Here is a 56,349-nt window from a genome sequence, read left to right on the forward strand (position 1 = left end):
GTCCGTCGTCCCCATGGGGAATTACGTGACCGCGGGGGTGGGGAATTACGTGACGCGGAACCCGCGTCCGGTGGGGAATTTCATGATCGCTCACAGCAGGTTCACCGGAGCCGTCTCCAACGCCTTCCGCAGCTCCGTCCGCACCCACGACAGCGGGAAGGGCTCGCCGTCGGGCCAGTACTGCTTCTGTGCCTGAAACAGGGACCATGCTGTGCTCCCGATGATCCCGATCAACCACGAGAAGGACGCCCCGGAGAGGTCGACGAGCGAAATCTGATGCGCCAGTGCGTACTTCTGCGCTTCCGACGTGAAACCGTTCGCGGAGAACAGTGCGTACGAATACTGATAGCGCTGCCTCGGCCTCGTGCCGGCGTGCGTCATGAAATTCTCATTCACGTCGTGCAGCACGCCATGGCCGTTGCGAACAATCTCCAGTCCGCAAGGCGTCTGGTAGAACTTGGCCTCAAGGAAAAGGCGGACCGGCATGGAGAACGCCGGAGTGAAGGCGAACTCTCCCAGCACATCAACCTGGTGGAGAGCTCCCCTCCCACGTACCCGCAGCGTATCGCCGGTCGACACCAACTCCACCGGATCCTGATCTTCATGAACCAGCAGGCGGTACCCGCTGAAGCGCAGCAACCAGGCCAACGACTCCTCCAGCAGATAGCCCCGCAGCGCGGAATCCTTGGCCACTCCCCGCCCCTCCTTGTGAACTGCCGTGTCGCACCACCTCGATCTTCTCACCCGTCCACGTGGTTGGTCTGCCGGTCAAATCTTCTCTACCGGGAATCCCACACACCTCGCTGTCCGCCCACCATCGCCTCACCTGGAGGTGGGCGTGGCGCTGACTGCCCTGAAGAACTCGGCCCGTCTCCGCCGCGGAGCACAGCGGCGAAGCGGCTGGTGAACCCACTTCCGACACTCGCCCGGCGTCCGCTACGCCGCCCAGACGTCGGAAGCCATGCCGGCGGATGCCCCGCAGAAGGTCGATGCTCGCGTCCGGGACGCCTCGCATGACAGGCTGGCCACCCGCCATCGACGTCGGGCGACCCGCCTGTCATACGGGAGCAGACTCAGGCGATCGGCGAGTGGGCGAAGCTTTCGACACTGGGCCCTGAGTGCATGGCTGGCTCAGCCTCAAATGACATTGCGGCGGTGATATCACCCTAGCGATAGAGCGCCAGGCCGCCTGTGGTCCATGGTGGTCGTCCGCCATCCGCTGGGCTGCTGACGGTTTCGTCGGGTCACTTGTGGACGCGCCCGGTGAAGTCGGCGAGCGATCCATTCACTTGTGGGAGATCGCGCTGACGCCATAGCTCCCGCCCTGCGAGAGGTCACAGCCATGCCCCGCCCGTTCGGAGATTCGCCCTATGCGTTCACTGTCCCGCCGTCGGTCGAGGCGGTGCCAGCCGCACGAGACCGCGTTATCCACCGTGCGCAGCGACTCGGGCTGGTCCTGGATGAGGAGCTGACCAACGACTTGCGGTTGCTCACCGGAGAAGTAGTCGCGAACTCGGTCACGCACACGCAGGCCGCGTGCGTGGTGTCCGTGCAGTGGACCGGAGAGCGGCTGCGCGTGGAAGTCACCGACACTGACCCCACCTTGGTGCGCCCGTCCCAAGCTGAGGCGATGGACGAAAGCGGGCGGGGTCTCTTCCTCGTTGACGCATTGGCAACCGAGTGGGGCTCACAGCGCTGTACAGCGGGGAAGAAAACATGGTTCGAATTGGCAGTCTCCTCTTCCTCAGAGGGCACCGTAGCCGTGACCGCCTCAAATGCTGATGCCGCTGCAGAGGAGCCTGTGCCAATTATCTGTGCACCTGCGCAAATCGAGCATCAAGCGGCCTGAGCTGCTCGCACCCGGCCGCCATCGCCCCTCGCGGACCGCTGCTGGCACGCCTGCGGCCTAACGAGCGGGCACGTCTCGTCGCCTTTCGGGGTTTCCAGGCCAGCGCCGCCATCCCCATCACTGAACGGGTCCCACCTTGATCAGGTCTGCTTCCAGCCCTGCTCGTGCCTCTCACTCAAGGTGCACCTGCTGAGCCGGCCAACCGTGTGGGACGTCTTCGGCGATATTCGGTATCGCTGCGAGAGCTCTCGTCCTAACCTCTTCACCAACGCGATGACGGAGACGAGTAGCCCGGGTCCACGCGAGCCAAGAGAGCTGTCGGTAGCTGGGAAGGCAGCCTCGCGCCCTGCGGCGAATCCCCTCCCGAGTGCGGGGAGGAACGGCCTCAGCGGAGGCCCAATGTCCCGCCGGATGACCCCCGTAAAAGGTCGTGAACGAGGCCACCACTCTGTGGTGGCGAAGGCGCGGTGGCACCGCGAGTCGCCCCTTCTCGCCCGCGCTCCCAAGGGATCACGTCCTAACGACTGATCGAACGGAGCACCGGCACGATGATCGATGTCACCCTGATCCGCGACAATACGGCCCACGTCCAGCAGGCACTGGCCAAGCGGGACGTCCACGTCGACCTCGATGGGTTTCTGCAGCTGGACGACGACTACCGGCATACGCGCGCCGAGGTAGAGCGCCTCCGCCGGGAGCGGAAGAGGATCTCGGGCGAGATCGCGAAGCTGCAGCGGGCCGGCGAGGACGCGGCAGACCTACACCCGGAGGCGACGGCCGTCGGCGACAATCTGACCGCCGCCGAGACGAAGCTGGCCGAACTGGAACAAGCGCGTCGAGCCTTCCTTGATCCGTTGCCGAACCTACCCGACGCGGAGGTGCCGGCCGGAGGCAAGGAGAACAACGAGGTCGTCCGCGAAGTCGGCCGGCGCCCGGAGTTTGGCTTCGCGCTGAAGGATCACGTGCTTCTCGCTCGGCACCTCGGCCTGATCGACTACGAACGAGGAACGAAGCTCGGAGGCAGCGGCTTCTGGCTCTACCGGGGAAACGGCGCGCTCCTCGAGTGGGCGCTATTGAACTACTTCGTCGAGGCCCACGTGCGGGATGGCTACGAGTTCGTGCTGCCGCCGCACGTGCTGACCTTCGCAGCCGGGTACACGGCGGGCCAGTTCCCGAAGTTCGCCGACGAGGTCTTCGCCTTGGAGGAGGGCGAGCAAGGCCCGGCATGGTTCCTGCTGCCGACCGCGGAGACGGCGCTGGTCAACCTGCACCGGGACGAGACGCTGCCCGAGATGGAGTTGCCGAAGCGGTACGTCGCCTACACGCCGTGCTACCGCAAGGAGGCCGGCGGCTACCGCACGGCCGAGCGGGGAACCCTGCGCGGGCGCCAGTTCAACAAGGTCGAGCTGTTCCAGTTCGCCCACCCCGACGCATCGGACACCGCGCACGAGGAACTCCTCGGCAAAGCCGAGGAGTTGGTGAAGGAACTGGGCCTGCACTACCGGATCACGCGTCTTGCGGCTGGGGACACCAGCGCAGCAATGGCCAGGACGTACGACGTCGAGGTGTGGCTGCCGAGCATCGAGGCGTACGTCGAGGTCAGCTCGGTGTCGAATGCCCGCGACTACCAGGCGAGGCGCGGCAACATCCGCTACCGACCCCGGCAAGGCAAGTCGGCGTTCGTCCACACGCTGAATGCCTCCGGTCTGGCCACGAGCAGGCTTGTGCCCGCACTGCTGGAGCAGCACCAGCGGGCCGACGGCACGGTCGAAGTACCCGAGGTGCTGCGCGAGTGGATGCCGAGCGGCGTCCTGGCCGCACGGTCGTCGGCCTGATGCTGAGCGGGTTGTCTGTCGAGCATGAATGGGGGCGACGCCCGTCAGAATGTCCAACCACGCCGGTCGGCCAGCCACCGCAGGGTGACCTCTCCGCACCACGTCTGGTGCTGGCGAATGTGCGGTGACCAGTCTGCTGGGGGCCGTCCGCCGTAGGTGAGGAAGAAACCGGAGAGCGCCGCCAGCGCCGCATCGAGTTGCTCGGCGGCGACTCCGCGGGCGGTGGGGTGCTGGTCGAACAGGCAGGTGGCGTCGTGGCCGTCGGCGTAGGCGGTGGCCAGGAGGAGGACCAGGTCGAACCAACTGGCCCCCAGGCAAGGCCAGTTCCAGTCGCAGATCCACGCGGTGCCGTCTGCGTCGATCAGCACGTTGTCCTGGCGCAGGTCGTGGTGGAGGACGGCATTTCCTGCGACGGCCTCCCGCCATCCGCTCTCCAGGCCGGCCAGCACGTCCAGGAGGTCGAGTGGCATCCAGGAGGGGAGAACGTTCGTGGGTGTGGCGCCACGGGCGAGGTTGCGCCAGTCGGCGAAGTCACCGTCTTCGCCGACTGGCCTGATGTCGGCGTGCTGGAGTCCTGCGGGTGGGGTGGAGAGTGCCTCTGCAGTGATCGTGTAGGCGTCGAGGGTGGCCGTGAGCTCGTCGGGTTTCCATGGCGTGGCGGGCAAACGGCCGCCGTCGACAGCTTCGAAGCCGAGGACGACCCATCCGTCCTGCTCCTCCATCCACCGCAGGCGTGGCGCCGGCATCTGTGCGGGGAGCGCCTGGTTGATCAACGCCTCCCGGCGGTAGCAGTCGGCGACCACAGGGTTGTCCGTACTGCGGACCGCTTTGATGAACTGACATCCGGACGTCCCACGGAGTACTGCGGCGAAGCCGTTGGTGAATCCGCTCCCTGCGCTGGGCCCGGCCTGTACCTCGCCCCCGAGACGGTGTGCGATGAGGCGGCGAACGTCCTGCGGGAGGTCCTGCCAGTGTGGGCGTACCGCCGTGGCGTTGTACCGGAGGCGGGGGGTGACGATCTTGGGCATGCCGTCAGGATGAGGGAACCGCACTCTCCGGCGCCACGCAGTTGTCGCGTGGGCGAGTGCCGGTCCATGCGCTCACTGAGCCGCGTAGGGCTGTGTCGAGACAAGGAGCGTCCTGGTCGCTGCGGCCACCGCATGATCCTCTGTCCCTCACCCTGATGATCAACGGTGGCCGCACCCATTCCCGAACCGGCCGGCTGCCACGATCACGAACTGCGGACGGGATGAGGCTTGGCCCAACCGGTGGCGGACACCACCTCCCACGCGATGTCCACGACAGGTCGTTCATCCGTCACCACCCGCACGGTATCTGCGGCGGCCCGCTGGTCCAGGAGCCGCGCCTTGCGCCCGCTCCCTTCCAGCTCCTTTTCCAGCTCCGAGCCGAGTTCCCGCCCCACCAGCCGCTCGCGGGCGGTGGCATCGGAGGCGGTGAGCAGGACTCGTATGATCCGCACCCGGCCCCCATGGCACGCTCGAACATGCCAGCCGCCTCGGGCAGCACACTCACGGTGTTTGTGTAGATCAGACGCCGGTAGCCGCGCTGGGCGAAGTTCGCCCACACGGCAGTCAGATTACTCTCGGTGATCTCCGCGCGGTGCGGGTCCCCTGCTGGTGCTGGATGCACCTGCCCCATGAAGTCCCCCTCGATGACCGCGTGAGGGGCCGCGGCGCGCAGTTGCGCCGAAACCTCCCACCCCACCGTCGTCTTGCCGACGCCGGCTCGCCCGCCGATGAGCAGTACTTCAGCTTGATCCATGAGGGCAGCGTGCCAGCGCGCGACCGCGGCACGCGATGCGATTACTCGCCACCGCAATCTGATGACAAGATCACGAGCTGAAGTGGAGCATCAGGAGAGTGTCCGTAGAGGCGGGCCTGGAGTGGCAGCTACGGGGCGGAGCATCGGCCCCGTGATGTCGACGGGTGCGTTCAAGCCGTCCAGGAGGACGATGATCCGGTCGATGTTGGTGAGGCGTCGCTGCCCAGATTCCAGCATCGACAGAAAAGCCTGGCTCAGCCCTGTGAGGAGGGCCATGTCCTCCTGGCGGAGGTGGCCGTACTCTCGCACGAGTTGGCACAGCCTGCCGAAGTCCTTGTGTAACAGGGCGTCTCTGACGTCCTGGCGAGCCCATACCTGAGGTGGAACGGGGCGCGCAGGCTCTACGGCTGTCCCACTGCGAGCGCAGCCGGAACAGATGTCTTCCCTGTTGTACCGACTCAGGCGGCATCGGCAGAGGCTGCAGAGCCGGGTGCGGCTGGTTGGCATAGGGGTGCTTCTCGTGGCGCTCACGGCGATGCGCTCCGTGCCCGACGACGTTGGGGCGGCATCAGACGAGCGTCGAGATGAGTAGTCATTGCCACCCATCGCATCCGTACGTGCCTTCGGGCAACTCTTGAATGCGTCGCCCCAGGTCGTTGTGCCGGGGAGCGCCGCGCTCAATCCCTGATCGGGCATCCGGTCCCTCCGATTGCCGGTGATGCCCTCAGACTGGCGCCGGTCAGGACGAAGGACCCGGACAGACTGTCCGGGTCCAATTCTTCTTGTTCCGGGCTTTATTGATGGAACGTCAGGAGACTGCCTTGCTGGCCTCGTCTAGTACGGCTTCCCACGGGTACCGGCGCCCCGGCATCCCAGCCCGCGGCTCCGCGAGCGGCCATACCTCGTCTCCGTAGATCAACCGCACACCTGAATCGTGAAGGGCTTGGATGTGCCCTTCCCATGCGGGGTGGCGAGCGTGCGCGGCGTTCACCCGGGGCCAGACGACTACCGGGAGGTCCAGTGTTCCGATGGCTTCGTTGACCTGTGTCAACGCCTGGTTGTCTGAGATCCCCAGGGCGAGCTTGGCGACGGTGTTGGCACTTGCCGGGGCCACGACGTAGCAGTCCACGGGCGGATGCGGCCGGGAGTCACCCGGCAGGCGTGATTCGGACCGCACGGGAAGGCCGGTCAGCCCCTCGAGCTGCGCCGTCTCCCCGCTCGCGCGGAGCCACTGACCTGCGGTCGGTGTGAGCGTGACCGCAACCGTCCAGCCCCGTTCGAGCGCCGGGATCACGAGCCCTGTACGCAGTTCCTCAATCCCGCCGGCGCTCGATCCGACGACGCCCAGTACCTTGCCCTGCATCGAGCTCACTGCACCGCCCTGCATCGTTGGGCCATGGCCAGCAGCTCGGACGATTGGCTGCCGCCCGTGACCGGGGACTGCTTCCTCAGGTCGCGAAGGGTCTCGCGTACACGTGGATTGTTCCGCACGAGCTGGGGCGAGGTTTGTTCGGCCTCCCGCAGTTCCCTGAAGGACTCGTCGACGCGACCTCTGAGGCAGAGGCCGCGGGCGTAGTCGATGCGATGAGACACGGCGCGTTCCGCCGGCATGTGGGAGACGTCGATGCCGCCATGCTCGACGACGTACGGGATGTTCTCCAGGTCAAGCTCAATCGACAGGCGGTGCAGCTCGACGTTCGTCGGACCGAAGCACGTGTGCCAGTGGTTCTCGTCAGAACCGAGCCGGTCGGCGAGCCGCTTTGCCTTCTCCAACAGGGAGTTGGCGGTTTGCCGATCCTGGTGCCGTGCAGCGGCCACTGCAGCCCGCAGATGAATCATGCCAAGCAGGCTCAAGGCGGCCGGGTCGTCGTTCCCGACCCGACTGACGAGCCAGGCCGCGGCGGTATCGCCCAGTTCGAGGGCGTCCGCGTATCGCCCGTTGGCCAGCAGTGCGTGCGTACCGGAGCGGGCGGCGGAGACGAGCGACAGCGGGTCCTCGGACTCGTCGGCGGCCCGCATGGCGCGTTCGGCCGCGAGCCACGACAAGTCGGACTCGCCGACCTTGGCGAGGGTGGTTGCCGCCAGGTGATGCGTGCGGGCGGAGACGGCGAGGCCGCGTCGCCGCTGATCGCCCGGCGGAAGGTCTTCCAGCTCCTGGGCAGTCCGCAGCAGACCGGGCAGGGCGGCGATGACGTCGCCAAGAACGCCAGCCTGGTAGTCACCCCAGCTGCGCTCGACGAAGACCTGCGCCTGCTCCGGCCTCGGCAACTGCCGCTCCGCCGTGGGACCGAACAACTGCTTGGAGAGCCGTCGAGGGCTCATCAGCGCATCGCGGACCGCCGGCACGTCGTCCATGTGCCTTTCCTCGTCCTCCAAGAGGACGGGCTGCCCCATCAAGTCGCCGAGCGGGACCCGCAGTACGCGAGCGAGCTCAGCGAGCTTGTCGATTCTCGGCGGCTTTCGTACTCCTCGCTCGATCTTCGACAGCCAGTCGGTGCTGTGCCCGACGAGGCCGGCGAGGACGGGCTGCGTGTAGCCCCGGCGCTCGCGGTAGAACGCGATCCGCTCTCCTATGCTGAGGTGATCGCCAAGACCACGCATGTGCGCTGCCTCCCCCACTTTGGTCTGTCATTCACGGTAGCGGCCGAGCAGGCCGCGAGATCAGGCAGGGATTCGGGCTGCGGTGCCATGTTCAACATCCGCTCTCGGGCCTGGAACAGGCCGGACACTTTGTCCGGCTACACCCACGAGGCGCCAGAGCTGTGCACGTCCGCCTTCCCTGCGAACGCTCGATGCCTTGGGGGGGATTACTTGCGTGGTGGCGCAACGTGAGGAAGTCTCCGAGCCGCCGGATCATGAAGAAGTGTCCAGCGAACTCGTTGCGTCCTCCACCGCACAGCAGTGCCTTGCCCTCAGTCAGAAGGCATCGCAAGATCTTCGGTAGAGCTGAACACTGTGATCGTCCACAGTGCCCGAGCGCCCGTTGGAAATCGGTAGGCTGCCTGTATGCCTGATGCCTCCACACGCGTGCGTTTCGCCCCGTCTCCCACTGGAATGTTCCATGTTGGCGGGGCCCGGTCGGCTCTCTACAACTGGGCCGTCGCACGACAGTCTGGGGGCAAGTTCGTCCTGCGGATCGAGGACACTGACGCGGCCCGCAACAAGCCCGAGTGGATCGACGGCATCATCAGCGCGCTCGCGTCCATCGGGATCTCCAAGGACGATCCCGCCTTCGAGGGTCCCTACTTCCAGTCGCAGAACGCCGACCGGCACCGCGAGGCCGCCCAGCAGCTCTATGCCCAGGGCCGCGCGTACTACTGCGACTGCACGCGTGAGCAGGTGCAGGAGCGGACCGGCTCGCAGCACCTCGGCTACGACGGTTTCTGCCGGGACCGGGGCCTCGAGTACGTGGAGGGTCGGGCGCTGCGGTTCCGTACGCCTACTGAGGGCGAGACGGTGGTCGTGGACCTGATCCGAGGTGAGCCGTCCTTCCCGAACTCGGCGATCGAGGACTTCGTCATCGCCCGCGGCGACGGCTCCCCGGTCTTCCTGATCGCCAACGTCGTCGACGACCTCGACGAGGGGATCACCCTGGTCATCCGCGGCGACGAGCACCTGTCAAACACGCCCAAACAGCAGTTGCTGTGGGAGGCGCTCGGCTCGAAGGCCCCGGTGTGGGCGCACCTGCCGGTGATCGTAAACGAGAAGCGGCAGAAGCTGTCCAAGCGCCGCGACAAGGTCGCTCTTGAGGACTACCTCGCCGAGGGCTACCTGCCGGAGGCGATGACCAACTATCTGATGCTGCTCGGCTGGGGCCCCGGCGACGGCGTCGAGCTCCGCCCGTACGCGGAGCTGGAGGAGAAGTTCCGCGTCGAGGACGTGAACACCTCACCGGCCTTCTTCGACATCAAGAAGCTGACCGCGTTCAACGGCGAGTACATCCGAGCCCTGACTGTGGAGAAGTTCATCGAGGCATGCGAGCCGTGGCTGCGCGCCCCGTACGCCCACTGGGCGCCCGAGGACCTCGACCAGGCCGCCTGGGAGGCGATCGCCCCGCATGCCCAGACCCGCGTGGCCGTCCTGTCGGACATCACGGCCAACGTCGACTTCCTCTTTCTGAAAGAGCCGGTGGAGGACGAGGCGTCCTGGGACAAGGCAATGAAGGGCGACCCGGTGGCTCTCCTGGCCACGGCCCGCGCCAAGCTCGCGACGGCCGACTGGACCAGCCCCGAGTCCCTCAAGGGGACAATCCTGGCCGCCGGCCAAGAGCACAGCCTGAAGCTGGGCAAGGCCCAGGCCCCGGTGCGCGTCGCCATTACGGGCCGCACGGTCGGCCTGCCCCTCTTCGAGTCCCTGGAGGTCCTCGGCAAGGACCGCACACTGACCAGGATCGACGCGGCCCTGGCGAAGCTCGCCGGCTGACCACTTCGCGCTCAAGGTCCCGTCGCCCGTATGGGGAAGCGGGACCCGACGTCGCGGAAGTATGTCGCGTCAAAGCGGACCAGCGTCTCGTGCACGATCTTCGGGTCCCTCCGATGGTGCGCTCTATCGGAGATCTTGTGACCGTCCCGGTGCTGTCGGGACGGCATGTGGGCGTGGACCGCAAGGGTTATTTGGTTGCTCGGGAATACGCTGCCTGATGCACTGAACGGCATGACGACCATCACTGGCGAGATGAGGACCACGTTCCGTCAGCAGGGATTCATAGTGATTCCCGACGTGCTCCGCGGAGAACAGATCGCCACAGGCCGCAGGGTGGTCGCTGCCATGCTGGAGCGGCAGCCCCCCGCCGGCGACCACGTCGGACCGTATTTCCTATGGCCGTCTTTCCCCCCAACCGGCCATCCACTGCTCGACTTCTATCGGGAGACGGGCATCGGGCGTCTCGCCACCCAGCTACTGCGTACCGATCTGGCCGTGCAGGACCCCGTTTTCGCGCAGGTGGCCACAACGATCCCGCCGTGGCCGCATCGGCCGGGCGGGCCGCACGTCGACGGCCTGACGCCGGGGGAAGCGGACGGACGTCCGGGGACGTTCTCGCTGCTGGCCGGCGTGTGGCTCACCGATCATGACCGGCGGCATCGGGGGAACCTATGGGTCTGGCCGGGCACCCATCTGCGGTTCGGGCGATACCTCGCCGAACGCGGCGCAGAGGCCCTGGCCTGCGTCGAAGAGATGAATCCGGGCCCCTATCCGAAGATCGAGCTCGGAGAGCCGACGCAGGCCGTCGGCGGTGCGGGCAGTGTGCTGTTCGCGCACTACCTGCTCGCCCACAACATCGGTAACCACGACGGTCCAGCTGACGAGGGGCGGCGCGAGACGGTGTACTACCGGCTCCACGCGAGCGGCCACCGTGATCGGTGGCGCGAGGCCGTCACTGATCCACTCGCCGAATTCCGCTGATAGGGAGCGGAGTAGGGAGCCGGGCGTGCGCGTGGTGTCGGCCGACCAGGGCCAGCCAGCCACACCCACCGAACGCGGCAGCACTCGCCCCACCTCTCCTGGCGGCCGTCGGACACAGCGCAAGAACGAGACGCTTGTCCCGCCGCAGATGATCCGGTCCGTGGCTGCGGCTCTGACGTGCAGCGACCAGATGACGTGAGACGTCCGAAGATCCAGAAGTGGTTCCTGGACGTGTTCTCTCTCGGGGTCTCAACGGATCTGGTCCAGCGAAGGCGGATCGGCTCGGGTGCAGGTCAGCCAGTGCGGCCTGGACGGAAAATCACGCGAGACCCATCGGCTGCACCGTGAAGGATGGCCCTATGGTCCATCAGATTGACGTACCCCAACCTGACGATGCTGCAGCCATGGGCCGGGTTCAGTTGAGGGCCTGGCTCCAGACCTACCTCAACGAGGGAGCGGGGATCGATGAGGCGTGGATCCACGAGCACCGCGGGTCCGCTGTGACCGCGGAGGGTATTGCCCAGTGGCGAGACTTCATCAAGGACGCCGTGCGGCAGCCGGATCTGTTGTTCTGCCGTGTCGTTCGTTCCGGGGCGGAGATCGTCGGGTTCCTCTGCGGGCGCCGAGACGAGGTGGTCACCCTCGGGCCGATGTATCTGTTGAACGAAGCCCAAGGCCAAGGCACCGGCGGTCGGCTGATGGGCGAGTTCCTGGCGTGGGCGCAGGACGCTCCCATGCGCCTGTGGGTGACCGATTACAACGAGAAGGCGATCCGCTTCTACGAGCGGTACGGATTCAGGACCACTGGTGAGCGTGAGCTCTGGCGAGGCAAGCTGCCCAACGTGCGCATGGCCCGTGAGTCCGAGCTGGGCGACAAGATCACCTAAGACAGCGCGATTCGGACCAGTTCATCTGAGGTAGAGACCAGGTCGGCTGAGACGGACAACGCTGACCCAGATCGGTGCCGGGTTCGGAGTTGTCCTTTCACAGTGAAGTTTGTCGGTGGCAGCGTCATGACCTGGGCGACTGGCTTCCCTGTCAAAGGACATCATTGACTGGGCCACTCACGATCCACCTCAGGACGGCGGACTGCTCCCGACCTTCCCGTGCTGCGGGCGGTGTCTGATCTACTAGGCCCTGCCGCCTCGTCCCGGCGGAAAACTGCGGGCGCACGCCGACACCACGAGGGATCATGAGGCATGCGTCCGGATGGCTGGCACCTCACCGAAGACCTCGACGGCTTTCTTGCCCGAGCCGGAGACTTCCTGCGCTCGCGCCCTGCCCTGCACACCGTCCCGCTGACGGTGACCGAGGCACTGCATACGCGCGGGGCGGACGAGTACGGCGCCGAAGTCCCCGTCTTCGGCAGCCTTGAGCGGGCGGGCGAGGTCCGCGCGGCCTTCTTCCGCACCCCGCCCCGGCGCCCGTACCTCACCCCGCTCACCCTCGAGGAGGCCGACGCCCTCGCCGCCCACCTGGCCCGCCTCGGCCACCGCCTCCCCGGCGTCAACGCGGACCACGACACCGCCACCGCCTTCGCCGATGCCTGGGCGCGGCACACGGGCGCGACGCCGGCGCTGCACGAGCGGGAGCGCCTGTACCGCCTCGGCACGCTCACACCACCGGAGGCACTCCCGGAGGGCCGAAGCCGAGTCGCGGGCGAGCAGGACCGTGAGCAACTCATGCTCTGGCACCGCGAGTTCATCACCGCCATCGGAGGAACCCCCGCTGCGGACAACAGCTCATGGGCGGATACACGCATCGCCCAGGGACGCGTCACACTCTGGGAAACCCCGGACGGCACCCCCGTCTCCATGGCGGGCGTGACCCCGATGGTCGCTGGCCAGGTCCGGGTGGCCCCCGTCTACACCCCGGCCCACCAACGAGGCCGCGGTTACGCGGGCGCCGCGACGGTCGAGGTGAGTCGGGCCGCGCTGGCCGCAGGCGCGGCGGAGGTCCTCCTGTTCGCGGACCTGGCCAACCCCACCAGCAACGGCCTCTACCAGCGAATCGGGTACCGCCCGGTCACCGACTTCGCGGTGTACGACTTCTCGTGTGCCGGGCCGGAAATTCGTTGAAGAACTCCGAGGGTCCCGTGACGTGCGGCACAGCGAACGCCCCTGACATCAGGGCGCTGAGGCACTGCCGGGACAGTGCCGGCAGGGAGAGTGACCGCACCACACAATGTGGACCAGAGCCCGAGAACGGGAGTCGTTTCGATGCGACTTCAGCATCCCCCGAGGCTCCGTCGTGATCACTGTCGATGCGTTCGGGTGTCACTTCGGTAGGACCACGAGCGCCGCACGCAACCGGACGGCACGACCACACCACCCACTTCGAACACCGAAGCTGACGGGTCCTGGAGCCGATACGCTCCCGGCGACCACGCACGGTGACTGACTGGACGGTCAATCACCGCTGCGTGGCCTTGCACGCCGGGTAAGGCAGTCGACGGTCAGACGACAGCCGGCTGAACCGTCAAGGTTCCTTCGGCGGTGTCGATCGTGGCCCGGGTGCCGATCGGGATGGTCGGAGGGTGCAGGCCGTGTCCGGCAGGGAGTCCGCCGAGAACAGGAACACCCAGGCGAGTCAGCCGGTCACGCAGGACGTCGGCAATGCCCCATCCCCCCAGGGTCGGGTCATCGGCATCCTGGTCGAAGCCAAGGAACTGGCCCAGTGCGACACCGCGCAGCCCGTCCAGGGCCCCACTACGGGTCAGCTGGGTCAGTGCACGGTCGACCTCCCCCAGCCCTGTGCCCCTCTGGTGTTCGAGAAACAGGATCGCCCCCTCAAGGCTCGGCAGACCGGCCCCGGCCGCGGTGCGGATCGCGTCCAGGTTGCCGCCGACCAGGACACCGGTCGCGGTGCCCTCGACGGTGAGCGCGGAACTGGCCTCGCCGGTGTGCCGGTGGATGATGACGGGGTCAGTGGTCATCAGCGCACGGCGAAGGGCGTCGGCTGATGCGCGCCCGGACCATTCGTCGCTCCAGTTGGCAAAGGGGCCATGCAGGCAGGCCAGGCGGCATCGGGCCCAGAGTGCAAGGTGGATGTGGGTGATGTCGCTGAAGCCGACCACGGGCTTCGGGTCGCGGCGCAGCGTGTCTGTAGCGAGGTCGTCGACGATGCGGTAGGCGCCTTTGCCGCCCCGGGTGGCAATCACGGCGCGAACCCCCGGGTCGCCGAACGCAGAGTTCAGGTCGAAGGCGCGGTCCTCATCCCGACCGGCCATATACCCCCATCGGTCAAAGACGTGCTCACCCAACTCGACCTGGAGCCCCCATGACCTCAGTAGCTCGACGCCGCGAGCGACTCCCTCGCGGCTGGGGGGACTGGCCGGAGAGACGATCCGTACCCGATCCCCGGGCCGCAACCGCGGCGACCGCACGGTCTGGAGACTGTCGAAGGGATTCATGCCACGATGTTCCTACACACGCCACGTCCACGCAGGGCCGGTCGGTGCCGGCATGTGAGAATCCCTTACTGAGTCGCAGTGGAAACGGGTTGCCTGCCGGTCCGGCCCTACAGCGGCGGATGTCCCAATGGCCCCGAGGGTTCGCACTGGGGTGGAGTGGGGTGCGCTGAGGTCCGCAGCATGGGGCCAGTGAGCTCGATCGGCACGTCAAGGCCATCAAGCATCATGATGATCTTGTCGATGTTGGTGAGCCGCCGTACGCCTGACTCCAGCATCGACAGGAACGACTGACCGAGCCCGGTCAAGGTGGCCAGGTCTTCTTGCCGTAACCCTCCAAGGCGGCGGACCAGCACACAGAAGGTCCCAAAATCCCGCATGGCGAGCGCCTGTTGAACCTTGGCGTCGGACCAAACGTGCGCCAGCGTCGGTGGCTCTTGTGTCCGGCGGATGCACGCGGCGCAGGACGTCTCATCGTTGTAGCGGCTGAGGTGGCACCCACACCCTTTACACCGGCGCGCTTGTCGCGGGCGAGGTGCCTCGAAGGTAGGCACAGCCGATACGGACACATCTCCTCCGTTTAGTGGGCACTCTTTCGCGGCCAGTCGCTGGGACGACGGGTGGGGCTGTGGCGGGTACAGAACCATGACATCGGCGACTGAGTAGCTGAGGTTCACGGACTCGCCGAAGATGCAGAGGCCCGGACGGCGGCGACGCGACGGACGAGTTCGGTGGCCTGGTTGGGCGGCAGTCCGCACATGGGAGCCCCCTCCGAGCACGAGTTGAAAACCCGAGAGGGCAACGCCGTGTCGACCGCTGCCCTGCGCTGAGTGTCCGTCAAGTTCATGATTACAAGCGTCGGATGGGAGACGATGACCACGCGAGGGCCTGCTCCGGACCCATGGCGGACCGTATGCGGACCAGAACGGGACCTGGACGGGCAGCTCGTTGGAAGCGCGGGAACCTGAAGATGCAGACCACGTAGCAGGGGGCGACGCTATGGCTGGCAACGCCGGCAAGAGCGGCCAGGATCCACGAACGGTGCTTGAGCTACTGCTCTCTCAGCAACCCAAGACGTACGAGGAGATCGCTCGTGACTTCGGGGTGCTGGCCCGCAAGATGGGTGAGGACGCGACGCTGACTGCTCGGCATCTTCGGCGCCTTGCCTCTGGTCAGCGGTCTGGGGTAAACCCCGTCACCCGCCGTGTTCTGCAGATGATGTTCGGCAAACCGCTTGAGGAGCTGCTCAGCCCGTGGGATGGGGCGCTCGGGGCGGGGAGCACGCCTTCGGGTTTGGTCATTGCGACTGGCCATCCCACAGCAGACAAGGAGCTGATCAACGTGGCGGCACAGCGGGCCCGACGCTTCGCCCTGACGACGGGGCAGACCGACCTCACTCCCGAGGCCATGGACCAGGTCCACGCGGACGTTCAACGCCTCGCCATGGAGTATCCGCAGCGACCTCTCTCTGAGCTGCTGCCGGACATGATCGAGGCGCAGGACACCATTTACACCTTGCTCGAGCGCCAGCGGCGCCCTGGGCAAGCGCGCCAGCTCTATCTGCTGGCAGGAGTGACCGGAGGCTTGCTGGCCAAGGCGAGCCACGATCTGGCTGATCCGCATGCCGCGCTGACGCAGGCCCGTACGGCGTTCATGTGCGCGGACCAGGCTGATCACAACGGTTTGCGGGCGTGGATCCGCGGCGTTCAGTCCTTGGTAGCGTACTGGGCCGGCCGTACGCGAGAGGCTGTGCAGTACGCGCAATCGGGCGCGGAGTTCGCCGCCCTGGCGGGCAATACGGCCAAGGTGTGGCTGCCGATGAACGAGGCCCGCGCCTGGGCGGCACTCGGCAACGCCGACAAGTCCCGCGCAGCGATCCAGCGAGCCGAGGATGCCTGGGAGTCCGTCCAAGAGGACGAGGTGGACGAGCTGGGCGGTCTCTGCCGATTCGGCCGGGTGCGCCAGATCTACTACGCGGCTGACGCCCTGACGTGGCTGCCATCCGAGGCGGGAGCTGCCCAAGACTACGCCGAGCGGGCCGTGCTGGAGTACGAGGACGAGTCGACACCTGAATGGGCGTTCGGCGACCAGGCTGGCAGCCGGGCCGACCTGGCGATCGCTCGGATCCAGATGGGCGAGCTGGAAGGCGCGGCGGAGGCCGTCGTCCCCGTCCTTGACCTCGCACCCGAGCAGCGCATCAACGGGATCGTTCACAGCGCACAGCGAGTACACCAGGCGTTGCGGGACTCTCCGCTCGCTGAGGCAGGATCTGACCTGCAAGAGCAGATCGAGATGTTCACCCGCACACCGCTGAAGTCTCTGCCCCGTTGAGGAGTCTCGTGACCTACCCCCTGCGTCTGAGCGGCCAGCGTGTCGTCCTCCGTGAGTTCACGCTGGACGACGTCGACGACGCACTGAAGATCATCGGTGATGACCGGGTCACGCGCTTCTTGTCCTTCGACAGCCGCAGCCGTGAGGAGGCTCAGGCCATGATCGAGGGCGCGGTGAAGCGCGCCCAGGAGTCGCCCCGGACGGAGTTCTACCTCGCGGTGGCCCGCCCCGACGACGACAACATGATCGGCTTCGCCCGCATCGCCTTCGCCGGCGTCAAGGCCGGGAAGCTGGGGTATGCAATCGCGGCGGATGAATGGAACCACGGGTACGCAACCGATGCCGCCCGGACGCTCACCGACTTCGCCTTCCGTGTTCTCCAACTCCACCGTGTCAGCGCCGCCATCGGCCCGGAGAACACTGCCTCGATCACGCTGGTGGAACGACTCGGCTTCACCAGGGAAGGAGTCCTCCGGGACCACGTCTTCACCAACGGTTCCTGGCGAGACAGCATCCTGTACTCCGTCCTCGAGCACGAGTGGCAGCCCCAGTAAGAGGCAGCAGGCTCCGCCACTCAGGGCCGGGTCCCTGAACCAGGCCGTTTGTCGGCGGCGGCTGAACTTTCGACCGACACCGAAACCTGGGACACGCAGCCAGCCGCGCCGGGTACGCCCCCGCGATTCATGGGGCAGCCACCGCCGTACCCCGCCGAGCCGTATCGACTCACGCGTGAATCCGACGACTACTCGCCGGTGGAGGTGGCAATCCGGCGGGGTCTGCAGCGTGGCGCATGACCGCCGACAAGTCGGGACAGCGAGCCTCGGTGCAAGCAGTTGCAGCAGCGTAGTAGAGAGAGGAACTCGTGTGCCGACGACCAACGAGATGCTGCACGATCGCTTCATCGATCTGGCCGGGCGCCCGGAGCAGGGCATGGTGGTTGACTTGGGCTGTGGTGCCGGCCCTGCCTTGGCTGCGTTCAGCAGACGCTTCCCTCAGGCGCACCTAACAGGCTTCGACCGCTCCGAACAGGCTCTGGAAACGGCCCGCGAGCGGTTGAAAAGCCACACAGGGGCCGTGGAGTTGGTCCCTGTAGATCTGTGCGAGAAGCTGCCCCTCCCGGACCGGAGCGCCGACTCGGTGGTCTCGTCCAACCTGCTCGAGTGCCTGCCCGACCCAGCACATCTCCTGAATGAGATCTGGCGGGTTCTGCGCCCCGGGGGCCGGGCGGTGCTTTCCCACTCGGACTTCGACGCGCTCGTCATCTCCGGTGCCCCTGTCGAGCTGGACCGCAGGGTCTGTCACGCTTTCGCAGACGATGCACCGCCGTGGATGGACAACTCGGACGGGAGGATCGGCCGCAAGCTCCCGGGATTGGTCCAGGCGTCCCCGCTTACCCGGATGCACGTTGAAACCCTAGTGACTTCCTCCACCGAGCTGGCGGGCCATGCAGCCCGACGCGTGGGCGACATCCGAGGGGCATTGCGGGCAGCGGCCCAGCGGGGGCTGGGTTGGGTGCAGGCCGATGAGGTTGAGGAGTGGTATGACGCGGTTCGGCATGCTGCGGATGCCGGGAGCTTCTTCTTCGCTGAGACGGCGGTGATTGTTGCAGCTCACCGGGCCTGATGGTCCCCGGCTCGTCGACGGTGCCCAGGAGGGTGGACGGCCGTCACCCACAACGAACAACGCCCAAGGTCGAGGAGCACTATGCTCCTGCCTCGGGCATGGCATGGTTCGAGGGGAGATCGATGGCAACGCATGAGGTACTGCGCGCCTTTCGGTTTGCCCTGGATCCCTCCGAGACCCAGGTGGTAGCCCTCGCCCGGTACGCGGGTGCGGCCAGATGGGCGTTCAATCATGCGCTGGCCATCAAACAAGCGGCCCATCAGCAGTGGCGTGCCGAGGTGGATGCCCTCGTGAAGTCCGGGATCGCCGAGCCGGAAGCCCGCAAGGCAGTCAAGATAGCGATTCCCTCGAAGCCGGCCATCCAGAAAGCGTGGGTCGCCGAGAGGGGCGACAGCCGGTGCGACGTGGACGGTTCGTGCCCGTGGTGGTGGGAGGTCAACAACTACTGCTTCCAGTCGGGCTTCATCGACGCGGATGCGTCTTGGCGAAACTGGCTCTCCTCTCTGCGCGGGAATCGGGATGGGCGCAGGGTGGGGTACCCCCGCTACAAGAAGAAGGGCCGCTCCCGTGACTCCTTCCGGCTGCACCATGACGTGAAACGCCCGTCGATCCGGCTGCTCGGGCACCGGAGGCTCAATCTCCCGAAGCTCGGTGAGGTGCGCCTCCACGGTTCCGGAAAGCGCCTGATGCGCCTCGCCGCTCGGGGGCAGGCCGTGATCCAGTCCGTGACGGTGTCGCGGGCTGGGAGCCGCTGGTACGCATCGGTTCTGTGCAAGGTTCAGCAGGAGCTCCCGCAGCGCCCCACCGCTCGGCAACGCGTCGGTGGACTTGTCGGTGTCGACCTCGGCTCTGCGTACCTCGCTGTCCTGTCCGATCGGCTGCACCGCGATAACCCCGACAGCGCCGTCGTGGAGCATCCACGGCGTCTGAAGCTGTCCATGGATCGCTTGGTGAAAGCTCAGCGTGCCCTGTCCCGGACCGTCAAGGGGTCGGCGCGGCGTGCGAAGGCGGCACGCAAGGTCGCCCGTATTCACCACCAGATCGCCGAGCGTCGCGCAACGGACGTTCACGCATTCACCAAATGCCTTACTTCCAATTTCTCCCACATTGCCGTCGAGGGCTTCAGTGTCGAGGGCATGATTGCCCGAGAGACGGCGTCTGGCCGCTCCCGCCGGGGTAGCAAGCTCAGTTCCTTGTTCAACCGGCATCTACTGGATGCCTCACTGGGGGAAGTGAAGCGTCAGCTTTCCTACAAGGCCCCGTGGTATGGAGCCACTCTCATCGTTCTCGCGCCAGGTGAACCGGTGAACCTGATCTGTTCGAGATGCGGAGCGCAAAACTCACGCGTCACGGTCTCGGATAGCAAATTCTCCTGCCGCGATTGCGGTCTACACATTGCTCGGCAGCAAAACGCGGCACGCAACATCATGCGTGCCGGCCGCCGGAGTCTCGGAAGCGTCACCTCGGGTAGCGGGGAGACCATAAATGCTCGTGGAGGTGCGGTAAGACCGCACACCCGTTCGGGTGTGGGGCGCGCAGCGTTGAAGCGAGAAGACACCAGGTCGCATCGCCCTGGTGCCATCCCGCGAGAGTGATCTTGCGGCGTCCCGCACAACTCCTGACAGAGGAGCGCGAGCCGATCCTGGCCTGGACCGGTGCCGGCTGCGGCGAGTGGGACGACCAATCCACTGGGTCCGCTTCTGGTGGATCCGAGCGACTCCAACGCGAGCCGCGGAGGCCCTAGACGTCGAGGATGAACCGGGCGGCGAGGCTGAGGCGAGCCAGCGTCTCGGGGCGGGCGAACGTCGCCTGGTCGAGCTGCTGCGCGTTGGACCGATGGGTGAAGTAGGCGTGGAGGGCTTGGCGGGGCCCACCGCTACGGTTCCTCGTGCCGCCGTGCCAGAGATGCCCGTTGAACATGACGAGGGAGCCAGCTGGCGCCAAGATGAGCTTCTCCGCCGGATGAGGTGCTGTCGGATCCGCCATCACGTCGGCTGGCGCGTGCCCCCAGAGATGGGATCCGGGCACGACGCGTGTCGCTCCATTGTCGTTCCTGAAGTCGTCCAGCAGCCATAGCGAGTTGAAGACCTGATAATCGCCCGGCTGTGGTGCACCGCCTCGCCAGTCAGCGTGCAAGGGTTGGTTTCCTTCGTGGGCCAGCGGCAGGCGGCTGCTCAGCGAAGACAGCTTGAACTCGCCCAGGACGTGGCGCACACCGGCGAGGAGCAGAGGGTGGGAAAAGCAGGTTTCGAATATCTGGCCTTTGTTGACCAGGTCCGAGACTCGCATTGTGCCTGGCTCCTTGTTGACTTCGGTGCCGGCTCTCTCTCCTTCCTCCACCAACAGTTCGGTCAGCCTGGCACGTAGCGCCTGTACCTGATGTGAGGGCAAGAATCTGGGGAGGATGACGAAGCCGTTCTCGTCGAGTTGGCGGACTGTCTCATGGTCGAGCAAGTCGCCGGTTACGCCGAGGTCGTCCATCGCTTGACTCATGTCCACTGCTGGGTTTCCTTCCCCTTCAGATCGGCGATACTCCTGCTTCACGTTCAGGTCGAAATGCGTGCGGCGTGCGCGAGTCCGACGTTCATCCTGACGGGATCTACACAGGCCCGGTATCACGCGAGTGATATCACCGATGTGATGTGCTATCCGGCCGGTTGAGCAGCACACTGGCTGGCCGTGCTCTCGTAGCGCGCTCATAGGTGAAGGCCCACTACCACTCGACCGGTTACACATCAACAGCGCCTCGTGATCCGTTCGCCTGAGCGGAGACGTTCCTCCTCGTAAGCTCGCACTTCAGAGCCATGATCACCGGTGGTGTACGCGGCAAGGCGCGCACACTCGCATCAGACGGGAGAATCGGGTCTTGCGACTCATCACGGCACCTATCGGCAGTGAGGTCCTAGCTCACAGCAATGGGCGTACGTTCGGCAACTCTCCTGCAGAGTTACACCAAGATCCGGGCTCTGCGGGCCGATTGGGCGGAACGAGATGAAGGCGCCCAAGAGCTGTGTCGTTGTCGGCGCTGGCCTGACCGGTGCAACAGCCGCGTCGGAGCTGGCCCGGCAGGGCTTCCAAGTTCGCGTCTATGAACAGGCCGACGTGGTCGGTGGGCATGTGCGGACCGAGTGGATCAGAGGAATACCGTACGAGCCGCACGGAGCGCACATTTTCCACACGCGTGACACCGCGGTATGGCAACTCGTGTGCAAATTCACCGACTTCGTTCCATACCAGCACCGCGTCACGATACGTGTGCGCTCCCACGAGTTGAGCTGGCCTCTCCAGAGGGGCGAACTGCCTCAACTCGAGGAGTGGCCAGAGGTGGAGCAGGAGCTGGCTTCGCTTCCACACAAGCCCGACTCGACCAACTTCGAGACCTATTGCCGGTCGCTCATGGGAGAGACGCTCTACAACCTATGCGTTCACAACTACACGCTGAAGCAGTGGGGGCGAGCCCCTGAGGAACTCTCGGCTTCCGTCGCAGCCAACCGAGTTGAACTCCGCGACGACGGATACCGAGGTCTGTTTCGGGACCCCCATCAAGGGTGGCCCGAGCGTGGCTACGCCGACCTGGTGGAAGCCCTCCTCGAACCCGCGGAGATCCATCTCGGACAGCCGATCACCTGCGCCGACCTGGTCGAGCTGACGCGGCCCGGTGAGCCTGTCGTGATTACCTCGGCGCTCGATGACTTCTTCAGCGGTGAATTGGGGCCATTGGAATGGCGGGGAGTCCGCCTTGAAAGCAAGTTCATTCCGGACGTCAGACTCGCCCAGTCGTCAATGGTGGTGAACGAACCCGACCTGGCCGTCCCATGGACCAGGACGATCGAGACCAAGTGGGCTCTGGAGAAGCTTCACGACGCCCCCGGGACTGTCGTCATGCGCGAGTACCCCGGCGCGTCGGCGAAGCACTACCCAGTTCCCGACAGCGCTGGGATCAATAGGGCACTTCAAGCCTCCTACGAGGCGAAACTCGCCGCCTACACGAGGAATCCGCTCATGGCTGCGGGGCGCCTCGCGACCTACAGCTACATCAACATGGACCAGGCCGTCCGACAGGGCCTTGACGCAGCACGTCACATCGTCGAAGCCCACTGATCCGAGAAGAAGGGGCCAGCATGACCGCAGAATTGCTGCACATCCCCAAACGTGGGACATCGGGTTCGTCCATCCCCATCGTGGTGCCGGTCGGGGCGGACCACGACCCCAGGCCGGCCATCGCCTCCAGCCTGCGCGCCGCGTCGGAGGCAAGCCCCTGCACCCAGACCATGCACATCCTGGTCTTCAACGGCACCCGCGAGCCTGCTGTGGACCCGGGTGTCCTGATCAAGGAACTGAGCGAGACCACCGCAGCGTTCGCTGTGGCCAGTATCGCTGAAGACGTCGGCTACATCCGTGCGGTCCAGGAGGGTCTTGGAATCGCCGCGCATCTGGGCACCCGGCAAGATCTGGTTGGGTTCCTCGACGCGGATGCGGTCCTGCACGGCACCGCTCACTGGGCCTTCTTGGAGCGCGCCCTCGCCACCGAGCCCACCCTCGACGCCATCAGCGGCATGGTCATCCACGATCAGTGCGAGATGTGGGAGACCCCAAGCTCTCAGAAGTTCATACGGGCCTTGGAGAGCACGCGAGGCGTGGTCAACAAGCCGTACATCCAAGGCGGGGCTGGCGGAAGCCTAGCTCGACGGCCGGCGTTCGAGCGCGCTGTCAGCACAGCCCTCGACCTCGGCACCCTCATCGGGCCAAGCCTGTCCGCGAGTGCTCTCGCCGCGGGCCGCACCATCCGCGCAACAAGCCACCTGCCCTGTGGTCACACTCCGCGCAGAACGTTGGAGGAGTGGCTGACCTCAGTCACCGCGTACGAGAAGTCGTGGCGGCGGCTTCTGGGGTTGTACGGAACCGATATCGAGCGGCCCTGGCGCGAGTTCCTGCACGACGCGGAAGAGGTGGTGAGCTCCGATCCCGGGCTCTCCCGCGACCTTGCCGACTGCCAGGTACTCCGGCAGCTAGTTGTCGACCGCGTCGAGCAGGAGCACCTCAGCTCCACCATCAAGGCTGAAGCCTCACTGGCCACGAGCATCTGACCGAAGGAGCTACGCAGTGATCCCGTTCCACTCCAACAGCAGGCAGCACGACGCCCTCTCGCAGGAACTGGGCAAGGCCCTGGGCTCCATCGATCTCAAGGACGACACCGCGTTCGCTCACACGATCGAGGAGTTCGAGGGTCGGCTAGCGGACTACTGCCAGGTCGACTCCGCTGTGGCTGTCGCATCGGGCACCGACGCGCTCATCATCGCCCTCCGGGCTTTGGACGCGCCGCCCGGCGCGGAGGTCATCACCTGTGACTTCGGCTTCTACGCCACCGCTGCGAGCATCATCATGGCGGGCTTCACACCGGTGTTCGTCGATGTGGCGCCCGACCGGATGGTCATGGACCTCGACGCGGTCCGCAACGCCATATCGCCGAAGACTGCGGCCATCGTGCCTGTCCACCTCTTCGGCGAAGCGATCGACATGTCGGTACTCCAGCAGATCGCGGAGCAGTACTCGATCACCATCGTCGAGGACGTTGCCCAAGCTCTCGGCGCCCGAAGCGCCGGCCAGCTCGTCGGATCGTTCGGCAGCGCCTCCGGCGTCAGCTTCAACTGGTCGAAGCACCTGTCCAGCTTCTCCAACGGAGGAGCTGTGCTCACCAATGACCAGGAGATCGCCGGTCGTCTGCGGTCCCTGCGTGGCCACGGCAATGCCGGGAGTTTCCGTCACACGCGTATGGGCCTCAACAGCAGGCTGAATCCCTTCGAAGCCGCGTTGCTCTCCGCGAAGCTTCCTCACCTCGACGCGTGGATCGCCCGGCGCCGAGAGATCGCAGCCCGCTACACAAGGAACTTCGCTTCGTCGCCGAACGTCGTCACACCCGCGGCCACCGAGGCCGAAGAGCACGTCTATCACAAGTACACGATCCGGGTCCCGGACCGCGATGGGCTGCGCAAGCACCTTGCTGACCACGGCGTCGGCACCCTGGTCTGCTACCCATGGCTGCTGCACGACCAGCCGGCATTCGAGGGGCAGGCTCTGCGGGCACACAGCTTCGACCGTGCCGCCGAGGTGGCGGCCGAGGTGATCTCGATACCGGTGTACCCGGAACTGACTGACGCCGAGGTCGACTTCATCAGCGCGACCATCGTCTCCTACGTGGAGTCGGCGGCCTGATGTCCAGTGTGACTGGAGTCACGGTGGGTGAGCGGATGGCGGATCGTGTGCTGCGCGGCCTATACCGACGATCAGGATCCTGGCTTCTCGATCAGCTCGGACTCGTCCCTGCCGCGGGGCACCAGGACCTAGCCGGTTACGGTCCAGTGAGCGCCGGGATGGCCTTCGCCGTGAGTCCTCAGTTCGAGCCCCCGGTCAGCGGCCAGTCCGTGGTGGTCGGCGGAGCCTGCCTCACCAACTGCGATGCACGGCTTGAGCGGCTGCGGGCAGAGTTTGTGGTCGACACTCTGCAGCCGTTGCTGCTGGCTGCATGGGCCGGCGTGCCCTGTGTGCTGTACCTGCCGGTCGGCGAAGAGGCCATCGTCAGCGATCCGTCAATCAGTCTGGATGCATGGCGACACTTCGGTCAGCGGCTCGAAGGCTTCGTCAACAGCATCGCCGCATCCATTCCGAACGGCCGTCCACCCATTCTCATCCGAACAGACATGGACACATCCTCGGCGGCACTGGACACTGCGGTGGAAGCCATCAGTGGCCTGGTCCGCCCGCAGGACCTGGACGACCTGTACACCATCCGGCCCTCGCGGTCCGGGCAGAAGCCGCCCGGCGCGGCCCGGCTGCGGCAGTACCAGCGCAGCATCGTGACGTACATTCCGTCCGTGGTGGCCGAACTGGTCGGCGGCCTCGATGTCCGGCACGTTGTGGTCGCGGAGAACCTCCATCAGGCCAAAGCCATCAGCGCAGCGCGGACGGCGTTGACAGCAACCGGCTCTCAAGACCGGGTCGACCACCTCGCTCATTTACCTTCGCCGTCGATTACCGGAACAGGCCGCATGGCTCGTTCGGAGGACCGCTCGACGCTGTTCTGCCTCGACGCCGCGGAAGTCCGGGCAGAGAAGCTCCTGCGCATGCCACCTGTAGTCCGCCAGTTCTGGGAGAACTCCTGGCCCCGCAGCCTCCGTCTGGCCCGTACCGCTGTGGACGGGGACCGCCTCAACGCTGTCTTTGATGAATGGCACCGACTCCTGGCCCAAGCCGCCGGCATGCCACCGGCACCGGGGGCCGTCATCTCACCCGACCACGCCACCTTCGAAGGAGCCACTCGATGAACAGCGATCGACCGATCGGCGTGATCGGCCTCGGCGAGATGGGCGGCACGATCGCCCAGCGCATCCTCTCCGTCGGCCACCCAGTGATCGGCCTCGATAAATCCCCCAGCGTCGAGGATCTCGATTCCGCGCACTTCGAGCGCGCCCAGCACCCCGCAGACGTCGCCGACCGCTGCGACGTCGTGCTCATCATCGTGCACACCGACGACCAGGTACGGGACGTGATCTTCGGGGAGCGAGGGCTCATCGAGGCCGCACGCCCGGGAACTGTTGTAGTGGTGCACTCAACAGTGGACCCAGCAACGTGCGCGGCCCTGTCGAATGACCTCGCTGACCGCGATATTGCGCTCATCGACGCGGGCATGAGCCGCGGGCGGGGCTCCATGCGTGACGGCGTCCTCACCTTGTTCGCCGGAGGTAACGCAAACACCATCGAGGAAGCACGATGGGCGCTCCACCTGTACAGCAACAACATCGTCCACGCAGGGCCGGTCGGTGCCGGCATGGTCCTCAAGCTCTGCAACAACCTGCTGCTTCACTCCAACCGTCTGGCGATGCTGGAGGTGGCCCACATTGCGGCGACCGCCGGCCTGCCCCGTGAAGCCCTGCTGGACGGCGTACGCTCCAGCACCGGCAGCAGCTGGGTGCTCGAGCACTGGGGCAAGAAGGACGACGACGCGCTGGGCGCCGGAATCGGCAGCCACCCCTTCGTGGACCGGACCACCCGCGAGATTGAGCTCGCGCTCAGGTACGCCAAGCGCCTCGGGCTCACGCTGCCCGCCACAACAGCCACAGGTAAGTACCTGTCGGACATCCTCACCGACGGGCTTCCCACGCATTTCAGCACAGACGCCTCCGGTGAGGGCAGAGCCACCGGCCTCGTCCGGCGAAACCGGATCATCGAAGAGTTCCGGGCCAACGGAGGCCGGCTGAGCGGCATCCGGGAGGCGTGGGAAATCCTCCTGCTCACGACCCTCGGCGCCCGCAGCGGGCAGCGCCGCACCACGCCCCTGGCCTACCAGCGTGAAGGCGATGACCTCTTCGTCTTCGCCTCGGATGGGGGAAGCGATAAGACCCCGGATTGGTATCACAACATCCGGGCCAACCCGAAGGTCACGGTAGAAATCGGCTCCCGAACATTCGAAGCAATATCGGCGGAACTGACGGGGCAAGAACGCGATCGGGTCTATGCACGCCAGGTGGCGCGCGATCCTGAATATGCGCGCTACGAAGCCAGCACCTCCCGCACGATACCCGTGGTGCGTTTGCAAGAAATATCCGGGTAACCCCGCCGCACCAGATCGGTCAAAGGAATTCGAACCTAAGGGAATGCCAGTGTTGTATGTCGACTTCGGCGTGGGGATGTCGTCAGGGTTGAACGGTGTGGGCTTCAGGGCCTGGGAGCTTGCCTCCGCCCTGGCGCACTATGAAGAGGTCCAGGTACTCACGCCTGACGTGCCGCACGCAGACATCTTGAAGACCTGGGCCGGGGTCCCCTGGCAGGTCAAGCATGAGGAGATCACCCCCGAGAAGGGTCGGGACATCTACCTCTATGGATTCGCGACCCCCGCAGACTCCATCAAGCGATTCAAGGCGGCAGGAGCGACCTGCATATTCGATGCGATCGTATGGCCGCTGGAGTACACGACATATCAGAGAGTACACAATTCAGAGAACCAATCGGCAGCATACCGTGAATTGCTGGACGAATATCTGACACGCCTGCGGTCGGCAGACGGCTACTTCGTGGCCAGCGAGGTGGAGAAGCAGGTGTTGACGGGGATGCTCACAACCTGCCGGTTCGACATCCTCTTGGAGCCGGCCCGCGACATGTCGCTCGACGATCTCCTGTGGCTGCTTCCGGTGGGCTTCAGCGATATCAACGAGCGGGCCATGTCCAAACCGTCGGTTGCGTCGGCTGCTCCAGGGCCCGACTTTGTGTGGAACGGGGGCCTGTGGAACCACTACTCCCCAGTGGCCGCAATAAGGGGGCTGAGTTCTCTCCTGGACGCAGGGCACGAGGCGTCCTTGTGGTTCCTCTACCCCCAGCGTGGCACCCCGACCGCAGCCTATCGAGCCGTCCAGGAGGCTGTGGCCGGGGATCCTCGGCTCAGTCGGCACGTTAGTTTCTGCCAGGGCGGCCTCTCCCTGGCGGACCGGATCGCGGTCATGGAGACAGCGCGGGCCGCGCTCTGCCTGTACGAGCCCCACGTGCTGTGGGACCTCTGCCCGCCCATGAGGCTCCGCGAGACCCTGCTCTACCGATTGCCTGTCGTAGCACCCCGCCGGGGTGCGTTGGGCGACATCGTCGCGGCGCAGGGATTCGGGGTAACGGCTGCTTCCTTGGCCTCAGACGATGTCGCAGCAGCAATGCTCACCTGCTTGCAGGACGAGCCTGCAGCGAAGATGCGCGGGGCCGCTGCGGCATTTGCAGAGGGCTTCCGCTACGAGGCCATGATGCCCGGGGTCGCCACCTGGCTGGACAGGCTGCGCGCTCGATGAAGCGCAGAGAGGTCGTGATCCTGGATCTGGACGGAACCCTGATCGATGAGCGAGGGACCGTCGACAGGGCGTTCCTGGCCGCGGGGCAGGTCGTCCACGAGCGCGTCGGCATCGACGCCGATCGGTTCGCCCGCACGGCCCGCGTGACTGCCCAGAGACTCTGGTGGAAGGCCACATGGATCGATCCGCTCAGCGATGCGTTCGGGATATCGGCATGGGACGGCCTATCGGAGGACTTCGAAAAGGCTGTCCCAGCCCTTGACCGGCTACGGGTGTGGCTGCCGGCGTTCCGACAGGCTTCCTGGAGGCTCGCGCTTGAGAAGATCGGGGCTACCGACCTTGGACTCGCTGAAACGATCAGCGCCAGCTACACCCAGCACCGCCACCAGGACGTCCGTCTGCTTCCCGGAGCCGCAGACCTGGTGGAGATGCTCGAACACGAGCAGCGGCGCCTTGTCGTGCTGACCAACGGGCCTGGGGACGGCCAGCGACGCAAGCTCGAATCATCGGGCCTGCTGGAGCACATGCGTGAACTTGTGATCTCTACCGAGGCGGGATTCGCAAAGCCAGATCCGCGAGCTGTCTCCCGCGCCGTCGACTGCGTGGGTGGCCGGCACGAAGAGGCAGTCATGATCGGTGACACCTACGACCGCGACGTCCTCGGGGCCCTGGCCTGCAAGGTGCCAGCCATCTGGATCACCGACCAGCCGCCTCCGGACAGGCTGGAGCATCCGTTGGTCACCCCCGTGGGTTCGACGGAAGCCGTGCTGCCCGCACTGCACGCTCTGGAGAGGTCACTCGGCTAGTCCTCGTCTCATTCAGTGGACGCTGCTGAGAGGCGAGCCCAACTCTGACCAGGAAGCCCATGATGACGCGCTGACGGCCAGGCGGGCCGCGCTACCCTATCCGGGTGCGATGGCTGGGTCCGCCTGCGGTTTCCCGGAGAGCACACCGCGCCAAAACCGCAGACCGAGTCCAGACAGACTCATCACTTTCCGCAACAAGGACTGGAACAGATGGCTGACGAGCAAGGGGCCACCGCCCGGGAGACCTACGACCCCCACGCCGGCATCGACAAGTGGCTTCAACTGTGGCGGGAAGAGCGACTCTTCGAGGCGGAGGAACTAACGCCTGCGAGCCCGAAGGATGACAAGCGCACGCTCGTCGTCAGCATGTTCCCCTACCCCTCGGGTGACCTCCACATGGGTCACGCCGAGGTGTACAGCATCAGCGACACAATGGCCCGTTTCGCGCGGATGCGCGGCCAGCAGGTCCTGAACCCCATTGCGTGGGACTCCTTCGGCTTGCCTGCCGAGAACGCGGCACGCAAGCGGAATCTCGACCCTCGTGACTGGACGTACGGGAACATCGACATCCAGGCGGAGTCGTTCGAACGCCTGGGCATCTCCTTCGACTGGCGCACCAGGTTCCACACCTCGGACCCGGAGTACTACCGCTGGAACCAGTGGTTGTTCCTGAAGCTGTTCGAGCGCGGTCTCGCCTACCGTAAGGAAGCCCCCGTCAACTGGTGTCCCACCGATGAGACGGTCCTGGCGAACGAGCAGGTCATCCAGGGCAAGTGCGAGCGGTGCGGCACCGACGTGGTCAAACGCAACCTGACCCAGTGGTTCTTCCGCACCACGGAATACGCGCAGCGGCTGCTGGACGACATGGACCAGCTGCAGGGCAAGTGGCCGGACGAGATCCTGAGCATGCAGCGGCACTGGATCGGCCGCTCAACCGGTGCTCACATCGACTTCCAGATCGAAGGCCGCGACGAGCCAGTCCGCGTCTTCAGTACCCGGCCCGACACTCTCTACGGGGCCACATTCTTCGTTGTGGCCGCAGACTCGGCACTCGCCGACGAACTCTGCGACACCGAGCACAGGGCGGAATTCGACAAGTACCGCGCTAGCCTGGCCTCCAAGGCGGAGATGGAGCGGCTGGCCATCGACCGCCCCATGACCGGCGTGTTCCTCGGCCGCCACGCGGTCAACCCGGTCAGCGGCGAGGCGCTCCCCGTCTACGTCTCCGACTATGTGCTGGCCGATTACGGCACCGGGGCCGTCATGGCAGTCCCAGCCCACGACCAGCGCGACCTGAACTTCGCACGCGCCTTCGACCTGCCTGTCCGTGCCGTCGTCGACACCGGCGAGCCGGACCCTGCTGATACCGGCATCGCGACCGCCGGCGACGGCGTGCTGATGAACTCCGGCCCTCTGAATGGGCTGCGCAAGGATGAGGCCATCGCCGCTGTCATTGCCGACCTGGAGCAGCGGGGCGTCGGTCAAGGAGCCGTCACCTACCGTCTGCGCGACTGGCTTCTGTCGCGCCAGCGGTACTGGGGGACCCCGATCCCGATCGTCTACTGCGACTCGTGCGGCGCGGTCCCTGTCCCAGAGGAACAGCTGCCGGTCAAGCTCCCCGAGAGCGGCTACACACTGCGCCCGGAGGGCGGCAAGTCTCCCCTGGAGACCGCCACCGAGTGGGTAGGGGTCGACTGCCCTTCGTGCGGTCGCCGGGCCCGTCGGGACACCGACACGATGGATACCTTCGTGGACTCCTCGTGGTACTTCTTGCGGTACCCCAACCCCCGCTACGAGGATGGACCGTTCGACCCAGCAGGCGTCGCGGCCTGGCTGCCCGTCGACGAGTACGTCGGCGGCAAGGAGCACGCGACCGGACACCTGATGTACGCCCGGTTCCTCACCAAGGTCCTCTACGACCTTGGGCTGGTCCCGTTCACTGAGCCGTTCACCCGCCTCACCAACCAGGGGCAGGTCATCATGAACGGCAAGGCCATGAGTAAGAGCCTTGGCAACCTGGTGAACCTGCAAGAGCAGATTGCCCAACACGGCCCGGACGCAGTGCGGGTCACGATGCTGTTCGCCAGCCCGCCCGAGGACGACATCGACTGGGCTGACGTGTCACCTGCTGGATCGGTGAAGTGGCTGGCCCGTGTGTGGCGTCTGGCTGGCGACGTCGGGAACGCGTCCCCGGCACCCGCCGCCGACGCAGGTGACCTTGAGCTCCGCAAGGCCGTCCACCGGCTCATCGACGACGCCACGCAGGCGATGGAGAGCAAGCGGTTCAATGTCGGTATCGCCTGTCTGATGAAGCTCACCAACACACTCCGACAAGCAGTCGACCGGCAGCCCGGCCCGGATGATGCCGCGGTCCAGGAAGGTACCGCTGCGCTGGTACGCATGCTTTCCTGTGTCGCTCCCTTCACAGCCGAGGAGGGCTGGGTTCGTCTGGGCCAGGAGCCCTCAGTGCTCAAGGCGGGCTGGCCGGAAGTGGATCCTGCGCTTCTCGTCGAGGAGCAGGTGACGTGCGTTGTCCAGGTGGCGGGCAAGTTCCGCGACCGAATCGAGGTTTCGCCCGATATCAGTGAAGAGGAGCTGCAGCAGCTCGCGCTACAGCTGGAGAAGGTCCAGGCCGCCCTCGGCGACGCGAGCGTCGCGAAAGTCATTGTGCGTGCTCCGAAGCTCGTGAACTTCGTGCCGGCCCGAGGCTAGGACTTGCAGTTGTCTGCCCGCATGGCGTCCGCGGCCGTGCGGGCAGACGCATTCCTCAGCCGATAACTGATGGCCGGGCTTCTGGAATCTCCCGCTGAATTCGACCCCTGCCCCGCCCGCCGGGTGCAAGAGAGAGGGACAGTTCGACATGGGATACACCCGAGGCCGCAGCATCACTCACTGCCCGTACTGTGGGGCTTCCTACGCGGACGCTGCCGAGTGGCCCAGGGACTGCCCATCATGCGACGAGACGAGTTGGGCGAATCCTCTTCCCGTTGCGGTCGCGATGCAGCCCGTCGTCACGAGGACCGGTAAGCGGGGGCTAGTGGTGGTGCGGCGGGACATCGAACCGTGTCGAGGCCAACTGGCGTTGCCTGGCGGGTATATAGAGGTGGGCGAGACTTGGCAGCAGGCCGCCGTCCGGGAACTGCTTGAAGAAACCGGACTCGATGCCGCTGCGGACAGAGCCCGGCTCTTCGACGCGCAGAGTGCCGTCAACACCCTTGACCTGTTTGCCCTGCTGCCTGAACGGGACGCAGAGACTCTCCCGGCACCGACCGCCACGGCCGAGGCGACGGAGTGGCTCGTGCTCGACGAGGCAGTGGAGCTTGCCTTCCCCGCGCATACTGCTGCGATGCGCGCGTACTTCTCCCGCGACCATGCCGTGCTCGTTTCATAGCACGGATTGGGGGCACGAAGATTGGTCAGTGTGCACAACAGTGTGGTTGCCGGTGGCGGGAACCTCCGGCAACCACATTTCATGACCAAGGATCAGGCTGCTGACGTGCTGGCCGGCGGTGGGCCTGGCCGCCAGTCGGCGGTCACGGAGGCGTGCCAGCCGAGGCGAGGAGAGTCGCCGTAGTCGTCAACAGCTGAGTGCCACACTGCACGGTTGTCCCAGATCGCAATGTCACCGGGTTGCCAACGGTACCGGACCACGAACCGGGGCTGGGTTGCGTGCTCGAGGAGCAGTCGCCTAATGGTGGACTGCTCCAGCTCGTTGAGGCCCGCAATGCGCACAGCTGACGTGCTGTAGTACAAGCCGCGTTCTCCGGTCTCGGGATGGTTTATGACCAGAGGATGCTCGACTTCGAGACGCTCACCCGCGTTGGCGCGGGTTGTCGGGGAGTACTGTGCCGGGTCGGCCAGGTAGGCCGCTGTGAGTTCGTCGAAGAGGCGCCGCATTGGCGTGGACAGACCCCGGTAGGCAGCTTGCAGGTCAGCCCACATCGTGTCGCCTCCTGCCGGCGGGGTGATCTTGAGTTGCAGGAGTTCGGCGATGAATGGGCTCGTGCGCCATGGGCCGCCGATGTGCCAGTCCTTGGCGGGACCGTGTTCTGTAGCCACGGGGTTGATGTAGGGACTCTCGGGCAGTTGCGGCATCGTCGGGTGAATGAATAGTTCCCCGAAGGTCCGGCCGAACCGTTCGAACTCTTCGACGCTGAGATCCTGTTCCTTGAAAAACAGGACTTTGCGGTCCAGCAGGGCGGACCGCAGGGCGGCGCTCGTCGCGTCGTTCAAGGGCTTTCTGAGATCCAGCCCTGTGACCTCTCCACCGATGGTGGGGTTAAGCGGAGAGACGTTAAGGCAATCCTGTGCAGTTGATGCCATTGCAGCTGTTCTCCAAGTTGTTGGCGCTCGGGTACAGGGGTTAGACAGCGGGTGGCGTGAACGAATCGACGGGAACGACGCCGCAGGCGAGGTCGTGGGTCTGGAATCCAACCGACTCGAATAGGCGGCGAGCGTGATAGTCGGGGTCCACAACGGACACAAGGTGATTCGTGCCATCGCGTTGCAGCGCCCACTCGGAGGCCACCTTGACGAGGGAAATCCCAATTCCGCCCCGGCGATGACTGGTTGAGGTCTCAAGTCCTTGGAGCCTGGCGAGTCCGTCGCCCAGGGCGATCCCACAGCAGCCGACTACGCGGCCGTCGACGTGGGCGGTGAACCAGGCCCCGTTGCCTGCTTCCGATTCTGTGCGGTACAGGTCCAGGCGGGCCGCGAGGAACTCATGGTCGCTAGGGGTAGCGACTTGGTTCGCTTCGACGTGAAAGTCAAGGAGGTCCCGCCACTCCGCGTCAGCCCGAACTGCTTTCGTGGAGACGGTGGTCGGACTTGGCCGCGCCTGCACGACAGCGGTCTGCATGCTCAGGCTGTCGTAGGGTTCGAAGCCGGCGCTCTTGAAGGCCCGGTATACGTCTTCCCTGGGCTGACCCCCTTCCCACGCGATACGCCCATATCTCGCAGCAGACTCTCCCACTTTCAGTTCCAAGTGCCTGATCCATGTGGCCACGTCTTCACGGCTTGGTGGTTTGGGGAAGAGGATCGCGTTTCCGATGCGAAGTTGCGGCAGTGATGGAGTGCGTATGGTGATGCATGCATCCGTCACATCCACCTCCGCAGCACTTCCCACGATCAGGAGATCGCTATACAGGGCCAGCGACTTGAGCCATCCAAGTCTGCAGTGAGTCTGGGCTCCTCCGGATCCGGGTCGGTCAGTGATGCCGCTCTGGTTCGGCATGGATACCTCCATATCGATTCCGTACCGTGGAAGAAGCTCGGGGATGGCTGCCAACGTGCTACAGGTTGCAGCTATTCATCCCGATGTCCCCACTCATGCTCAGGATTACCTTCCAGGCTTGCTCTTCGCGATCGCGTTGCTGCGTGTGGCGTCGCTGCCATCTCCGCGCCCACAGCTGTGCCGATGTCTCCAGCCGTTTAGCAGTTCTACCTCCAGTCAGGGCGGGTGATGTTCTTTGGCCTCAGCGCGCCGTCCATCGGGCGCGATCAGCGCCTTCTTGGAGTGTCGCGATACGGTGGGAGAGTTCCGCTGCGGCTGCTTGGTCGCCTCGGTCAGCTCTCCGAATGTATGAACCCAGTGTGTGCAGGTCTCGGATACGGCAAAGCACTGGTAGGCCCGGCCATTCACGAATGTCGTAACCGTACCTGTCAGTAAAGTCTTTCAGTTCCTTCTCTGCGCGGCCGAATCGGACGCCCTGAAAGGTATTGGCGAGGTCGATCTCACGTGGGCCCCGTGCTGCCTCGTCCCAGTCCCCCAGACGTACTGCCGTGCCGTCTCGCAGGGTGTTACCCGGGTACGCGTCGCCGTGCAGGTGACCGTGGCCCAGGGGGAAATCGAGTTGCTCGTAGCTGTCGAGCAATTCCGTCATCCGCGTCGTCAGCCAGTCACGGAGATCATCCGTCAGAAACGTGCTGGCTTTGAGAGTCGCATTGAACGACGCCAGAGGCCGATAGTCCGGCAAGTCGATCGGCGGAGGCGGCAGATCGTGCAGCGCACGCAGCAGGTCGCCGAGAGGCCCGGCTGGCGGCGCACCTTCCCCGCTCTGCAGGTAGTGCTTCCAGAACGTAATGACATACGGGCCGTTGGTGATTGGCTGGGAGATGTCAGATGGCTCCGTCGCGGGGAAGCCATTCGCGACAAGCCAGCGGGTCAAGGACACTGCGGTTTCGAGTCGTCGCTGGTGCGCCACGGGGCTGACTCGAACCACGACGCCTTCCGCAGGGAGGACGTACACCGCAGTGGCGTGCTCGTGCAGACGGGTGAGCGACCGGTCTGATAGCCCGGAGTCTCGGCATGCCTTACGAGCAGCGGACTCGGGGGAGACCGTTGTTGTCATTGGAGTGCGGCTTTCGGTGTGGTGTCGATCGCCTGGTAACTACGGGCTGCTTCTGCAAGTTGCTGGGCAGTGCGGCTGCGAGCGATCCGTGGGGCTTCGAGAAGAGTGGCCACGCGGTGCACGGCGTGACCGATTTGCCGTATGCGCAAGTTCTGGGGAAGTTCGAGGATGGGCTTGAACGCTTCGCTGGCTCCTTCGAGTTCCCCTGCGTCGATGCGGGATGTGACAATGTCGAGGCGTGCCAGAGCCTCGTCACCGTACGAGCGTGCTTGCTTCGGTCCGTTCTCATACATGGCGATTGCTTCGGTGGCGTGGTGTTCCGCCAGCGCATGTTCACCGAGTAGTGCGTATGTTCCGCCCATGTAGTACTCCTGCTTGGCGTTCGGGAATGTGAGGATCCCCCCGAACTGACTGAGGTCGCCGCGTGAGGTCCGCTGCTCACGGGCTCGACGAAGAGTATTGAGTGCGGCGGATGCCTTGCCCCGGTCACCGATCCGGGCCGCTGCCCTGGCTTCGATGGCAGCGATCCTGACCCATGTTTCGCCCACAGGCGAGAACTGTGCGGCCTGCTGAGTAAGTTCTAGTGCCATCCGTTGCTGGGGAGACCACTCCGCGATCAATGCTGCGGTGCCCTTGGCCCATGCTCGCAGGTCGTCGTGATCGGCTTGCTCGGCAAACGTCCAGGCCGTCTGGATCTGTGCCATGGCTGCGTCCTGGTCGCCCAGGTTCTGTGAGGCATGAGCGAGAAGCAGGCAACTGGTGCCGGCCAGGAGGTACAGCTCTCGGGTCTGGCGTGGAGGCTGGCGGCCACCGAGCAGCGAGAAGAGGTGATCTCTCGTCGACAAAAGGTCGGTGAACAGCCGATGCAGTGGGGTGTGAACGTAGTCGGTGGCGACCGTCGCGATCTTGCCGGTCAACCTCTCCAAGGAGGCGTCCGTGACGTTGCTCCGCGTGGTCGATTTGGCGAAGTGTAGGGACTGTGCGGCTGCCTGGGCTGCCAGGTAGTGGAGGTCAGCTTCCCGACCATCGTCCGTCCGCAGCATCGGAACTTGAGGCAGTTCTGATGAGGGGAGCGGCATCGCTGCCGACCGGGCAGCATGCTCTCGGATCGGCGACGGAAGCAGCACGTCGGGTGCTCCGATGCCTTCGAGGAACTTTGCGACCTTGTCGAGGTTCGTTAAGCGTCGGGCGCCGGACTCGAGCATGGACAGGAAGCCTTGACTCAAGCCCGTAAGGATGGCCATGTCATCTTGCCGGAGGCCGCTTCTTTCGCGGATGAGGCGGCTGGCCTGTCCGAAGTCCCATGCCGTGATGGCTGCTTGGATGTCTGTGTCACCCCAGACCGAGTTGGGGACTGGAGGGACCGACAGCGCCATGAGCTGCGCCTCTCGCGCGCAGGCAGCGCACCGTGCATCGTCGTTGTACAGACTCAAACGACATCCGCAATCGGAGCAAGAGCGAACGTGTCTCTGCATCGCACCCCCACTTCTCATTCGCGCGCGTCAGCGTACGTCAGGCGCCACGGTGGTGATATCACGCGTGTGATACGGCCCGATCGGGTGTCGTGACCAAGGCTACTGACGGGTCGGGAGCAGATACTCGTGGCCCTCAGTACCATTCACGCGTCAGTGTGGGGGTGGCCTCTGTGGTCCCATTGATCGAGGGACGCACATGATTGCGAACTATCGTGGGGCCGTGCCGGTGACAGCCGACATCACCGCCACGCCGAACGGCGAGATCGGCCGGGCCTCCGCGCGGCCACGCTGACTGGAGAACGCATGAATGCACCCGCAGCCCCCACCTTGTCACTGAACACCGGAATCATCATGCCCCGGCTAGGGTTTGGAACTTGGCCTCTGGAGGACATTGCGGCCGAGCGTGCCGTCATCACTGCCATCCACGCCGGCTACCGGCTCATCGACACCGCATCGAGCTACGGCAATGAGGATGCAGTCGGACGCGCAATCCGCCACTCTGGCCTGCCCCGCGAGGACGCCTTCGTGACCACCAAACTCCATGGAGAGGACCACGGCTTCAACGCAACATTGCGTGCTTTCGATGCGAGCCTCGATGAACTCAAACTGGACTACCTTGACCTGTACCTCATCCACTGGCCGCTACCGAGCAGGGATCTCTACGTCGATACGTGGCGAGCATTCGGGAAACTGCGAGATGAAGGGCGTGTCCGTGCGATCGGCGTTTCCAACTTCAAACCTGCTCACATAGATCGACTAATTTCCGAGACCGGCATCATGCCCTCGGTCAATCAGATCCAACTCCACCCACAAACTACTCAACCTGAGCTCCGCGCGTATCACGATTCCAAGGGAATCGTCACGGAGTCGTGGAGCCCACTTGACCGGAGCAGCGGTCTTCTTTCCACCTCAGTGATTCGCGATTTGGCAGCGAATTACGGCAAGTCTCCGGCACAGATCGTGTTGCGCTGGCACATCGAACTCGGCCTCGCAACCATTCCCAACTCCCGTCGCCAATCACGGATTCAGCGAAACATTGACATTTTTGACTTTTCCCTGACACCCACTGAGGTGAGGGAAATCTCAGCCCTGGATAGAGACGATCGTCCCCCAGTTGACTCCGATGTCACTCAACCTGGCCTGCAAGGATAGGCAAAAGGCGAGACATCGCGCTCCCTGGACCGAATGGCAACCGTCAGTCTCGCCCTTGCCACACCGGACGAGATCGTCGCACGCCCGCTCACGTACGCTCAGTCGTGGGCGTCAGCATGGAGATGGCTTCCAGAAGCCGTGCGACATCTTCGAGGGAGTCCCCGATGATGACAGTGTTGGTGTGGGTGAATCTTCGAGCAGCAGGCTCCACGGTCGGCCCTTGCGCACCGGGTCCACGCCCTCGCGCCGCAGCGTGCTGACAAGCTTGCCGAACTGACGCGGAGCCAGCGGACAAAGGGGGCTATCCAGGACGGCTCCGAGCCGTGATCACACCAGCCACAGCGAGATCATCTCAACTGCCGGTTATTCGCGGTGACCGGTGAGCCAGGAGTGCGGGCCGAGGAAACGGCTTTGCCCCCCGTGTGATCGGCGTGGAGGCTGGCTCACCGGAGGTACTGAAGATGACCAACGTTGTTTTGAAGCTGTCAGCCCGTGACTTCGTGCATGCGGACCTGGCGTCGTGCGGGTGGGCAGGGTCTGACCACCACCTGGCCGGCGTCGCCAAGCAGATGGAACGTGCCCGGATCGGTGAGGTCGACTACCTTGCGGTCTGCCCCGCAACCAACATCCCTGTGGCCAAGGGCGGCATCGACTACCAGGTCAAGGACGGTGTCGGCACTTTGTGGCAGCTGGCAGTCCACCCCGCATTGCAGTCGTGCGGGATCGGCACGTTCCTCGTCAAAGCCGCAGAACTGCGGATCAGGAACCGCGGTCTGCGGCAGGCCGAGCTGGCTGTGGAGGAAAGCAACCCCCGGGCACGTGCACTATACGAACGACTGGGATATGTGGCGTACGACCGTCAGCCGGACTCGTGGGACGAGCAGGCTCCTGATGGATCGTTGCGCCGCTACGAAACGATCTGCACGTTGATGCGGAAGGAACTCGCGTAGGCTCAGTCACCCCTTTACGGGATCTGTCGGCGAACGCGTTGTGCCAGGTCACGTAGTCATCGGTTCCGGTTCCGTCCTCCAAGGCCGTCGGCCACGGCGAAGGCTCCGCCCTCGGACCCGGCTAGAAGCTGGGGGTGCGGAGCGGCTCCTCCGCACCCAGTTCGCCCTGCCGTTGGCATGACGCGGCACCCGCGTCTGGCGGACCTCAACTGGACCGTGTCGGACGGCGTGAGCATGCGGGACGTGGAGGACGACCGACTGCCGATTCGTAACGTAGGCCGAGCGGTCACGGGACAGGCCACCGCCCCCGACGATCTTTTGCGGGACAGCTTTTAGGCGGAGCGCGCGGATCGCGTGGGGCATCGTGACGCCGGTGCCACGTGCTGGCACGCGCTGCGCGCGCCGGCCGACGATCTCGGCGAACGTCTCACGGTAGACCTGCCGGTCCATGTCTCCTATGTACAGCAGCGTGCGTCGATGTCCCACAGAACAAGACCTGTTGGGCCTCGGTCACGTTCAGCTCCCTGCCCCCGTCACGACGGCGGCGCGTTCCAATAGCTCCCGAGCGTACGCTGCGGCCACGCGCCCGAGTGCGGCGAACGCCGCTTGCCGCTCGCCGAATTTCGCGTGCCCGCGGGCCTGTCGGGTCAGCAGCATGGCTTCGAGGGCTGGTGTGCCGAGCTTCTTGACCTTCTCCCGTGCTGTCTATGCCGCGGTGACGGCATGATGCGGCGCTCCGGTGGAGTAGCCGGGGATGGCGAGGTACGACAGGGCACCGGCCCCGAGCCGCATGTCTCCTGCGGCTTTGGCCGCGCGAAGCGCGGCGTACAGATGGGCTGGCTTGTCCGAAGTCCCACGCCGCAAGCGCACCGCGGACGTCTGGGTCCAACCAGACGTATTCCGGCACGATAGGCGTGGGCTCTTCCAGGGCTCGGGAGCGCGCGCACGCGAAGCACAGGGCGTCGGTGTTGTAGTTGCTCAACGGACCACCGCACCGGTCGCAGCTTCGCAGGGGATGCTGACGCACGTCACACCTCCCCGTGAGCGAGCACGCGCATTCTCAGTTAATCCTGGTAGAGCCGGAATCACACGAGTGATATCACCCTTGGAATGTGTGCACGGCACGTTTTGCCGTCAGTGTTGGGAGTCCTGCGGCACGGCATGGAGACGAACCGGATGAGAGTGCGATCATCCGGTCGATCTGCTGCTCGTCGAACTGCGGGAACGCGAACCTGTCGCTGCTCTCTTCCATCGGAGTCCACGTTGCCCTCCGCCACACGAGCAGGGGCGGCCAGGAGCCCGCTCCTGGCCCCCCGGCGTCTGCTTGATGCACCTCCTCCAGCGGGACTGCGCTGCCAGTGGGTGGTGTGCGGTGGCCATTAGCATCTCCGCCGTCGTGCTCCTGGGCATTCTCGTCTTCGTCTTCGTCAAGAAGAGTGGGCTGAATGCCGTGCACGCCATCGTGTGCAGTCTCTTCGGATTCTTCCTGGCGAGTACCTCAATGGCGCCGAGCATCAATCGGTTTGTTACCGGCGTTGCGGACATGATCGGCCAGATTCACTTTTAGGACGACCCGCCCGCCATAGCCGAACCGCTTCCCGCCGCGTGGAGCGGCTCGCGCCTTCCATTCTACGGCCCAAACCCCAAATCCCCCTGAGGCCCCTCGATGACACTCACCCCCCACCGGAAAGACACACCGTGTCGAACTGCTCGTGTTCCTCAGGCGAGCAGCTCTCTTCAGCCTTCGGAACGTCGCTCGCGCCGGTTCGGAGATGCGTGATGCGACTTGTGTACCACCCGGCTGGCCACGACGAAGAGTTGCGCGTGGCTCTCGTCGAGTTGGGGGCGGGGCGCTGGAGAACGGCCGCGAAGCTGTTTCTCGACACCGGCACGAACTGGGCGCTGCGGACATCGCGCACTCAGGTGCTGGCCGTGGCGGCAGCTCGGTCGGATGTGATCGGTGTGTGGCTCCACGAGGAGCCCGGCAGCTACGACGCACAGGTGCTGGGTGCTCGCGTAGCCGTCGAGCGGGCGCTGCGTGCGCACCGTAAACGGCATCCGGGGACCTTGGAGTTGGAGTTCAGGGCGCGGCGCGAGGTACTGCTCGCGGCTCGACGCGTGCCGCAGGATCCGGTGCCGTGGGTATGCCTCGTGGCGTTGGCACAGATTGACACCCGGCAGCTGCGTCATGAGCACCGTGCGGTGCCCGCCGAGCCGATGCTGCCGAGCGGTCCGTGGGGGTTGCTGTACGAGGTCAACCAGCGTGATCCGTACAACCGCGAGGCTTATCACCGCATGCTGCAGTTCATGCTCGCCCTGGACGGACCGCAAGCCGCGTCTCTGGCCAGCATGTTCGACTTCGGGCGATGGGTGGCGTCGCAACGGCCCGTTGGGTCGCCGTTGTTGCTGCTGCCGGCGTACGCCCAGGTCGAGCAGCGGCGACGGTCGAACGCTGATCCTTTGTGGCGGCGGCAGTGGGCGCAAGAGTCGACGCTCGACTACACGCTCAATGCCTTTCACGACTGGTTCCGCAAGGCACCCCCTCGGGAGCGATCGGTGGCCGATCTGAACCTTCTCGCCTACGCGCTGTGGGCGGGCCACCAATACGTGGAAGCCGCCGAGGTCTTCGAGGCAATGGGCCCATACGCGGCTCGCGAGCCATGGGCCTCGGTACATGACGGGGCCCCGGGGCCAGACCCCGGTTCCGCTCTGCTCCTGAGAGCGCGTGCAGAGTCCCTGTCCTTCGCCCGCACACATCGCCCCCGTACCAGACCCCATCCATAACCGGTTGGCATGAGCCTGCCCACTTTCATCTCGAACCTTGGAGGATCCCCATGTCTCACTCGAGTCCTGGCCATCGCGCAACAGCCCGGAAGCCCGACGACGCGTACTTGCGGGAGCTCGGCTACGAACCGGTGCTGACCCGACGCATGGGGCCGTTCGGGAACTTCGCGATCAGCTTCTCCGTCATCAGCGTCTTGTCCGGCTGCATGACCCTGTACGGGTTCGGTCTGAACACAGGCGGCCCGTCCGTCATGCTGTGGGGCTGGGTCGTCGTGGGCGCCATGGTGATGTTCATCGGCGCCGGGCTGGCCGAGGTAACTTCCGCCTATCCGACCTCCGGAGCCTTGTACTACCAGGCGGAGCAGCTCGGCGGCCGGAAGTGGGGCTGGTACACCGGCTGGCTCAACCTACTCGGCCTGCTCGGCGCCATCGCCGGCATCGACTACGGCGCCGCGCTGTTCACTGGCGCCTTCCTCAACCTGCAGTGGGGCTTCGAGCCGACCCCCGGCAAGATCATGGTGATCTTCCTGTGCATCCTCGCCCTGCATCTCGCGCTGAACCTGTTCGGAGTCCGGCTGGTCAGCATCCTCAACAGCATCAGCGTCTGGTGGCACCTGGCCGGCGTCACAGTGATCGTCGGCGCGCTGGCGATTGTGCCCTCCCACCACCAGTCGACGGATTTCGTGTTCGGCGAGTTCGTCAACAACACCGGCTGGTCCAGCCCCTTGTACGTGGCGGTGCTCGGCCTGCTGCTGGCCCAGTACACCTTCTGCGGCTACGACGCCTCCGCGCACCTGTCAGAGGAAACCACGGACGCCCAGGTGTCCGCCTCCCGGGGGATCATCCACTCGATCGGCTGGTCATGGCTGGCCGGGTTCGTGCTGCTGGCCGGACTCACCTTCGCGATCCAGGACTACGCGGGCACCGTGGGCACGGCAACCGGGGTGCCGCCGGCACAGATCTTCCTCGACGCCCTGGGCATGGCGGGGGCGAAGGCGCTGCTCCTGGTCGTGATCGTCGCCCAGCTGTTCTGCGGCAACGCGGAGACCGCGGCCGCCAGCCGGATGGTGTTCGCCTTCTCTCGGGACGGAGCACTCCCAGGCTCTCAACTGTGGCGGCAGGTGGATCGTCGTACCGGCACCCCGCGCAAGGCGGTGCTGCTGTCCGTGGTGTGCGCCGCGGTGCTGGCGCTGCCGAGTCTGTACAGCCCGGTCGCGTACGCGGCGATCACCAGCATCAACGTCATCGGCATCACCCCGGCGTACGCGATCCCGATCTTCCTGCGGGTCAAGAACCGGCGTCGGTTCAAGCCCGGCCCGTGGAACCTGGGCAGCTGGGGCGTGATGGTGGGCACAATCGCCGTCATCTGGGTGGCGTTCGTGACCGTCCTGTTCTGTCTGCCCCAGACCCGCCCCGACGGCGGCGCCCTCGCCACGGTCGACACGTTCAACTACGCGCCGGTGGCCCTGCTCGTCGTGCTCGCGCTGGCGTGGGGGTGGTGGCACAAACAGGGCAGCACGTACGAGGTGCCGGCCCAGAACTTCGATCGCTCGGCAGGCGAGTACGAAGACGAGGTCGTGTGATGACCACAACGAGCAACGGCACAGCCCCGCGCCTGGCCGTAGCGGCGGCTGCCGCATCGGGTGCGCGCTCGGAGAAGGCCCTGTCCCTGACCGACCTGCGCAACTTCGTGAAGGGCGGCGCGATCGACACCGTGCTGCTGGCCGTTCCCGATCTGCAGGGGAGGCTGAAGGGAAAACGGTACGACGCCGACCACTTCCTCAAGCGCGTCGCGCATCACGGTGCCGAACTGTGCGCCTACGTCCTGGCCACCGACGCTGAGATGAGCCCGGCGGACGGCTTCGAGCTGACCTCGTGGGACAGCGGCTATCAGGACCTGTCCGTACAGCCGGCCCTCCAGACCCTGCGCGTGGTGCCGTGGCTGCCGCGCACCGCCATCGTCCTCGGCGACGCCGTGCACCACGACGGAACCCCCATCGACGTCGCGCCCCGCCAGATCCTCCATCAGCAGCTGACCCGGCTGTCACGGCACGGCCTCCAGGCCAAGGCGGGAATCGAGACCGAGTTCACCCTCTACCAGGGCACGTACGCGGAAGCGGAACAGGCCGGGTACCAGGGCCTGCGGCCCGTGACGATGGAGAATCTTGACTATGCCCTCGACCACGCCCCTGCCTGCGACCGGTTCTTCCGCCGCCTGCAGCGGGCACTGGCCGGGGCGGGCATGCCCGTGGAAGCGATCAAGACCGAGGCCGGCCCCGGCCAGGTAGAGGTGACCTTCCCGTACGGACCCGCGCTCACCGCCTGCGACCGGCACCTGCTGTTCAAGCACGCGGTGCGCACGCTGGGGACGCGCGCCGGACTGGCGCCCACGTTCATGGCAGCCCCAGAGACCGGGTGGGCCAACGGCCTGCACCTGCACGTCTCGCTGTGGTCGAAAGCCCTCAGCCAACTCCACGCTCCTGACAACGAATACGAGCTGTCTCAGATCGGACGGAACGCAATCGCGGGGCTGCTCGCAGGGTTGCCGGAGCTGGGCCCGTTTTATGCCCCGAACGTCAACTCCTACAAGCGATTCATGCCCGGCTCGTTCGCGCCGACCATGCTCCACTGGGGCCACGACAACCGCACGTGCGCTGTCCGCGTCGTCGGTCACGGAGAGGGCCTCCATCTGGAAATCCGTGTGCCAGGGGCGGATGCCAACCCCTATTTGGCCCTGTCCGCGGTACTGGCGGCGATCGACTACGGCATCGAGCAACAACTCCCCCTCGGCCCTGAAGCGGCCGGCAACGCCTACAGCGGGGGCAGCACCCCTGTGCCGCCCACCCTCGCCAACGCCCTGGCCGCCTTCCAGGACAGTGCCCTGGCCCACGGCGCGTTCGGCACCGAGGTGGTCGAGCACTATGCCCGACTCGCCCGCTTGGAACTCGACCACCAGCAGCACCTGGTCACCGATGCCGAGCGGCAGAGGTGGCTGGCCCGGGCCTGACCGTCACGGCACCGAGAAGGAAAGGACCTGGAACTCCCGTGAGTGCACGACCGGCGCGCCCGCCCGCCAAGTACCTCGATCTCACACCCGCTCAGGTTCGGATCGCGCAGAAGGTCGCGGAGGGCAAGAGCACCGATGCGATCGCTTCCGACCTGACCATCACCACCGGAACGATCAACGTGCAGATGAAGCACTGCGGTCAGAAGCTCGGGGTAAGCGGTCGGGCCGCCGTCGTCCACGCGTGCTACGTCACCGGGCAGCTCAAGCGTCCCGGGAAGGCAGCGTTCCCGGAGACGTTCTCGGACCCAGAGACGGAGACGTGGCGGATGATCGCCACCGGTGCGACCTCGAAGGACTACGCGGACCGTGCCCGCATCAGGCGCGACGAAGCCCTTCAGCGGATCAGAGCTCTCCGGGAGCGCGTCCGGGCGCACAACGACCCGCACCTGGTGACGCTCGGCTGGACGTACGGGGTCATCGACGAGTCCCTCGTCGAAATGGTCTCTGGCACGGTCCTTCGTGCCCCGGCCCCTACATGACCAGCTCAGACCGAGTTGTCAGTCCCCCGTGGCACACTCCCCATCCCCGCATAACCACCAAGAGCACCCAATCAATCACCTTTTGTGATCGAACTGGGCGGCATGGCCAATGGAAGGGCGCACCAAACGTGACCGATATGCCCCGCGCACTCCACCAGCTGGTGGAATCGGTGACCGACACCTACACCGTGGTTGCCGAACACTCCCGGCCCGGCAACATCAGACCATCCCTCTGGGAAATCGACGGACTCTGCGGCCAGCGATGGTTCGCCAAACAGCATGTCGGCCCGAAGCTGCACCGGCGTGAGATCGACGCGTACCGGAAGTGGACGGTCTCCCTGGGTACCGACCGTGCGCCCGAGCTCATCGCTTCGAACGCGGAGACGCGAACCGTCCTGGTCACTGCAGTGTCCGGCCGCAGCTTGGACACGCTGCGGCTGCCGGCCGAGCAGGAGCGCAAGGCGTATGAGCAGGCCGGTGAACTCTTGGCCCGGCATCACACCGCGGCGGCGGACGAGCCGACCACGAACATGGCCGAGGAGGCGTGGGACTCGACGGCTGCGAAGCTACTGGATCAGGCTGCCTCCCACGTGCCGGAGCACGAGATCACGATGGTGCGTGCGCTCGTCAAGGAGACACCGCCGTGTCTGCCGCAGGTGGCGGCGCACGGCGACTACATGCCCAAGAATTGGATGTGGGACGAGACCGAGCAACGGCTTCGGATCATCGACTTCGAGCGGGCGGAACTCCAGCCCGCTGCCCGCCGGGACTTCAGCCGCCTGCGCTACCGGATTCTTCTGCAGCGCCCCGACCTCCTTGCCGCTGTCCACCACGGATACGGCCGCCAGCTCACCGAAGAGGAGCTGGCTGCATGCCAGGCGTACGCGGCTTTGGACGCGCTCGACTCGCTGTCCTGGGGGATCACGCATCGCGACATCGGGCTCGTCGACGAGGCCCACACCATGCTGGAGAACCTGCGCCAGGAGAGCGGCGCGCGCATGTGGGGCGGGTGGGGTTCGTGAACGCCTTTGCCGGAACTGCCTCTTACTACCGGCGCTTCCGCCCCGGCATCCCAGCCGACCTTGCCGTCCTTCTCGCCCACGAGGCGCCCGCGGGTTCTCCACGGCGTCTGCTGGACATCGGCACGGGCCCAGGGCTCGTTGCCAGCGCGCTCGCCCCGTACTTCGACGAGGTGATCGCCGTCGACTCCGGCCCGGCGATGTGCGCCGAAGCCGAGGCCGTGCTCCGTCCCGCGCTCTCCGGCGGTCAGCGGTTGCAGATCCGGCACGCGCTGGCAGAGGACTTCGAACCGCCGGCGGGATGGCAGCCTCACCTCGTGACCTGTGGCCGTGTTTTCCACTGGCTCGACCAGCCCCGCTTCCTCGACCGCCTGGCCGAGTACGTCGACCCCAGCGCTGTGCTTGCAGTGTTCAGCGATCGCAGCCTTTGGACCGCCGAGAGTGCCTGGCAACAAGCCGCCCGAGCCGTCGTCCAGCAGTTTCTCGGAGAGCAGCGGCGTGCAGGGGACAGCGTCTTCGGCCCGCCCGGGCCGCCGTACGAGGAAGTGCTGCGCGCTTCCGCCTTCTGCGAGGTCACCACCGCGACCATCCCCGTTCGCCGCGAATGGAGCATCGCTGAAGTCATCGGCTACCTGTACTCGACTTCGTTCGCGGCCTCCCATCTATTCGGCGACCGCCAGGATGCCTTCGAGACGGCACTCACCGAGGCCCTGTCCCCCTTCGCAGAGGGCGGGTTCCTCATGGAGAACAACACGTTCACCGTCCTCACCGCGCGCCGCCCCTCCCCCGCGGACCGGTGACTGGGATGACCGAGGCGGACTGGAACGCGGCGGTGACAGCTGACGTGCTGGAGGAGCGGTACGGGCTCGTCGCGAACGTGGTCGAGCCGGTGCACATGGGCACCGACACGATCAACCGGCGGGTCCTGACCGACGACGGAATGCGGCTGTTCGTAAAGGAGTACCGGTCAGGCGCCGACCTGGAGGCGGCCCGTACTGCATGGGACATGTCGGAGTACTGCCGGGCCGCGCGACTTCCCATCCCGCGCGTCTGGGACGACGCAGATGGCAACCTCGTCACGATCGCACAGGGCAGCGCCTGGGCCGTGGTTGACGAGGCGCCCGGCCGCGTGACCACCTCGGCGATGACCGTGCCCCTCGCCGAACACATCGGCACGGTGATGGGGCGAATGCACCGGGTACTGGCCGCCTACCCGCTGCCGAGGGGCGTGCAACAGTCTCGCTGGCGGACGAGCACGGCCGAGGAGGCGGTCGCCAAGTGCGACACCGTGATGGCCACGGCCCTGCGGCAGGGACATGAGAGTCTCGAGCACCTACGGACGGACCTCGCTCAGCGGCGGGAGGACCTCAAGGATCACGTCCACCAGCTACGGAAGCACCTGCCCGCCACGTTCGTTGAACAGGCATTGCACGCGGACCTCAGCCGCACCAACATGATCGTCCTCGCCGATGCCGTCACCGGTGTCATCGACTTCCGGGGCGCAACCGGCATGCCAGCCTGGGAGCTGGGCCGGGCCGCGTTCGATCCACGCACCGTGGCCACCAGCCCGAAGTGGAAAGCCTGCGCGCTGGCGATGGTGAGCGCCTACCACGAAGAGAACCCCAGCCTCCCCCAGGGGGAAGTACGGGCATGCGCCCGGATCGCATTGCTGTACATGCTGTTCAGCTTCTACGGCGCCACCACCGCCGAATACGGCCTTCACCCCGAAGCGGAAGCCGACCTGAAGCGGCACTGGAACGAGCGCCAAACCGCCATCCGCCGCATGCTGAACAGCCTTTCCGACCTCGATGACGGGTTCGCCAGCCTCTCCACGGGTGGAGGCTGCTCGTGACGAACCCGCCGTCACGCCTCGGCCGACCAGACAGCGGCATGACCCACCACGATTCCGAACTCGTCGAGCGCACCCACTGCACCCTGGTCGGCTTGCACCAGGTGGCCCGTTCCTGCCCCTCCCACTACCAGCCCGCCTGAAGGAGATATCCCGTTGACCTACACCGAACAGCAGGAATGGGACAAGGCTTACGCCGAAGGGCAGGGCTTCCGGCAGCTCGGGGACCGTGAGCGAGCTGCACTGGCCGCTGCGAGTTCGGTCGCGCCCGCATCGTCGTCGGTAGCAGCCGTCGCGGTGGCGTAGAGGAGCTGCTGGATGTCGTGCGGGTTGAGCGTGGCCCCGAACAGGCTGTTGTCCGTGTGTGCAGGTCCTGGCAGTACGCCGGAGTGTTGGTCTTGCCTATGATCACGGCGCCCTGAAAGCGAAGCACCGCCAGCAGGCCCGAGCCGAGGACCGCATCCGCGCCGCCCGCGCCACCGGCCTGCGCAACCTGCCCCTTCCGGCAAAGCCCGCCGCTGGGAACCCCGCCACCTGCGGCATCGCCTGTTCTCAACAGCCGGCCAACGCGTCACCACCGGACGCCACCGCATCCTCCGCCTCGCGGCGCACTGGCCTGGACCGATGTGATCACAGACGCCCTCGACCGGCCCATGCTCTCCCGAACCCTGGCTAACCAGCACCCTCGCGCCTCTGCGACCCGCACCACCCCACCGGAGCCGTGGAACCCGGCGCCCACCCGGCGTGACAGCCGGGGCCCAGCCCTGCCACGGTCAGCCCTCAGAGCCGAAACGGCCCGCCAGGAAAACCGACGGACTGTCAGTAAAGATCGAGGTTAAGGCAAGGTTAAGACATCGCCGCTTAATTTCGATCTTGGAATCCACATTGTGAGATTTTTACGCCTCGGGTGACCTTCACAACACCCCCGCCTATATGGATCACGCTTTCCCCCTTGTACCATCAGCGGACAGGCCGCGCCGACCGACCGCCGCATGCCTCAAGCACAAGCTCCCGGCTACTAGCGCCCCGCGCATGAGTATCGGGATGGGACTGGCAGAGAACACCTCAGCGGCATTTCAATGGAGCGACCATGCGTTGGCGTAGAGACCCTTCACAGCGCGCACTCGTAAAAGAATGCGAGAGACTACTCGCCGATCTTCCCATCCCCGCTCCTTTCAGTATCGAGGCGCTGGTGCGGAATATGGAGGGCGTGTCTGGTCGCCAGATTCGACTAGTGCCACTGGACGATCCCGACGGGGGCCTGGGCACAGCATGCGGCCTTCGAGTCAAAGCGCCGGAGTTCACAATCATTCTTTATCGCCGCCGTTCAAGTCGCAATCACACCGAGCACATCATTCTCCATGAGCTCGCGCACGAATGGCTGGACCACGGGACCTGCCTGACGGCTGCCGAGATCGAACGATACATCCCTGAACGCATCCGCCAGGAAGTGGTTCGACGTTTCCCGTCGACTCTGGTCCAAGGGCGCGTGGATTTTGACAGTCCCGAGGAAAAGCAGGCGGAGATTTCAGCCTCATTGATAAAACGGTTGGCGCGTCGCCAGTCGACCACAGGAGATGACATGGTTAGCCTCCTGGAATCTTCACTTGTTCACCCAGTTGCTCCACCGCGGCGCCGACGCTAACCACGATTGGGTGGCGACCACCGAGGTGAAATTCCCGGCCTCGCAACTTTCGCCGCACCGAATAGCCTTCCTACTGGCAATTAATGCTGCAGTCAGTCGCTCTTACGGGTCGGCAAAACGTGCAGCCAGCGCAGATAGTCATTGGTTGCATGTTCGACTACTTTACATACCTGACTGCGGCAGTGATGACCGTCATCGCCGTATGGCGATTCCCTGCAGTTCGGTACGGTGACTCTCACCGCAGGGCGCTCTGGGGCGGCTATGCGGGATTCGCTGTAGCCCTGTGGCTTTACACGCCAGCAGTAATGGATGCGCTAGATCGTATTCCCGTGGTGGACCTGAGTGCCCTACTCAGGCACTTCGCTAGCACTGCATCGATCATCGCGGCCCTGACCTACGTCGCCACCAGCTACGGGAAAAGCTCGGAGACGGTCGTACCGCGGCACGTAGCGGTCTCCCGCTGGGTCGCCCGCGCATCGTACAAGGCTGGGGCGATAGGCGTCACTCTACTCACGGTCCTATTTTTCACTGTGGTGGACCGCCCCACGCCGAGCCGAAATTTCCTCATCGACCACGCTGGAGAATGGGGAGTCGCGGTCTACATGACCGTCTTCTACTTCTTCCCACTTATCACGACCGCGATTTGCGGCTACCAGTGGACGAGGGCGGCGCGACAGGCCGAGAGCACAAGCATGCGTGTGGGACTGGGCTTGATGGGGATTTCGATGTGGATGGGGTTGGCCCATACATTGGCCCGTATCACCATCCTCTGGTCTGCGGTAGCCTTCCCACTAAGCCCATCCACCGTGCAGCTCCTCGTAGACGCCACATCAATATGGATGGATCTGCTGTTCCTCATCGTTGCCGTCGGTGCGAGCATTCCCACCACCAGCGCGGCGGCGGCCCAGTGGAAGACTTGGCGCACCCTCTACAGGACTTATCCACTCTGGTTTGACCTGGTGGAGGCTTTTCCTGGGACGAGCCTGTATCCGCCCGGACGGCGCCTCGTGGAACTCATGCACATTCGCGTCCCCGTAGATGTCCGCCTGGACCGATGGACCCAAGATATTGCTGACGCCTGCGAAAAGCTGCGCTACTACGCTCCACGAGACTTGATGTTCGCTGCCGAGGACATCACTGCCTCGCTCCCCGACCCCGAGCCGGCAGCGGAAGCGTACTGGATTAAGGCCGGACTCCAGGCCGCTGATACCATGCCAGCCAATCCGTACCCCGCTGCTACCTTGAGAGCGAAACCGTTCGTTGACACCGATAGTGAAGCGGCGTGGCTAGCACGGGTCAGCGCGGCCTACTCGCAAATCACCACGGATCAAGCTCAGGAGCTTCTCCTGCACTCCACGGAGGCGGAATCCGAACCAGGCAGGTAGCCTGCAATGAGCTTCACATGCTGATTTCTCAGTTCAGACCTCATTGCCCTTCGCTCATAACCATGTGCCATAGCGATCTTGATGGCGTGTCGGCAAGTGAGATTTAGCACCATCTGCTGCATGAACTGAGCTGGTACCGTCGGTCACGCGGACTGATAGGTCTTGCTCCGCTACGTAAGTGGACCCGGCCTGCGACGCACAGATACTGCCGTCGCCACATGTAGCCGGGCCGTTACGCCGTCCGGTCTGGATGGGCGTCGAAATCTCAGCAATGGAGTTCCCGCATGTCCAACCGCTCCGGTCTTATCCTCGATTTCGGGGGCGTTCTTACCACCCCCCTGCTGCCCGTGGTGCTCGCCTTCGAGCAGCGTGAGGGACTCCCGCAGGGTGCTTGCATCTCCGCGCTGTACAAGGACGAAGAGGGCGTCCGGCTCACCAGCGATCTTGAGCGTGGCGTGGTCAGTCAGACCGAGTGGAACACCATCGCGGGCAAGAAGCTCGGTGTCTCCCCCGACAACTTGATGGGCCGGATCTTCGGCAGTTTGCGTCCTGAGCCGCTGATGATCAATGCGGCTGCTGCTGCGAGGCGAGCCGGGATCAAGGTGGGCATCCTGTCCAACTCCGTAGGGCTCGCGCCTTGGGACCTGTACGACGGCTACGAGCTTGAGCGGCTGTACGACGTCGTGGTGATCTCCGAGCAGCACCTGCTGCGCAAGCCCGACCCCGAGCTCTTCAAGATCACGCTCAAGCTCATGGCTCTGCCCGCCGAGGAGTGCATCTTCGTCGACGACACCGAGGGTTATGTTCGGGCAGCGGAGCAGCTCGGCCTCGCGGGGGTGCACAACCAGGACCCCCGGCAGACGGTGGCCACTCTCTCCGAGCTGCTCGGCGTGGACCTTACAGCGTCTTAGAGGTTGCGCGGAACCAGCAGACCCATGGTCGGCGAACGCAAACGCGCCGCCCTCGTAGGCGCTCTGCGGTGCGTCGACCGGGTGTTCCTCTACGACGAAGTCACCGCCGGCCGTCAGATCCGCTTCCTGCGTCCTCAGGTCTGCGCCACGGCGCGCGAGCATTTCCGCATACCCCCGCGAAGTGCCGCCGAGGTCGATCATCTTCGCGCGCATCTGCCGCAGCAGCTCGGCCTGCCCTGCTCCTCGCGTCGCTCGTCGTGCCAGATCACGTCCACCAGGTCCGACACGAGCTTGACCAGGTCGGTCTTGGTGCACTCGTGCCAGCCGGTCAGATCCCGCAGCTTGCTTCAGTGCCGCTTGGCCGCGCGGGAAGTGAAGTCGTAGAAGGCCAGCTCGGACGCGGCGACACTGACCTGCTTGGCGACGTGCTCGACCGCTTCGGACGGCTGCTCCAGGCACATCGGGGGAGCCGGCCGTCCCACGCGACCGTGGGCTTCAGCACCGGCGATCCCCGGTAGGCCGGCGGTGTCCCCTTCGTCGACGGGCACGGCGTCCCTGCCGCCGTCTTCAGTCCTGACTCCGGCGCGTACGCGGGGAGGCGTTCCTGCTGCTGGCCGAACTCCTGCTGATCTTCCCCAGCAGGGCCGACCAGCGCCGGTTCGGGAATGGCAGTCGTCTTCGTCGCCCTCCGCGTTCGCCTCACCCTGGGCGGGGAAGTGGCCGGTCAGGATGGTGAAATCCAGCGCGTCCAGGCGGCGGGTGCAGTCCTTTAAGCGGGCAGAGCGGAAACGCCTCAGACATCCAAGCCCGCGAGGAGTGCTCGCCGACGGCGTCACTCCCCGTCCTGCACCTCTGGCAGCTTGTGCTTCAGCTCTCCGACGAGCTCGTTGATGTGGGCCATCATCTCGGCGGACAGACCCCTGCTGTTGCCTCGGGCAGCCAGGCCGAGGATCTGCCCTCGGTGGATCGAGCCGAGGAAGCGGAGTGCCTCCAGGAATTCGCGGGCCGCAGGGTCGACCTCGGCATCGTCCTGGAAGAGGGCCACGTCGACCTGGAGGGCCTGGGCTAGGCCGGCACGCACCACATGAGAAACCTCGGTTGTGGCACCCGCGCGAAGGGCGGCGATGCCGTCGGCGCTGACGGCCGCCATGCCCGCATGCTCATTGACGATCCGCGCAATTTCCTCATCAGAGGGCGCTTCCTGACCAACGTACCCATGCTGCAGGAGATAGTTGATCTTCTCCCCGACCGTGCGAGGTGCGGACGCCTGCTCGTCACGCGGGCCCCTGGGGCGAAGCCCGAACGAGCAGTCCTGGGCGGCCAGCAATTCCTCTTTGGTCACCCCGTACGCCTGTGCGAGCGGCTGCACGTAAGCATCACTGAGCCGGCGCCGGCCGGATTCGGCGTTGCTCACCGGCACGCGGCTCGCGTCGATGATCGCAGCGGCCTGCGCCATGCTGAGGCCCGCGTCGCAGCGCAGGAGCTGCAGGTCCGGCGGACCGTCGTGGGGGAAAAGGGCATCAAGCGGCTGACCGAGCGCCGCCGCAATTGCGGGGAGCTTCTCACCCTTGGGGAAGTCCTGGCCGCTCTCCCATCGCGCGACTGTGGGGGCACTGACGCCCACCATCTCGGCCAATTCCTTCTGATGGAGGTCCTTGCCCCGCCGGACAGCACGAACGCGGCTGCCGTCGAACTGACGAGGGGGCACATGAACTCCTGCAGGGTGGCGATCGGGCCGGTGAGGGCGTCCTCTAGAGCAACTGTAGCCCAGGCTTGATACATTTACGCAACTGGCGTACGTTTCCGTATCGCACTCGCTGGCCGGCTCCAGCTCTCTACGGTGCGAGCCTCAGGAAGGACCCTCCATGCATGTTGCGTCGCCGTCGCATCCTGCGCAATGCGCCGCCGGATTCGGTACCCATCCGTTGCCGGCGACGGGACCGCGGATTCGGCCCCGCCCTCATCGACGACCACACGCTGTCGGGGCCGTGCGGGAACAGCCCCACGTCGCAACACCGCCCGCAGGGGCGCTGACTGATGGCTCGCAGCCGTCCAGTCCAGTGCCGAATACCTGGTAGAGCGGGATGAAAGAGGCTAATTCCCCGAAGATCCTATATGGCGATAAATAGGGGTGCGGGGGCGATGCACGTACGCGCGCGGCACGGCGCACGACACGCAAGCGCACCCGCGATCACCCGGCGGCCGACGTGTCCGGGAGCACAAAAAGATGCCACCCGGCCGAGAGCGGCAACTCTCAGGCAGACACGGCACGAGTCGGCACTTCCGGGCCAGCGCAAAAGCGGGGCTCCCCGTCGCTCTCTGCAACCAGTACAGAGTTTAAGGACCAACTCTGGATCTTGACACGGGTCCGTGCGTATGTTCGTCGTCCCCGGGCACGCCGCCCGGCACCACGGACGCAAGGAGTGCAGCAGCCATCGACCTATAGGTCCGCATACAGCGACGGCGTCCGAGAGCGGGAACTCCCGGACGCCGAACGCTAAATGGCATGTCCGCCCCGGCAAGGGCGGAGGTTGCCCACCATCACCACGCTGAGTCCTTCCAAGGGGCGCGTCAGCGTGGCAATACTGCAACGAGGAGTATCGCATGCCTCCTGCCCTGCGCAAAAGGCCCTTCCGCCTGGCCTGCGCGGCAGCCACCTCCGCCTCGGCGCCTCGGCGCCCCGAGTCGGAGCACACCATCCCTGCCTCGGCGGGGCGCCGGCCCCGCCTGCTCATCGGGAGCGGCCGATGAGCAGCGAAGCCCGCGAGTGGGTGTGGGAGCACAGCTCCAGCCGAGGAACCGCTCGCCTGGTCCTGCTGTCGATCGCCGACCGGGTGGCCGACGAGCAGTGCGTCTCCTGGGCGTCGCTGTCAAGCCTGGCCAAGCGCACGCACGCTTCCGTCTCCACGGTGCGCGAGGCCATTGACCGCCTGGTCCACGCCGGTGAGCTGGAGCAGCTCGACGACCTCGCCGGCCCACAGCGCAGCACCGTCTATCGCCTCCCCCTCGCCGCCAAGGCCGTGGCGGAGACCGCGGAGGACGAGGAACCCGACCAGGCGCCCGAGGCCACCCCGACGCTCCGGATCTCGGCCCTGCGACGGTGCGGAATCCGCCCCCGTGAGGTACCGGAATCCCCCGCGAGGGTCCGGAAACCGGCAGTACCGGAATCCGGCAGGTCCCGACGGAAACCGGCACCCCGACGTACCGGAAACCGGCACAGCGACGTACCGGAAACCGGCACTCAGAACCGTAGTGAACCGGATTTGAACCGTAGGTACAGCAGTGGTGGTGCTGCCGTCCTCTCGGCTGCCGAGTGGCAGGTCGACCCAGCCACCCAAACCTGGGCCCGCCAGCAGGGACACCTCGACCGCCTCGGCGAGCAGGGCCTGCAGGCAGCCGACGCGAAGTGGCGTGCCCACCGCGCCGCCTTCAAGCCGAGGCCGGCGGATGCCTGGGCGGCCGACTGGCGCTCCTGGATCGCCCGAGAGCACGCCCCGGGTCGCCCGAACCTCTACGCCGTGCCCGGCAAGAGCCCCTCCGTGCCGGGCGGCATGACGCGGGCCGAGGCCCACACCGCCGCCCTTCTCGCCGCCCTCGACGAGCCGACCGGAACGGAGGGCTGACCGTGGACCGCCGCGAAACCGCCGCCCTGCTGGCCTACATCGGCCGACTCGACCCCCGCACCATCCGCACCGACCAGGGCGAGGCCCGCGACCAGCTCGCCCAGTGGCACGAGCTGCTCGGAGATGTGCCGATGACCACCCCCCACGGCTGGGACGTCCGCGTCGCCGCCCGCCAGCACATCCGCACCTCGCCGTACCAGATCCTTCCCGCGGACGTCGTCCGTCCCTGGGAGAGGTACCGGCGCGACCGCCTGGCGCGGCACTCCGATCCCACGCCGTCCGTCGACCCGGACGACCAGGCCGCGTGGACCGCCGAGCTGGTTGGCACCCGCCGCGCGGTCGCCGCCGGCACCGCGCAGCCCGCGCAGGCCCGGGCGATCACCAGCGGGCGCGACGGAATCGACCCGAAGCTGGAGGCGCGGCTGCGGGAGATCGGCTCCTGCATACCGCCTGCCGCCCGAGCCGCCCTCGCGCCCTACCGGCCCGCGCGAGCAGCCCGCGAAGCCGCCGTCGCGCAGGGGCTGCCCGACGCCCTGAGCGTTCGCTGCGAGTGGTGCCTGGCCCAGCCCGGCGAGCCGTGTCGCCGCCGCCGGATCGGCCCCGACGACGGGGTACGTACCACTGCCCCGCGTGCCACCCCGCATCCCGGCCGCCTCGACCTCGCCGCCGCCCAGCAGAACGAGCAGGCTCAGCGGCCCGCCATGGTCTGACCGGCGCATCCGGCCCGTGCATCCCGTCCGATGCACCGCCTCCCAACTTCACCGTCCCGCCCCGGCTGCGGGCGCACGCCCATGCGCC

48 protein-coding genes and 3 pseudogenes are annotated in these 56,349 nt (G+C 65.7%); 35 read left to right on the forward strand and 16 right to left on the reverse strand.

From position 1 onward, the window contains the following. Positions 1-90 precede the first annotated feature (90 nt). Positions 91-693, reverse strand: a complete 603-nt coding sequence (locus ABT300_RS12290; protein ID WP_351674322.1) for a hypothetical protein — start codon at positions 691-693, stop codon at positions 91-93. A gap of 649 nt (positions 694-1,342) precedes the next feature. Between ABT300_RS12290 and ABT300_RS12295 the strand changes: the two genes are divergently transcribed. Beyond that, positions 1,343-1,849, forward strand: coding sequence for an ATP-binding protein (locus ABT300_RS12295; RefSeq protein ID WP_351674324.1), 507 nt, complete (start codon positions 1,343-1,345; stop codon positions 1,847-1,849). 548 nt (positions 1,850-2,397) lie between these two features. Next, positions 2,398-3,684, forward strand: coding sequence for a serine--tRNA ligase (gene serS, locus ABT300_RS12300; RefSeq protein WP_351674326.1), 1,287 nt, complete (start codon positions 2,398-2,400; stop codon positions 3,682-3,684). Positions 3,685-3,728: 44 nt separating this feature from the next. On the opposite strand, the gene ABT300_RS12305 is transcribed toward serS, so the two are convergent. The 5 genes and pseudogenes from ABT300_RS12305 to ABT300_RS12325 form a co-directional block, all read right to left on the reverse strand. Next, entirely contained in the window at positions 3,729-4,712 is a 984-nt protein-coding gene (locus ABT300_RS12305; protein ID WP_351674328.1) for a phosphotransferase, read from the reverse strand. A 203-nt stretch (positions 4,713-4,915) separates the two neighbouring features. Further along, positions 4,916-5,466: pseudogene (locus ABT300_RS12310) on the reverse strand (nucleoside/nucleotide kinase family protein). Between the two features lie 90 nt (positions 5,467-5,556). Continuing rightward, the gene (locus tag ABT300_RS12315) at positions 5,557-6,162 is read right to left on the reverse strand and encodes a helix-turn-helix domain-containing protein (RefSeq protein WP_351674330.1); all 606 of its coding nucleotides are present in this window, start codon (positions 6,160-6,162) and stop codon (positions 5,557-5,559) included. 112 nt (positions 6,163-6,274) lie between these two features. Beyond that, positions 6,275-6,829, reverse strand: a complete 555-nt coding sequence (locus ABT300_RS12320; protein ID WP_334648822.1) for a flavoprotein — start codon at positions 6,827-6,829, stop codon at positions 6,275-6,277. A 5-nt stretch (positions 6,830-6,834) separates the two neighbouring features. Continuing rightward, a complete protein-coding gene (locus ABT300_RS12325) occupies positions 6,835-8,067 on the reverse strand; it encodes a helix-turn-helix domain-containing protein (protein WP_351674332.1) in 1,233 nt (410 codons plus the stop codon). A gap of 453 nt (positions 8,068-8,520) precedes the next feature. Between ABT300_RS12325 and gltX the strand changes: the two genes are divergently transcribed. The 4 genes from gltX (at position 8,521) to ABT300_RS12345 (ending at position 12,947) form a co-directional block, all read left to right on the forward strand. Next, a complete protein-coding gene (gene gltX / locus ABT300_RS12330) occupies positions 8,521-9,888 on the forward strand; it encodes a glutamate--tRNA ligase (protein WP_351674334.1) in 1,368 nt (455 codons plus the stop codon). A 231-nt stretch (positions 9,889-10,119) separates the two neighbouring features. Next, positions 10,120-10,869: a phytanoyl-CoA dioxygenase family protein gene (locus ABT300_RS12335; RefSeq protein ID WP_351674335.1), complete on the forward strand. Its 750-nt coding sequence runs from the start codon at positions 10,120-10,122 to the stop codon at positions 10,867-10,869. 359 nt (positions 10,870-11,228) lie between these two features. After that, on the forward strand, positions 11,229-11,756 hold the full coding sequence (locus tag ABT300_RS12340; RefSeq protein WP_351674337.1) for a GNAT family N-acetyltransferase: 528 nt from the start codon (positions 11,229-11,231) through the stop codon (positions 11,754-11,756). A gap of 312 nt (positions 11,757-12,068) precedes the next feature. Beyond that, complete coding sequence (locus ABT300_RS12345; RefSeq protein WP_351674339.1) at positions 12,069-12,947, forward strand: GNAT family N-acetyltransferase; 879 nt, start codon at positions 12,069-12,071, stop codon at positions 12,945-12,947. Positions 12,948-13,324: 377 nt separating this feature from the next. On the opposite strand, the gene ABT300_RS12350 is transcribed toward ABT300_RS12345, so the two are convergent. Beyond that, positions 13,325-14,281, reverse strand: coding sequence for a S66 peptidase family protein (locus ABT300_RS12350; protein WP_351674341.1), 957 nt, complete (start codon positions 14,279-14,281; stop codon positions 13,325-13,327). A gap of 107 nt (positions 14,282-14,388) precedes the next feature. Further along, a complete protein-coding gene (locus tag ABT300_RS12355; RefSeq protein ID WP_351674389.1) occupies positions 14,389-14,925 on the reverse strand; it encodes a helix-turn-helix domain-containing protein in 537 nt (178 codons plus the stop codon). A gap of 352 nt (positions 14,926-15,277) precedes the next feature. Here ABT300_RS12355 and ABT300_RS12360 point away from each other — a divergent pair, with 352 nt between their 5' ends. From ABT300_RS12360 to ABT300_RS12380, 4 genes are all read left to right on the forward strand, one after another. After that, on the forward strand, positions 15,278-16,609 hold the full coding sequence (locus ABT300_RS12360) for an NsdA family TPR-like regulatory protein (protein WP_351674342.1): 1,332 nt from the start codon (positions 15,278-15,280) through the stop codon (positions 16,607-16,609). 8 nt (positions 16,610-16,617) lie between these two features. Beyond that, positions 16,618-17,163 carry a GNAT family N-acetyltransferase gene (locus ABT300_RS12365; protein ID WP_351674344.1) on the forward strand — a complete coding sequence of 182 codons (546 nt, stop codon included), beginning with the start codon at positions 16,618-16,620 and terminating at the stop codon, positions 17,161-17,163. Between the two features lie 310 nt (positions 17,164-17,473). Then, entirely contained in the window at positions 17,474-18,232 is a 759-nt protein-coding gene (locus ABT300_RS12375; RefSeq protein WP_351674346.1) for a methyltransferase domain-containing protein, read from the forward strand. Between the two features lie 122 nt (positions 18,233-18,354). Further along, positions 18,355-19,827 (forward strand): RNA-guided endonuclease InsQ/TnpB family protein, encoded by a 1,473-nt coding sequence (locus ABT300_RS12380; RefSeq protein WP_351674349.1) that lies wholly within the window; start codon positions 18,355-18,357, stop codon positions 19,825-19,827. Positions 19,828-19,972: 145 nt separating this feature from the next. Here the strand turns inward: ABT300_RS12380 and ABT300_RS12385 are convergent, their stop codons facing one another. Beyond that, positions 19,973-20,713 (reverse strand): phytanoyl-CoA dioxygenase family protein, encoded by a 741-nt coding sequence (locus tag ABT300_RS12385; RefSeq protein ID WP_351674351.1) that lies wholly within the window; start codon positions 20,711-20,713, stop codon positions 19,973-19,975. Between the two features lie 510 nt (positions 20,714-21,223). Here ABT300_RS12385 and ABT300_RS12390 point away from each other — a divergent pair. The 9 genes from ABT300_RS12390 (at position 21,224) to ABT300_RS12430 (ending at position 32,253) form a co-directional block, all read left to right on the forward strand. Then, positions 21,224-22,333, forward strand: a complete 1,110-nt coding sequence (locus tag ABT300_RS12390; protein ID WP_351674353.1) for an FAD-dependent oxidoreductase — start codon at positions 21,224-21,226, stop codon at positions 22,331-22,333. A 20-nt stretch (positions 22,334-22,353) separates the two neighbouring features. Then, positions 22,354-23,319 carry a hypothetical protein gene (locus tag ABT300_RS12395; RefSeq protein WP_351674354.1) on the forward strand — a complete coding sequence of 322 codons (966 nt, stop codon included), beginning with the start codon at positions 22,354-22,356 and terminating at the stop codon, positions 23,317-23,319. 16 nt (positions 23,320-23,335) lie between these two features. Next, positions 23,336-24,445, forward strand: coding sequence for a DegT/DnrJ/EryC1/StrS family aminotransferase (locus ABT300_RS12400; protein WP_351674356.1), 1,110 nt, complete (start codon positions 23,336-23,338; stop codon positions 24,443-24,445). Between the two features lie 158 nt (positions 24,446-24,603). After that, the gene (locus ABT300_RS12405) at positions 24,604-25,554 is read left to right on the forward strand and encodes a hypothetical protein (protein WP_351674359.1); all 951 of its coding nucleotides are present in this window, start codon (positions 24,604-24,606) and stop codon (positions 25,552-25,554) included. After that, complete coding sequence (locus ABT300_RS12410) at positions 25,551-26,840, forward strand: nitroreductase/quinone reductase family protein (protein WP_351674361.1); 1,290 nt, start codon at positions 25,551-25,553, stop codon at positions 26,838-26,840. Before ABT300_RS12405 ends, ABT300_RS12410 begins: the two co-directional genes overlap by 4 nt. Before the next feature lie 49 nt (positions 26,841-26,889). Beyond that, positions 26,890-28,056, forward strand: a complete 1,167-nt coding sequence (locus ABT300_RS12415; protein WP_351674363.1) for a glycosyltransferase family protein — start codon at positions 26,890-26,892, stop codon at positions 28,054-28,056. After that, positions 28,053-28,862 (forward strand): HAD family hydrolase, encoded by an 810-nt coding sequence (locus tag ABT300_RS12420; protein ID WP_351674365.1) that lies wholly within the window; start codon positions 28,053-28,055, stop codon positions 28,860-28,862. Before ABT300_RS12415 ends, ABT300_RS12420 begins: the two co-directional genes overlap by 4 nt. A 210-nt stretch (positions 28,863-29,072) precedes the next feature. Then, positions 29,073-31,574, forward strand: coding sequence for a leucine--tRNA ligase (gene leuS / locus ABT300_RS12425; protein ID WP_351674367.1), 2,502 nt, complete (start codon positions 29,073-29,075; stop codon positions 31,572-31,574). 286 nt (positions 31,575-31,860) lie between these two features. Further along, on the forward strand, positions 31,861-32,253 hold the full coding sequence (locus ABT300_RS12430) for an NUDIX domain-containing protein (protein ID WP_351674368.1): 393 nt from the start codon (positions 31,861-31,863) through the stop codon (positions 32,251-32,253). Positions 32,254-32,345: 92 nt separating this feature from the next. On the opposite strand, the gene ABT300_RS12435 is transcribed toward ABT300_RS12430, so the two are convergent. The 4 genes from ABT300_RS12435 to ABT300_RS12450 form a co-directional block, all read right to left on the reverse strand. After that, positions 32,346-33,185 carry a TauD/TfdA dioxygenase family protein gene (locus tag ABT300_RS12435; protein ID WP_351674369.1) on the reverse strand — a complete coding sequence of 280 codons (840 nt, stop codon included), beginning with the start codon at positions 33,183-33,185 and terminating at the stop codon, positions 32,346-32,348. 40 nt (positions 33,186-33,225) lie between these two features. Beyond that, on the reverse strand, positions 33,226-34,095 hold the full coding sequence (locus ABT300_RS12440; RefSeq protein WP_351674370.1) for a GNAT family N-acetyltransferase: 870 nt from the start codon (positions 34,093-34,095) through the stop codon (positions 33,226-33,228). A gap of 241 nt (positions 34,096-34,336) precedes the next feature. Continuing rightward, the gene (locus ABT300_RS12445; protein WP_351674371.1) at positions 34,337-35,212 is read right to left on the reverse strand and encodes a phosphotransferase family protein; all 876 of its coding nucleotides are present in this window, start codon (positions 35,210-35,212) and stop codon (positions 34,337-34,339) included. Then, entirely contained in the window at positions 35,209-36,588 is a 1,380-nt protein-coding gene (locus ABT300_RS12450) for a helix-turn-helix domain-containing protein (RefSeq protein ID WP_351674372.1), read from the reverse strand. The genes ABT300_RS12445 and ABT300_RS12450 overlap by 4 nt, the downstream gene beginning before the upstream one ends. 402 nt (positions 36,589-36,990) lie before the next feature. On the opposite strand from ABT300_RS12450, the gene ABT300_RS12455 reads away from it, so the two are divergent. Next, a complete protein-coding gene (locus ABT300_RS12455; protein WP_351674373.1) occupies positions 36,991-37,839 on the forward strand; it encodes an aldo/keto reductase in 849 nt (282 codons plus the stop codon). 189 nt (positions 37,840-38,028) lie between these two features. Here ABT300_RS12455 and ABT300_RS12460 read toward each other — a convergent pair. Further along, positions 38,029-38,144: pseudogene (locus ABT300_RS12460) on the reverse strand (IS5/IS1182 family transposase); the annotation flags it as partial. 156 nt (positions 38,145-38,300) lie between these two features. Between ABT300_RS12460 and ABT300_RS12465 the strand changes: the two are divergent. The 13 genes and pseudogenes from ABT300_RS12465 to ABT300_RS12535 all read left to right on the forward strand — a co-directional run bounded on the left by ABT300_RS12465 (position 38,301) and on the right by ABT300_RS12535 (position 51,928). Further along, positions 38,301-38,789, forward strand: coding sequence for a GNAT family N-acetyltransferase (locus ABT300_RS12465; RefSeq protein ID WP_351674374.1), 489 nt, complete (start codon positions 38,301-38,303; stop codon positions 38,787-38,789). A 1,372-nt stretch (positions 38,790-40,161) separates the two neighbouring features. After that, complete coding sequence (locus ABT300_RS12480) at positions 40,162-40,356, forward strand: hypothetical protein (RefSeq protein ID WP_334648862.1); 195 nt, start codon at positions 40,162-40,164, stop codon at positions 40,354-40,356. A 257-nt stretch (positions 40,357-40,613) separates the two neighbouring features. After that, complete coding sequence (locus ABT300_RS12485; protein WP_351674375.1) at positions 40,614-41,573, forward strand: hypothetical protein; 960 nt, start codon at positions 40,614-40,616, stop codon at positions 41,571-41,573. A gap of 50 nt (positions 41,574-41,623) precedes the next feature. Continuing rightward, positions 41,624-43,156: an amino acid permease gene (locus tag ABT300_RS12490; RefSeq protein ID WP_351674376.1), complete on the forward strand. Its 1,533-nt coding sequence runs from the start codon at positions 41,624-41,626 to the stop codon at positions 43,154-43,156. Then, positions 43,156-44,580: a glutamine synthetase family protein gene (locus ABT300_RS12495; protein ID WP_351674377.1), complete on the forward strand. Its 1,425-nt coding sequence runs from the start codon at positions 43,156-43,158 to the stop codon at positions 44,578-44,580. Before ABT300_RS12490 ends, ABT300_RS12495 begins: the two co-directional genes overlap by 1 nt. A 38-nt stretch (positions 44,581-44,618) precedes the next feature. Then, positions 44,619-45,119 (forward strand): helix-turn-helix transcriptional regulator, encoded by a 501-nt coding sequence (locus ABT300_RS12500; RefSeq protein ID WP_351674378.1) that lies wholly within the window; start codon positions 44,619-44,621, stop codon positions 45,117-45,119. 170 nt (positions 45,120-45,289) lie between these two features. Beyond that, positions 45,290-46,141, forward strand: coding sequence for a phosphotransferase (locus ABT300_RS12505; RefSeq protein WP_351674379.1), 852 nt, complete (start codon positions 45,290-45,292; stop codon positions 46,139-46,141). Next, on the forward strand, positions 46,138-46,938 hold the full coding sequence (locus ABT300_RS12510) for a class I SAM-dependent methyltransferase (RefSeq protein ID WP_351674380.1): 801 nt from the start codon (positions 46,138-46,140) through the stop codon (positions 46,936-46,938). The genes ABT300_RS12505 and ABT300_RS12510 overlap by 4 nt, the downstream gene beginning before the upstream one ends. Positions 46,939-46,943: 5 nt before the next feature. After that, complete coding sequence (locus ABT300_RS12515) at positions 46,944-47,990, forward strand: phosphotransferase enzyme family protein (RefSeq protein WP_351674381.1); 1,047 nt, start codon at positions 46,944-46,946, stop codon at positions 47,988-47,990. A 153-nt stretch (positions 47,991-48,143) separates the two neighbouring features. Next, positions 48,144-48,293, forward strand: coding sequence for a hypothetical protein (locus ABT300_RS12520; protein WP_351674382.1), 150 nt, complete (start codon positions 48,144-48,146; stop codon positions 48,291-48,293). Positions 48,294-48,405: 112 nt separating this feature from the next. Further along, positions 48,406-48,663 (forward strand): annotated as a pseudogene (locus tag ABT300_RS12525) (IS1380 family transposase); the annotation flags it as partial. 1,118 nt (positions 48,664-49,781) lie between these two features. Continuing rightward, positions 49,782-51,017 carry an MAB_1171c family putative transporter gene (locus ABT300_RS12530; protein WP_351674383.1) on the forward strand — a complete coding sequence of 412 codons (1,236 nt, stop codon included), beginning with the start codon at positions 49,782-49,784 and terminating at the stop codon, positions 51,015-51,017. A 284-nt stretch (positions 51,018-51,301) separates the two neighbouring features. Further along, positions 51,302-51,928 carry an HAD-IA family hydrolase gene (locus ABT300_RS12535; RefSeq protein WP_351674384.1) on the forward strand — a complete coding sequence of 209 codons (627 nt, stop codon included), beginning with the start codon at positions 51,302-51,304 and terminating at the stop codon, positions 51,926-51,928. A 347-nt stretch (positions 51,929-52,275) separates the two neighbouring features. Here ABT300_RS12535 and ABT300_RS12540 read toward each other — a convergent pair whose 3' ends face one another. Beyond that, complete coding sequence (locus ABT300_RS12540) at positions 52,276-52,476, reverse strand: hypothetical protein (protein ID WP_351674385.1); 201 nt, start codon at positions 52,474-52,476, stop codon at positions 52,276-52,278. A 284-nt stretch (positions 52,477-52,760) separates the two neighbouring features. Then, positions 52,761-53,636 carry a helix-turn-helix domain-containing protein gene (locus ABT300_RS12545; protein ID WP_351674386.1) on the reverse strand — a complete coding sequence of 292 codons (876 nt, stop codon included), beginning with the start codon at positions 53,634-53,636 and terminating at the stop codon, positions 52,761-52,763. A 1,039-nt stretch (positions 53,637-54,675) separates the two neighbouring features. Between ABT300_RS12545 and ABT300_RS12550 the strand changes: the two genes are divergently transcribed. Beyond that, positions 54,676-55,551 (forward strand): helix-turn-helix domain-containing protein, encoded by an 876-nt coding sequence (locus ABT300_RS12550; RefSeq protein WP_351674387.1) that lies wholly within the window; start codon positions 54,676-54,678, stop codon positions 55,549-55,551. A gap of 2 nt (positions 55,552-55,553) precedes the next feature. Next, a complete protein-coding gene (locus tag ABT300_RS12555; RefSeq protein WP_351674388.1) occupies positions 55,554-56,261 on the forward strand; it encodes a zinc finger domain-containing protein in 708 nt (235 codons plus the stop codon). Positions 56,262-56,349 lie beyond the last annotated feature (88 nt).

Origin of the sequence: Streptomyces sp. NPDC001027, from assembly GCF_040299045.1 — a bacterium.
Taxonomy (GTDB): domain Bacteria; phylum Actinomycetota; class Actinomycetes; order Streptomycetales; family Streptomycetaceae; genus Streptomyces.

Excerpts from the sequence above, each read along its gene's own strand:
- ABT300_RS12495 (WP_351674377.1), top strand. The coding sequence starts at position 43,156 with ATGACCACAACGAGCAACGGCACAGCCCCGCGCCTGGCCGTAGCGGCG.
- ABT300_RS12340 (WP_351674337.1), top strand. The coding sequence starts at position 11,229 with ATGGTCCATCAGATTGACGTACCCCAACCTGACGATGCTGCAGCCATG.
- ABT300_RS12435 (WP_351674369.1), bottom strand. The coding sequence starts at position 33,185 with ATGGCATCAACTGCACAGGATTGCCTTAACGTCTCTCCGCTTAACCCC.
- ABT300_RS12530 (WP_351674383.1), top strand. The coding sequence starts at position 49,782 with ATGTTCGACTACTTTACATACCTGACTGCGGCAGTGATGACCGTCATC.
- ABT300_RS12345 (WP_351674339.1), top strand. The coding sequence starts at position 12,069 with ATGCGTCCGGATGGCTGGCACCTCACCGAAGACCTCGACGGCTTTCTT.
- ABT300_RS12360 (WP_351674342.1), top strand. The coding sequence starts at position 15,278 with ATGGCTGGCAACGCCGGCAAGAGCGGCCAGGATCCACGAACGGTGCTT.
- ABT300_RS12295 (WP_351674324.1), top strand. The coding sequence starts at position 1,343 with ATGCCCCGCCCGTTCGGAGATTCGCCCTATGCGTTCACTGTCCCGCCG.
- ABT300_RS12465 (WP_351674374.1), top strand. The coding sequence starts at position 38,301 with ATGACCAACGTTGTTTTGAAGCTGTCAGCCCGTGACTTCGTGCATGCG.
- ABT300_RS12305 (WP_351674328.1), bottom strand. The coding sequence starts at position 4,712 with ATGCCCAAGATCGTCACCCCCCGCCTCCGGTACAACGCCACGGCGGTA.
- ABT300_RS12395 (WP_351674354.1), top strand. The coding sequence starts at position 22,354 with ATGACCGCAGAATTGCTGCACATCCCCAAACGTGGGACATCGGGTTCG.
- ABT300_RS12455 (WP_351674373.1), top strand. The coding sequence starts at position 36,991 with ATGAATGCACCCGCAGCCCCCACCTTGTCACTGAACACCGGAATCATC.
- ABT300_RS12325 (WP_351674332.1), bottom strand. The coding sequence starts at position 8,067 with ATGCGTGGTCTTGGCGATCACCTCAGCATAGGAGAGCGGATCGCGTTC.
- serS (WP_351674326.1), top strand. The coding sequence starts at position 2,398 with ATGATCGATGTCACCCTGATCCGCGACAATACGGCCCACGTCCAGCAG.
- ABT300_RS12405 (WP_351674359.1), top strand. The coding sequence starts at position 24,604 with ATGGCCTTCGCCGTGAGTCCTCAGTTCGAGCCCCCGGTCAGCGGCCAG.
- leuS (WP_351674367.1), top strand. The coding sequence starts at position 29,073 with ATGGCTGACGAGCAAGGGGCCACCGCCCGGGAGACCTACGACCCCCAC.
- ABT300_RS12410 (WP_351674361.1), top strand. The coding sequence starts at position 25,551 with ATGAACAGCGATCGACCGATCGGCGTGATCGGCCTCGGCGAGATGGGC.
- ABT300_RS12350 (WP_351674341.1), bottom strand. The coding sequence starts at position 14,281 with ATGAATCCCTTCGACAGTCTCCAGACCGTGCGGTCGCCGCGGTTGCGG.
- ABT300_RS12550 (WP_351674387.1), top strand. The coding sequence starts at position 54,676 with ATGAGCAGCGAAGCCCGCGAGTGGGTGTGGGAGCACAGCTCCAGCCGA.
- ABT300_RS12315 (WP_351674330.1), bottom strand. The coding sequence starts at position 6,162 with ATGCCCGATCAGGGATTGAGCGCGGCGCTCCCCGGCACAACGACCTGG.
- ABT300_RS12335 (WP_351674335.1), top strand. The coding sequence starts at position 10,120 with ATGACGACCATCACTGGCGAGATGAGGACCACGTTCCGTCAGCAGGGA.
- ABT300_RS12390 (WP_351674353.1), top strand. The coding sequence starts at position 21,224 with ATGAAGGCGCCCAAGAGCTGTGTCGTTGTCGGCGCTGGCCTGACCGGT.
- ABT300_RS12490 (WP_351674376.1), top strand. The coding sequence starts at position 41,624 with ATGTCTCACTCGAGTCCTGGCCATCGCGCAACAGCCCGGAAGCCCGAC.
- ABT300_RS12445 (WP_351674371.1), bottom strand. The coding sequence starts at position 35,212 with ATGACAACAACGGTCTCCCCCGAGTCCGCTGCTCGTAAGGCATGCCGA.
- ABT300_RS12355 (WP_351674389.1), bottom strand. The coding sequence starts at position 14,925 with ATGGTTCTGTACCCGCCACAGCCCCACCCGTCGTCCCAGCGACTGGCC.
- ABT300_RS12535 (WP_351674384.1), top strand. The coding sequence starts at position 51,302 with ATGTCCAACCGCTCCGGTCTTATCCTCGATTTCGGGGGCGTTCTTACC.
- ABT300_RS12385 (WP_351674351.1), bottom strand. The coding sequence starts at position 20,713 with ATGGACGACCTCGGCGTAACCGGCGACTTGCTCGACCATGAGACAGTC.
- ABT300_RS12450 (WP_351674372.1), bottom strand. The coding sequence starts at position 36,588 with ATGGCGCTGTCGGTCCCTCCAGTCCCCAACTCGGTCTGGGGTGACACA.
- ABT300_RS12320 (WP_334648822.1), bottom strand. The coding sequence starts at position 6,829 with ATGCAGGGCAAGGTACTGGGCGTCGTCGGATCGAGCGCCGGCGGGATT.
- ABT300_RS12440 (WP_351674370.1), bottom strand. The coding sequence starts at position 34,095 with ATGCCGAACCAGAGCGGCATCACTGACCGACCCGGATCCGGAGGAGCC.
- ABT300_RS12420 (WP_351674365.1), top strand. The coding sequence starts at position 28,053 with ATGAAGCGCAGAGAGGTCGTGATCCTGGATCTGGACGGAACCCTGATC.
- ABT300_RS12515 (WP_351674381.1), top strand. The coding sequence starts at position 46,944 with ATGACCGAGGCGGACTGGAACGCGGCGGTGACAGCTGACGTGCTGGAG.
- ABT300_RS12380 (WP_351674349.1), top strand. The coding sequence starts at position 18,355 with ATGGCAACGCATGAGGTACTGCGCGCCTTTCGGTTTGCCCTGGATCCC.
- ABT300_RS12430 (WP_351674368.1), top strand. The coding sequence starts at position 31,861 with ATGCAGCCCGTCGTCACGAGGACCGGTAAGCGGGGGCTAGTGGTGGTG.
- gltX (WP_351674334.1), top strand. The coding sequence starts at position 8,521 with ATGTTCCATGTTGGCGGGGCCCGGTCGGCTCTCTACAACTGGGCCGTC.